Annotated in this window: 54 protein-coding genes and 1 tRNA gene (2 of these 55 running past the window's edge); 32 read left to right on the forward strand and 23 right to left on the reverse strand. The window is 73.1% G+C overall.

Translation table 11 applies throughout. The features are described 5' to 3' along the window. The 4 genes from Q0795_RS06435 to Q0795_RS06450 all read right to left on the reverse strand — a co-directional run. Window positions 1-834, reverse strand: the 5' portion of a protein-coding gene (locus Q0795_RS06435; protein ID WP_298888059.1) for a mannitol dehydrogenase family protein. 672 nt of this gene lie to the left of the window's left edge; only the first 834 of its 1506 coding nucleotides appear in the window; its start codon is at window positions 832-834; the stop codon falls past the left edge of the window. A gap of 8 nt (window positions 835-842) precedes the next feature. Next, window positions 843-1637: a carbohydrate ABC transporter permease gene (locus tag Q0795_RS06440; protein ID WP_298888286.1), complete on the reverse strand. Its 795-nt coding sequence runs from the start codon at window positions 1635-1637 to the stop codon at window positions 843-845. A 101-nt stretch (window positions 1638-1738) separates the two neighbouring features. Next, window positions 1739-2719 (reverse strand): carbohydrate ABC transporter permease, encoded by a 981-nt coding sequence (locus Q0795_RS06445; protein ID WP_298888062.1) that lies wholly within the window; start codon window positions 2717-2719, stop codon window positions 1739-1741. Next, window positions 2716-4092, reverse strand: a complete 1377-nt coding sequence (locus tag Q0795_RS06450) for a sugar ABC transporter substrate-binding protein (RefSeq protein ID WP_298888064.1) — start codon at window positions 4090-4092, stop codon at window positions 2716-2718. The genes Q0795_RS06445 and Q0795_RS06450 overlap by 4 nt, the downstream gene beginning before the upstream one ends. Before the next feature lie 181 nt (window positions 4093-4273). Between Q0795_RS06450 and Q0795_RS06455 the strand changes: the two genes are divergently transcribed. After that, window positions 4274-5215: a sugar-binding transcriptional regulator gene (locus tag Q0795_RS06455; protein WP_298888066.1), complete on the forward strand. Its 942-nt coding sequence runs from the start codon at window positions 4274-4276 to the stop codon at window positions 5213-5215. A gap of 12 nt (window positions 5216-5227) precedes the next feature. Here Q0795_RS06455 and Q0795_RS06460 read toward each other — a convergent pair whose 3' ends face one another. The 3 genes from Q0795_RS06460 to serC form a co-directional block, all read right to left on the reverse strand. Then, entirely contained in the window at window positions 5228-6496 is a 1269-nt protein-coding gene (locus tag Q0795_RS06460) for an MFS transporter (RefSeq protein WP_366942456.1), read from the reverse strand. Between the two features lie 114 nt (window positions 6497-6610). Then, window positions 6611-7801, reverse strand: coding sequence for a phosphoglycerate dehydrogenase (locus Q0795_RS06465; RefSeq protein ID WP_298888068.1), 1191 nt, complete (start codon window positions 7799-7801; stop codon window positions 6611-6613). A 12-nt stretch (window positions 7802-7813) separates the two neighbouring features. Then, entirely contained in the window at window positions 7814-8899 is a 1086-nt protein-coding gene (gene serC, locus Q0795_RS06470; RefSeq protein ID WP_298888070.1) for a 3-phosphoserine/phosphohydroxythreonine transaminase, read from the reverse strand. A 604-nt stretch (window positions 8900-9503) separates the two neighbouring features. Between serC and Q0795_RS06475 the strand changes: the two genes are divergently transcribed. From Q0795_RS06475 to Q0795_RS06530, 12 genes are all read left to right on the forward strand, one after another. Next, entirely contained in the window at window positions 9504-11885 is a 2382-nt protein-coding gene (locus Q0795_RS06475) for an Rne/Rng family ribonuclease (RefSeq protein ID WP_298888291.1), read from the forward strand. A 163-nt stretch (window positions 11886-12048) separates the two neighbouring features. After that, entirely contained in the window at window positions 12049-12363 is a 315-nt protein-coding gene (rplU, locus tag Q0795_RS06480) for a 50S ribosomal protein L21 (protein WP_058892430.1), read from the forward strand. Window positions 12364-12393: 30 nt separating this feature from the next. Continuing rightward, window positions 12394-12663: a 50S ribosomal protein L27 gene (gene rpmA, locus Q0795_RS06485; protein WP_058892429.1), complete on the forward strand. Its 270-nt coding sequence runs from the start codon at window positions 12394-12396 to the stop codon at window positions 12661-12663. 122 nt (window positions 12664-12785) lie between these two features. Continuing rightward, on the forward strand, window positions 12786-14291 hold the full coding sequence (gene obgE / locus Q0795_RS06490; protein ID WP_298888074.1) for a GTPase ObgE: 1506 nt from the start codon (window positions 12786-12788) through the stop codon (window positions 14289-14291). A gap of 58 nt (window positions 14292-14349) precedes the next feature. After that, a complete protein-coding gene (gene proB / locus Q0795_RS06495) occupies window positions 14350-15474 on the forward strand; it encodes a glutamate 5-kinase (RefSeq protein WP_298888076.1) in 1125 nt (374 codons plus the stop codon). Then, window positions 15428-16804, forward strand: a complete 1377-nt coding sequence (locus Q0795_RS06500) for a glutamate-5-semialdehyde dehydrogenase (RefSeq protein ID WP_298888292.1) — start codon at window positions 15428-15430, stop codon at window positions 16802-16804. Before proB ends, Q0795_RS06500 begins: the two co-directional genes overlap by 47 nt. A gap of 40 nt (window positions 16805-16844) precedes the next feature. After that, on the forward strand, window positions 16845-17069 hold the full coding sequence (locus Q0795_RS06505) for a hypothetical protein (RefSeq protein WP_298888077.1): 225 nt from the start codon (window positions 16845-16847) through the stop codon (window positions 17067-17069). Next, on the forward strand, window positions 17069-17653 hold the full coding sequence (nadD, locus tag Q0795_RS06510) for a nicotinate-nucleotide adenylyltransferase (RefSeq protein WP_298751153.1): 585 nt from the start codon (window positions 17069-17071) through the stop codon (window positions 17651-17653). The genes Q0795_RS06505 and nadD overlap by 1 nt, the downstream gene beginning before the upstream one ends. Then, window positions 17654-18037, forward strand: a complete 384-nt coding sequence (rsfS, locus tag Q0795_RS06515) for a ribosome silencing factor (protein ID WP_298888078.1) — start codon at window positions 17654-17656, stop codon at window positions 18035-18037. It abuts the gene before it with no gap. An 8-nt stretch (window positions 18038-18045) separates the two neighbouring features. Continuing rightward, window positions 18046-18693, forward strand: coding sequence for a histidine phosphatase family protein (locus Q0795_RS06520; RefSeq protein ID WP_298888081.1), 648 nt, complete (start codon window positions 18046-18048; stop codon window positions 18691-18693). Between the two features lie 62 nt (window positions 18694-18755). Further along, window positions 18756-18828: transfer RNA gene (locus Q0795_RS06525), tRNA-Ala, on the forward strand. A 60-nt stretch (window positions 18829-18888) separates the two neighbouring features. Then, entirely contained in the window at window positions 18889-20133 is a 1245-nt protein-coding gene (locus Q0795_RS06530; RefSeq protein ID WP_298888083.1) for an MFS transporter, read from the forward strand. On the opposite strand, the gene Q0795_RS06535 is transcribed toward Q0795_RS06530, so the two are convergent. Genes Q0795_RS06535 through aceB form a run of 6 tightly spaced genes read right to left on the reverse strand, consistent with a single transcriptional unit; the run spans window position 20118 to window position 27242 of the window. After that, window positions 20118-20624 carry a type II toxin-antitoxin system PemK/MazF family toxin gene (locus Q0795_RS06535; RefSeq protein ID WP_298888294.1) on the reverse strand — a complete coding sequence of 169 codons (507 nt, stop codon included), beginning with the start codon at window positions 20622-20624 and terminating at the stop codon, window positions 20118-20120. The genes Q0795_RS06530 and Q0795_RS06535 overlap by 16 nt on opposite strands. Before the next feature lie 2 nt (window positions 20625-20626). Then, complete coding sequence (locus tag Q0795_RS06540) at window positions 20627-21376, reverse strand: IclR family transcriptional regulator (RefSeq protein ID WP_298888086.1); 750 nt, start codon at window positions 21374-21376, stop codon at window positions 20627-20629. Then, complete coding sequence (locus Q0795_RS06545) at window positions 21373-22788, reverse strand: heterodisulfide reductase-related iron-sulfur binding cluster (protein WP_298888087.1); 1416 nt, start codon at window positions 22786-22788, stop codon at window positions 21373-21375. The genes Q0795_RS06540 and Q0795_RS06545 overlap by 4 nt, the downstream gene beginning before the upstream one ends. Continuing rightward, on the reverse strand, window positions 22788-24095 hold the full coding sequence (locus Q0795_RS06550) for an FAD-binding oxidoreductase (RefSeq protein ID WP_298888088.1): 1308 nt from the start codon (window positions 24093-24095) through the stop codon (window positions 22788-22790). The genes Q0795_RS06545 and Q0795_RS06550 overlap by 1 nt, the downstream gene beginning before the upstream one ends. Next, entirely contained in the window at window positions 24095-25570 is a 1476-nt protein-coding gene (locus tag Q0795_RS06555; protein ID WP_298888090.1) for an FAD-linked oxidase C-terminal domain-containing protein, read from the reverse strand. Before Q0795_RS06555 ends, Q0795_RS06550 begins: the two co-directional genes overlap by 1 nt. A 55-nt stretch (window positions 25571-25625) precedes the next feature. Beyond that, a complete protein-coding gene (gene aceB, locus Q0795_RS06560) occupies window positions 25626-27242 on the reverse strand; it encodes a malate synthase A (protein ID WP_298888092.1) in 1617 nt (538 codons plus the stop codon). Window positions 27243-27409: 167 nt separating this feature from the next. Here aceB and Q0795_RS06565 point away from each other — a divergent pair, with 167 nt between their 5' ends. The 5 genes from Q0795_RS06565 (at window position 27410) to trmB (ending at window position 33007) form a co-directional block, all read left to right on the forward strand. Beyond that, window positions 27410-27838 carry a GNAT family N-acetyltransferase gene (locus Q0795_RS06565; RefSeq protein ID WP_139721779.1) on the forward strand — a complete coding sequence of 143 codons (429 nt, stop codon included), beginning with the start codon at window positions 27410-27412 and terminating at the stop codon, window positions 27836-27838. A 57-nt stretch (window positions 27839-27895) separates the two neighbouring features. Next, a complete protein-coding gene (locus Q0795_RS06570; RefSeq protein WP_298888098.1) occupies window positions 27896-29419 on the forward strand; it encodes a molybdopterin-dependent oxidoreductase in 1524 nt (507 codons plus the stop codon). Window positions 29420-29450: 31 nt separating this feature from the next. Next, complete coding sequence (locus tag Q0795_RS06575) at window positions 29451-30188, forward strand: fasciclin domain-containing protein (protein WP_298888100.1); 738 nt, start codon at window positions 29451-29453, stop codon at window positions 30186-30188. A 189-nt stretch (window positions 30189-30377) separates the two neighbouring features. Beyond that, a complete protein-coding gene (gene lepA / locus Q0795_RS06580; RefSeq protein WP_298888296.1) occupies window positions 30378-32291 on the forward strand; it encodes a translation elongation factor 4 in 1914 nt (637 codons plus the stop codon). Then, complete coding sequence (gene trmB, locus Q0795_RS06585) at window positions 32288-33007, forward strand: tRNA (guanosine(46)-N7)-methyltransferase TrmB (protein ID WP_298888102.1); 720 nt, start codon at window positions 32288-32290, stop codon at window positions 33005-33007. Before lepA ends, trmB begins: the two co-directional genes overlap by 4 nt. Before the next feature lie 6 nt (window positions 33008-33013). On the opposite strand, the gene ppk2 is transcribed toward trmB, so the two are convergent. Beyond that, window positions 33014-33904, reverse strand: coding sequence for a polyphosphate kinase 2 (ppk2, locus tag Q0795_RS06590; RefSeq protein ID WP_058892413.1), 891 nt, complete (start codon window positions 33902-33904; stop codon window positions 33014-33016). A gap of 83 nt (window positions 33905-33987) precedes the next feature. Between ppk2 and hemW the strand changes: the two genes are divergently transcribed. Further along, window positions 33988-35205: a radical SAM family heme chaperone HemW gene (gene hemW / locus Q0795_RS06595; RefSeq protein WP_298888107.1), complete on the forward strand. Its 1218-nt coding sequence runs from the start codon at window positions 33988-33990 to the stop codon at window positions 35203-35205. A 422-nt stretch (window positions 35206-35627) separates the two neighbouring features. Here hemW and Q0795_RS06600 read toward each other — a convergent pair whose 3' ends face one another. The 3 genes from Q0795_RS06600 to fumC all read right to left on the reverse strand — a co-directional run bounded on the left by Q0795_RS06600 (window position 35628) and on the right by fumC (window position 38584). After that, window positions 35628-36143 (reverse strand): DUF4870 domain-containing protein, encoded by a 516-nt coding sequence (locus tag Q0795_RS06600; RefSeq protein ID WP_298888109.1) that lies wholly within the window; start codon window positions 36141-36143, stop codon window positions 35628-35630. A gap of 5 nt (window positions 36144-36148) precedes the next feature. Further along, window positions 36149-37036, reverse strand: a complete 888-nt coding sequence (locus Q0795_RS06605) for a DUF3097 domain-containing protein (RefSeq protein WP_298888111.1) — start codon at window positions 37034-37036, stop codon at window positions 36149-36151. 144 nt (window positions 37037-37180) lie between these two features. After that, window positions 37181-38584, reverse strand: coding sequence for a class II fumarate hydratase (gene fumC, locus Q0795_RS06610; RefSeq protein ID WP_298888112.1), 1404 nt, complete (start codon window positions 38582-38584; stop codon window positions 37181-37183). Between the two features lie 93 nt (window positions 38585-38677). Between fumC and hrcA the strand changes: the two genes are divergently transcribed. From hrcA to era, 8 genes are all read left to right on the forward strand, one after another. Further along, window positions 38678-39697 carry a heat-inducible transcriptional repressor HrcA gene (hrcA, locus tag Q0795_RS06615; protein ID WP_298888114.1) on the forward strand — a complete coding sequence of 340 codons (1020 nt, stop codon included), beginning with the start codon at window positions 38678-38680 and terminating at the stop codon, window positions 39695-39697. A gap of 94 nt (window positions 39698-39791) precedes the next feature. Then, window positions 39792-40916 (forward strand): molecular chaperone DnaJ, encoded by a 1125-nt coding sequence (gene dnaJ / locus Q0795_RS06620; RefSeq protein WP_298888116.1) that lies wholly within the window; start codon window positions 39792-39794, stop codon window positions 40914-40916. 3 nt (window positions 40917-40919) lie between these two features. Further along, window positions 40920-41657, forward strand: a complete 738-nt coding sequence (locus tag Q0795_RS06625; protein WP_298888118.1) for a 16S rRNA (uracil(1498)-N(3))-methyltransferase — start codon at window positions 40920-40922, stop codon at window positions 41655-41657. After that, window positions 41654-43051 (forward strand): MFS transporter, encoded by a 1398-nt coding sequence (locus tag Q0795_RS06630; protein ID WP_298888120.1) that lies wholly within the window; start codon window positions 41654-41656, stop codon window positions 43049-43051. The genes Q0795_RS06625 and Q0795_RS06630 overlap by 4 nt, the downstream gene beginning before the upstream one ends. A gap of 13 nt (window positions 43052-43064) precedes the next feature. Beyond that, window positions 43065-44120 carry a PhoH family protein gene (locus Q0795_RS06635; protein WP_298888122.1) on the forward strand — a complete coding sequence of 352 codons (1056 nt, stop codon included), beginning with the start codon at window positions 43065-43067 and terminating at the stop codon, window positions 44118-44120. Next, window positions 44117-44641, forward strand: coding sequence for an rRNA maturation RNase YbeY (gene ybeY / locus Q0795_RS06640; RefSeq protein WP_298888298.1), 525 nt, complete (start codon window positions 44117-44119; stop codon window positions 44639-44641). Before Q0795_RS06635 ends, ybeY begins: the two co-directional genes overlap by 4 nt. Further along, window positions 44638-46074, forward strand: a complete 1437-nt coding sequence (locus tag Q0795_RS06645; RefSeq protein WP_298888123.1) for a hemolysin family protein — start codon at window positions 44638-44640, stop codon at window positions 46072-46074. The genes ybeY and Q0795_RS06645 overlap by 4 nt, the downstream gene beginning before the upstream one ends. Further along, complete coding sequence (era, locus tag Q0795_RS06650; RefSeq protein WP_298888125.1) at window positions 46064-46984, forward strand: GTPase Era; 921 nt, start codon at window positions 46064-46066, stop codon at window positions 46982-46984. Before Q0795_RS06645 ends, era begins: the two co-directional genes overlap by 11 nt. Window positions 46985-47078: 94 nt before the next feature. Here era and Q0795_RS06655 read toward each other — a convergent pair whose 3' ends face one another. Then, window positions 47079-47555, reverse strand: coding sequence for a PH domain-containing protein (locus Q0795_RS06655; protein WP_298888126.1), 477 nt, complete (start codon window positions 47553-47555; stop codon window positions 47079-47081). 235 nt (window positions 47556-47790) lie between these two features. Here Q0795_RS06655 and dhaK point away from each other — a divergent pair, with 235 nt between their 5' ends. From dhaK to ptsP, 3 genes are read left to right on the forward strand one after another with little or no spacing between them, the layout of a single operon-like run. Then, on the forward strand, window positions 47791-48792 hold the full coding sequence (gene dhaK / locus Q0795_RS06660) for a dihydroxyacetone kinase subunit DhaK (protein ID WP_298888128.1): 1002 nt from the start codon (window positions 47791-47793) through the stop codon (window positions 48790-48792). 4 nt (window positions 48793-48796) lie between these two features. Further along, complete coding sequence (gene dhaL / locus Q0795_RS06665) at window positions 48797-49423, forward strand: dihydroxyacetone kinase subunit DhaL (protein ID WP_298888129.1); 627 nt, start codon at window positions 48797-48799, stop codon at window positions 49421-49423. 10 nt (window positions 49424-49433) lie between these two features. Then, window positions 49434-51932 carry a phosphoenolpyruvate--protein phosphotransferase gene (ptsP, locus tag Q0795_RS06670; protein WP_298888130.1) on the forward strand — a complete coding sequence of 833 codons (2499 nt, stop codon included), beginning with the start codon at window positions 49434-49436 and terminating at the stop codon, window positions 51930-51932. Between the two features lie 87 nt (window positions 51933-52019). Here ptsP and Q0795_RS06675 read toward each other — a convergent pair whose 3' ends face one another. Then, window positions 52020-52655, reverse strand: coding sequence for an alpha-ketoglutarate-dependent dioxygenase AlkB (locus Q0795_RS06675; protein ID WP_298888132.1), 636 nt, complete (start codon window positions 52653-52655; stop codon window positions 52020-52022). Window positions 52656-52753: 98 nt separating this feature from the next. Between Q0795_RS06675 and recO the strand changes: the two genes are divergently transcribed. After that, a complete protein-coding gene (gene recO, locus Q0795_RS06680; RefSeq protein WP_298888134.1) occupies window positions 52754-53485 on the forward strand; it encodes a DNA repair protein RecO in 732 nt (243 codons plus the stop codon). Then, a complete protein-coding gene (locus Q0795_RS06685) occupies window positions 53486-54268 on the forward strand; it encodes an isoprenyl transferase (protein ID WP_298888135.1) in 783 nt (260 codons plus the stop codon). A 180-nt stretch (window positions 54269-54448) separates the two neighbouring features. Here Q0795_RS06685 and Q0795_RS06690 read toward each other — a convergent pair whose 3' ends face one another. The 4 genes in view from Q0795_RS06690 to Q0795_RS06705 are tightly spaced (each overlapping or abutting the next) and all read right to left on the reverse strand, a layout consistent with a single transcriptional unit that may run on beyond the window. Further along, window positions 54449-54835 (reverse strand): Fur family transcriptional regulator, encoded by a 387-nt coding sequence (locus Q0795_RS06690; protein ID WP_298888137.1) that lies wholly within the window; start codon window positions 54833-54835, stop codon window positions 54449-54451. Then, a complete protein-coding gene (locus tag Q0795_RS06695; RefSeq protein WP_298888141.1) occupies window positions 54832-55890 on the reverse strand; it encodes a metal ABC transporter permease in 1059 nt (352 codons plus the stop codon). The genes Q0795_RS06690 and Q0795_RS06695 overlap by 4 nt, the downstream gene beginning before the upstream one ends. Further along, window positions 55887-56636, reverse strand: a complete 750-nt coding sequence (locus Q0795_RS06700; protein WP_298888143.1) for a metal ABC transporter ATP-binding protein — start codon at window positions 56634-56636, stop codon at window positions 55887-55889. Before Q0795_RS06700 ends, Q0795_RS06695 begins: the two co-directional genes overlap by 4 nt. After that, on the reverse strand, window positions 56633-56769 hold the end of the coding sequence (locus tag Q0795_RS06705) for a metal ABC transporter substrate-binding protein (protein ID WP_298888145.1). The gene runs 859 nt beyond the window's last position; the window shows 137 of its 996 coding nt (coding positions 860-996); the start codon falls outside the window, past its right edge; its stop codon occupies window positions 56633-56635. Before Q0795_RS06705 ends, Q0795_RS06700 begins: the two co-directional genes overlap by 4 nt.

Here is a 56769-nt window from a genome sequence, read left to right on the forward strand (position 1 = left end):
CTCCAGGACCCACTGGGTGAACGGCTCGCAGACCACCGGCCAGGCGTCCTCGACCCCGAACCGCTCGGCGAGGGCGTCGATGTCCTCCTGGCTGGTGACCGGGGTGATCCGGTCGACCATCGAGTTGGGGAAGGACACGTGCTCGCTGATCCAGTCGGCGAGCCCCTCACCGGTGCGGTGCTCGTCCTGCATCCGCGCGAAGGAGGTGATCATCTGCCCGGCGACGTCCCCGTTTCCCGGCAGGTTGTCGCAGGACATGACGGTGAACGGCTGGTCCCCGGCCTCCCTGCGGCGGCGCAGCGCCTCGGTGATGAAGCCGAACGCGCTGCGGGGTGCCTGCTGGGGCTCGGCGATGTCGGCCTGCAGGGACTCGTCGGCCGGGTCGAACTCGCCGGTGACCTGGTTGACGTGGTAGCCGCCCTCGGTGATCGTCAGGCTGACGATCCGCACGTCCGGGTCGGTCATCCGGGCGAGGACCGCCTCGGGGTCGTCCGGGGCGAAGAGGTAGGCGGACATCGCGCCCAGGACCCGGGGCTCGAGGGCGCCGTCGGGGTGCTTGACCACGAGGGTGTAGAGGCAGTCCTGGGCTGCCATCGCGTCGCGCATCCGGGCGTCCCCGGGCATCGTGCCGACCCCGACGACCGACCAGCCCAGGTGCTCCTCGGGCGACTCGTTCAGCAACCGGTCGAGGTACATCGCCTCGTGCGCGCGGTGGAAGCCGCCGACGCCGAAGTGCACGATGCCGGGTCGCAGGGCGGACCGGTCGTAGGTCGGGCGTGCCACGTCCTCGGGCAGCCCCGGAAGGGTCTCGTCGCTGAGCTTCATGGTCGACATTCTCCCGGTCACTTGACGGCGCCCATCGACAGGCCCTGCACCAGCTTGTCCTGGGCCGCGAAGCCGGCCGCCAGGACCGGCAGCGACACGACGAAGGACGCCGCGCAGACCTTGGCGAGGAAGAGTCCCTGGCTGGTGACGAACCCGGTGAGGAAGACGGGTGCGGTGCTCGCCACCGTGCTCGTCAGGACCCGGGCCAGGAGCAGCTCGTTCCAGCTGAAGATGAAGCAGATGAGGGCGGCCGAGGCGATGCCGGGCATGACGACCGGGGCCACCACCTGGCGCAGGGTGGTCAGCAGCCCGGCGCCGTCGACCTGGGCCGCCTCGAGCATCTCGACGGGCACCTCGGCGAGGAAGGACTGCAGCATCCAGACGGCGATCGGCATGTTCATCGAGGTGTAGAGGATGATGAGCAGCCAGATGTTGTCGAGCAGGTTGGTGGCCTGGGCGAAGAGGTAGATGGGCAGGATGCCGGCCACGATCGGCAGCATCTTGGTGGAGAGGAAGAAGAAGAGCACGTCGGTCCACTTCTTCACCGGCCGGATCGACAAGGCGTATGCCGCGGGGAAGGCCAGCGCGATGACCAGGATCGTGGACACCACGCTCGCGGTCATCGAGTTGAGCAGCGGCGGCCACGGGCCGGCGGCGAAGAAGGTCCGGTAGCCCTCCAGGCTGACCGGCGCGAAGAGCACCGGGGGGTTGCTGGCGGCGTCGGTCTCGGCCCGGAAGGACACCAGGACCATCCAGAGCACGGGGAAGAAGAAGAGGATCCCCACGACCCAGGCGAGGATGGTGAGCAGCATCCCGCGGCGCGGGGGCTTGGTCTGCACGAAGGTGCGTCCGCCCACCTTCTGGGTCTGGGTCGCGTGCGTGGTGCCGTCCCCCCTGGTCGAGGCGCTGGTGCTCATCGGCCCTCCTCCTTGAAGATGGCGAAGGCCGTGCGCAGGGCGAACATCGCGACGACGAGGGTGCCGACCACCGTCACGACGCCTGCCGCCGACGCCCGGCCGTAGTCCTGGGCGGTGTAGAAGGTCTGGTAGATGAAGTAGGGGAGGTTGGCGGTGCCGGTCGCCCCCGCGGTGATGGTGAAGACGTGGTCGAAGTTCTGGACGACGTAGATCGTGCCCAGCAACGTGCTGAGCTCGATGTACTGACGCAGGTGCGGCAGCGTCATGCTCGTGAAGATGCGGAACTCGGACGCGCCGTCGATCCGCGCCGCCTCCACGACGTCCAGCGGTCGGCTCTGCAGCCCGGCGAGCAGGATGAGCATCATGAACGGCGTCCACTGCCAGACCAGCGCCGCGACGAGGGCCGGCAGCGGCATCGAGCCGACCCAGTCCGGCTGCGGGGCGTTCTCCCCGAGCACCAGCGTGAGCAGGCCGTTGAACAGGCCGTACTCCGGGTTGTAGAGCGCGTGCTTCCACAGCAGGGCGGCCGCGACCGGGACCACGAGGAAGGGCGCGATCATCATGGTGCGCACGATGCCCTGGCCCCGGAACTTGCGGTCCAGGAGCAGGGCGATCGCCAGTCCGAGCACGAGGCTGATGAGGACCGTCGAGACCGTGATGAGGATGGTGACGAACACCGCCGAGCGGGCGTTGACGTCGGTGAACACCCGGGCGAAGTTGGAGAAGCCCGCGAACCCGCGCTCGTCGGGGTAGTAGGCGTTCCAGTTCATGAACGAGATGATGATGGTGCCCAGGAACGGCAGCTGGGTCATGACGATGACGAAGATGAGCGCCGGTAGCAGCGGGATCCGGCGCTGCCAGGAGTCGGACCGGGTCTGGCGACGCCGGGGCGGGGTGACGACGCCGGAGCGGCCCTGCTCGGGGTTGGTGCCCGGCTTGCCGACCTTGCCGACCCGGGACGTGCTGGTGCTGCTCATTGCTGGGCCGCCCTCTCCTCGTAGCGCTCGGCGATGTCCTCGGCGACCCGCTGGCCGCGGTCCAGCGCCTCGTCCACGCTCATGCGGCCGGCGATGGCCGCGCTGATGTCCTGGCTCACCTGGGTGCCCAGGTCGGGGAACTCGGGTATGCCGACGAACTGGACCCCGATCGCCGGCCGTGGCTGCACCCCCGGGTTCTCCGGGTCGGCCGACTCGATGGCCGCCCGGGTCGCCTCGGCGAAGGGCCCCGCCTCGGCGAGGTAGTCCTCGTTGTCGTAGGTCGACGAGCGCTTGCCCGCCGGGACCCGCGACCAGCCGAGCTCCTCACCCACCAGCTCCTCGTACTCGGTGCCGGAGGCCCAGGAGATGAACTCCCAGGCGTTGTCCTGCTTCTCGCTGGCGTCCTGGATCGACCAGGACCAGGCATACAGCCAGCCGGAGCTGTCGGTCTCCATCACCGGCGCCGGGGCGTAGCCGATCTTGCCCTTGACCGGGGACCCGGGGGCCTCCAGGGACCCGGCGGCCGACGTGGCGTCGTACCACATGGCCGAGTTGCCCTGCTGCAGGTTGTTGAGGCACTCCACGAAGCCGGACGCCGGGGCGCCGTTCTGGCCGTGCTCGCGGACGAGGTCGACGTAGAAGTCGACCGCCTCGGTGAACTCCGGCGCGTCGACCCGAGGGGTCATGTCCTCCTCGAACCAGGTGCCGCCGAAGGTGTTGACCACCGTCGTGAGCGGCGCCATGACCTGGCCCCAGCCGGGCTGACCCCGTAGGCAGATGCCGCTCATGCCGGGCTCGGCGCCGTCGACCTGCGCCGCGATGTCGGCGACCTCGGGCCAGGTGGGCTGCTCGGGCATCTGCACCCCCTCGGCCTCGAGCACGTCCTGGCGGTACATGAGGAAGGAGGACTCGCCGTAGAACGGGATGCCGTAGGGCACCTCGTCCACCGAGAGGGAGGTCCGCATCGGCTCCAGGATGTCGTCGTAGGCGAACTCCTCGTCCTGGGCGATGAACTCGTCCAGCGGCGCCACCCAGCCGGCCCGGGCGTAGATGGGGATCTCGAAGTTGGAGAGGGAGGCGACGTCGTACTGCCCGGCCTGGCTGGTGAACTCCTGGCTGATCTTGTCGCGGACGTCGTTCTCCGGCAGCACGGTGAAGTTGACGCTGATCCCCGTCTCCTGCGTGAAGTGCTCGGCGGTGAGGTTCTGCAGGTCGACCATCTGCGGGTTGTTGACCATGAGGACGTCGATGGAGTCCGGGCCGCCGCCGCCGACGCCGCCTCCTCCCCATCCGGCGCAGCCCGTGGCCACGAGGGCCGCGCACGTCGAGCTGATGACGACCAGCGTCCTCGCTGGTCCGGTCTTCCTGGGCACGGGCCGCCTCCTGGGTCGGGACTGCTCATCCGAGCGCGATTCTCCGCCCACATGAGTATGATCAGTGAAGCCCTCGCCACCGCGGTTGTCAAGGACGTGCGCCGCACGCGTCCGACCCGGGAGAATGGTCCTCCCGCCCCGTCCGCCGACCCCCGGGTCGCCCATCAGCAGGAGGTTCCTCGTGGTCGTCCGGGAGGAGCGTGACCTGGCCCTGGCCGTCGCCGTGGCCCGACGGCACTACGAGCAGCACCAGGCCAAGACCGATATCGCCGAGGCGCTCGGCATCAGTCGCTTCAAGGTGGCCCGGCTGCTCGACCTGGCGCTCGAGGCCGGGGTCGTGCGCATCGAGATCGTCGAGCCGGACGCGCGCGACGGCCGGCTCAGCGAGGACCTGCGCGCCCGGTTCTCGCTCGAGCACGCGCTGGTGACCCCCATCTCCTCCACGGCCCCCGACGTCCGGGCCGAGCTGGGGCGGGCCGCGGCCGGGCTGCTCGGCCGGGTCCTGCGGCCGGACGACGTCCTCGGGCTGCCCTGGAGCCGCGCCGTGCACGACATGGTCTACGCGCTGGAGGCCCTGCCACCCGTCGAGATCGTGCAGCTCAGCGGTGCCCTGGTGGGCATCAGCGAGGACTCCAGCTCGGTGGACCTGGTCCGGCGGGCCGGACGGATGTCCGGGGGAGGGCGCCGGATGTTCTTCGCCCCGCTCGTCATGCCGGATGCGGCCGCCGCCGAGGCGGTGCGGCGGGACCCGGCGGTCAGCGGGACGCTCGCGGCCGCCGACCAGGTGACCGTCGCCGTGGTCGGGGTGGGCGCCTGGGCGCAGGGTCAGTCCACGATCTACGACGCCGTCGACGAGGACTGCCGCCGACGGGTGTCCGACGCCGGGGTCGTCGGCGAGGCCGTGGGTGCCTGCTTCGACGCCAGGGGCGAGCTGGTGCGGACCTGCCTCTCGGAGCGCCTCATCGCACTCTCGCCCGAGCAGCTGCGCGGCATCGACCGGGTGGTCGCCGTCGCTCACGGAGAGGGCAAGGTCGAGGCCCTGCGGGCCGCGATGACCGGTGATCTCATCAACGGCCTGGTCACCACCTACGACACGGCGCAGGCCCTGCTGGGCCGGGCCTGAGCCCCGAGGCGCTCACCCGTCGGCGGCGGCGTCGCCGGGGCCGTCCGCCGCCGCGCCGGCCGGCATGCGCCAGGCCGCGAGGGCCGCCGGGACCGCCAGGACGAGGGCGGCCCCGGCCACCACCGGAGTGAGCTCGAGACGCAGGGTGAGCAGCCCGACCGTCGCGAGCGTGACGAGGAAGCCGACCTCGCCGGCGACGCCCGCCACCGAGGTGATGGTGGCGCGGGTGCGGCTGGTCTGCCCGATCGCGTGCTGCAGACGGGCGTCGCCCGCCACGTAGAGGCTGCTGGCCAGCGCGTACCCCAGCCCCAGGGACCCTGCTCCCAGCCACCCGGAGCCTGCGGCGCCGAGCGCCAGGAGCGCCCCGGCGAGCAGGACCAGGGCGGCGTGGCGCCCACCGGTCAGCAGGGCGACCCGGTCGCTGAGCGCGGTCCCCAGCGCCTCGAGCAGGACGATGCCGGCCATGGCGAGGGCCACGCGCCCCACCGGTGCCCCGTCGTCGGCCAGCAGCAGGGGGAAGTACTCGTCGAACCCGACCAGGGTGACGACGGCGGCATACCCCAGCAGGACCCGACGCACCGGACCGGCGGCGCGCGCCTGGGCGACCCCCTCGCGCAGCGTGGACGCCCAGCCGTGCGGGGTCCGGTCAGCCGGGCCGGGGTCGGGCGCGGGGGCGACCGCCCGCGGTGACGTCTCGTGCGCCGGTGAGCGCGGCTCCGCAGGACCGGGTATGCCGCCGCGCACCGGCGGCGGCAGCAGCAGGGTCACCCCGACGTGCAGGACCGCCACGCCGAGGCTGGCCGCGCCCACGAGCGCGTAGCCGCCGACCTGGTGCAGCGGTGCGGCCGCCGCGATCGCCAGGGCCATGACCACCAGGGCGACGCTCTCCGCGCGCGCCTTGACCCGGGCGTACCGGTGGGGCCGGCCGCGCGCCGACAGCTGCTCGAAGAGGTAGGCCTCCCAGGTCCCCGAGTGCAGGGCGTCCGAGCACGACCACAGGACGAACCCGAGCAGGAACCCCCAGAAGCTCGGCCACAGCATCCAGGTGGCGAACGCCGCGACGTAGACGACGCCGGAGGCCACGAGCACCCGACGTCGGTCGAGCAGGTCTGCCCACGCCCCGGAAGGGATCTCCAGGAGGAAGGCGCTCAGCGACCAGACCGCCAGCAGCACCGAGATCTGCGCGGTGCTGAGGCCACGGTCGGCGAAGAGGAGGGCGTAGACGCCGAAGAGCGGGATCGCCTCGTGCGTGGCACGGTAGGCGACCGCCAGCCCGGAGATCGAGGCTCAACCCTCGCCGGACGGGAACCGGGGGTGCGTCATACCCGTCACCCTAGCCCGGACCCGGGCAGCACGGGGGTCGCTGCCCGGGATCTCGTCCGCCGAACCGCGTCGTCAGTCGATCTTGCGGGCCCGGATGATGCCCTCGATGGCCAGGATCGAGTCCTTGAGGTCGTCCTGGACCTCGCCCTCGACGTCGACGAGGGTGTAGGCGACCTCGCCCTTGGACTTGTTGGTGAACTCGGCGACGTTCAGCCCCGCGTCGGCGAGCGTCGCGGTGATCTGGCCGATCATGTTGGGCTTGTTCTCGTTGAAGATGCCCAGCCGGGTGGTGCCGGGGGTGCGGGCCATGACGACCTCGGGGAAGTTCACCGAGTTCCGGATGTTGCCGTGCAGCAGGTAGTCCGAGAGCTGGTCGGCGGCCATGACCGCGCAGTTGTCCTCGGCCTCGCTGGTGGAGGCGCCCAGGTGGGGCAGGGCGATGACCTTGGGGTGCACCGACCCGGCCTCGCTCGGGAAGTCGTTGACGTAGGCGTGCAGGTGCCCCGAGTCCAGGGCCTCCAGCACGGCCGCCTCGTCCACGACCCCGCCGCGGGCGAAGTTGAGGACCACGCCCCCGGCCGGCATCGACGCGATGCGCTCCGCGCCGACCAGGCCCTTGGTGGCCTCGATGAGCGGCACGTGCAGGGTGATCATGTCGGACCGCGCGAACAGCTCCTCGACGCTGGTCACCTGCTCGACGTTGGGGGAGAGCTGCCAGGCGCGCTCGACCGTGATGGCGGGGTCGTAGCCGAGGACCCTGAGACCGAGCGACTGGGCCGCGTTGGCGACGAGGACGCCGATGGCGCCGAGGCCGATGACGCCCAGGGTCCGGCCCGGGAGCTCGTAGCCGGCGAACCGCTTCTTGCCGGCCTCCACCTGCTGGTCGAGGTCGGCGCCGGTGAGCGACCGCTCGGCGACCAGCCCACGGGTGTAGTCGGCGGCGTGGTAGAGGTTGCGCGCCGCGAGCAGCATGCCCGCGATGACGAGCTCCTTGACCGCGTTGGCGTTGGCGCCCGGGGTGTTGAAGACGGGTATGCCGCGCGCCGCCAGGGCGTCCACCGGGATGTTGTTGGTGCCGGCGCCCGCGCGGGCGACGGCGTACAGCGACTCGGGGATCTCGGCGGAGTGCAGGTCGGCCGAGCGCAGCAGGATCCCCCGGGGCGCAGCGATGTCGGTACCGATGTCGAAGACGTCCCGGTCAAGCCGCTGGAGGCCGGTGGGGGAGATCGCGTTGAGGGTCTGGATCGCGTAGGTCTGGCTCATGGGTGTGGTGTCTCAGCCGTTCTGCTGCTCGAAGTCGGTCATGAAGTCCACGAGGGCCTGGACGCCCTCGATCGGCATGGCGTTGTAGAGGCTGGCCCGCATCCCGCCCACGCTGCGGTGGCCCGCCAGCCCGGAGAGCCCGGCCTCGGCGGCGGCCGCCACGAAAGGCTTCTCGAGGGCGCTGTCGGGGACGAGGAAGGGCACGTTCATCCAGGAGCGCGCGGCGGCCTGGACGGGGTTGGAGTAGAAGTCCGAGGCCTCGATGGCGCCGTAGAGCAGGTCGGCCTTGGCCCGGTTGCGACGCGCCATCTCAGCCACGCCCCCCTGCTGCTCGACCCACTCCAGGACCAGCCCCACGAGGTACCACGCGAGCGTGGGCGGGGTGTTCAGCATGGAGTCGGCGTCGGCCATGGCCTTCCAGTCCAGGGCTGCGGGCACGTCCGGGCGGGCCCGGTCCAGCAGGTCCCGGCGGACGACGACGACGCAGATGCCGGCGGGGCCGAGGTTCTTCTGCGCACCCGCGTAGATGACTCCGAAGCGGGAGACGTCCAGTGGGCGCGAGAGGATCGTGGAGCTGGCGTCGGTGACCACGGGGACGGCACCGGCGTCCGGGACGTAGGGGAACTCGACCCCCCCGATGGTCTCGTTCATCGTGTAGTGCAGGTAGGCCGAGTCCGTCGGCACCTCGAGGGAGCCCTGCTCCGGCACCGTGGAGTAGTTCGACTCCTTCTCGTCCGCCAGCACCCGCACGTCGACGTACTTGCGACCCTCGGCGACGGCCTTGGCCGACCAGGACCCGGTGTGGAGGTATGCCGCGGAGGCACCGGGGGAGGCGAGGTTGAGCGGCACGGCGGAGAACTGACCGGTCGCCCCTCCTTGGAGGAAGAGCACCGCGTAGTCGTCCGGCACCGACAGCAGCTCCCGCATCCGGCGCTCGGCCTGGGCCGCGATGGAGACGAACTCGGGGCTGCGGTGGGACATCTCCATGACGGACATCCCGGACCCGCGCCAGTCGGTGAGCTCGGACTGGGCCCGCTCGAGGACCTCGAGCGGCATGGTGGCTGGACCGGCTGAGAAGTTGAAGACTCGCACGGGCATCTACCGTACCGTCAACCTCGGGCTGTCCCGGCCACGGGGCGAGGGTCGTGGCGGGGCGCCGGAGATCCGCAGGACGCCGGTCCGTCACTGCCGCGCGGGGAGGTGGGTGTGCGATACTGCCAAGCGGTCGGACGGTGCCCCACAGCGCCGTGCGGCCCGGCACGAGCCCCTGTGGTGCGCCTCACCAGGTCAGCACGCAGGTCGTGGACGCGATGATGACCATCTCGTACGGAGCCCGTGCCGCGCCGGAACCGGTGCCGCGCGATCGCGCGAGCCGCAGCCGGTGACACAGGACGACTTCCGTCGCGGCCGACCGGTCACGACGACACCGCACCCGCGTCGCGCGGGGAGGGAGGCCCCCGGGCCTGGTTGTGGACCGCAGCCGTGCGACCTGGAAGGACACCACGTGTCTGACGAACGCACGCCCGCAGGCCCCGTCGACGAGCAGCCCTCACCCGCGCAGGTCGCCGAGGACCCGGGCACCGGGACCGAGGTCACCGAGCCCGAGCAGCCGCTGACCGAGGACCCGGACGTCGAGGAGGAGGCCGAGAGCGCCGAGGACGACGACGCGCAGGCGCCGGCGACCACGCCGTCCTTCGGCCTGGTGTTCCAGGCCCCGGACCTGACGGACCTCCCGCCGCGCCGCTCGCGCCGGGCCACCTCGGCATCCACCGCCCCGGCCCCGGCGCCGGAGCGCGAGCCCGACACGGCTCCCGAGGACGCCCCCGATTCCCAGGACGGCGAGGACGACGACGACAACGGTGGGCGTGGACGCCGGCGCCGCCGCCGGGGAGGCAAGGGCCGACGCTCCCGCGCCGGCGACGACAGCGCAGCGGAGCAGCAGTCCGACGACCAGCCCGAGGAGGCGGCGGCCGAGTCGACGGGGCAGGACAAGCCCTCCGGCTCCTCCCGGCGCCGCCGGGGAGGGGGAGGCTCGGGGGCGAAGGGCTCCGCGAGCACCCAGGGCGACCAGAAGGGCGAGGACGCCCAGGGCGGCCAGGGCGAGGAGCAGCCCGACGCGAAGGAGTCCGAGGGCGACGCGTCCGGGGGCACCAAGCGGCGGCGTCGCCGCTCGCGCAGCGGCAGCGAGCGCTCCGCCAAGGACGAGGTCTCCTCGGTCAAGGGGTCCACGCGGCTGGAGGCCAAGCGGCAGCGCCGGCGCGAGGGCCGGGAGGCCGGCCGGCGGCGCACGATCATCACCGAGGCGGAGTTCCTCGCCCGGCGCGAGAGCGTCGAGCGGGTCATGGTGGTCCGTGGGCTCGAGGACCGCACCCAGATCGCGGTCCTGGAGGACGGGGTGCCGGTCGAGCACTACGTCTCCCGCTCCGCGCAGTCCACCATGGTGGGCAACGTCTACCTCGGTCGGGTGCAGAACGTCCTGCCCAGCATGGAGGCGGCCTTCGTCGACATCGGCAAGGGCCGCAACGCCGTGCTCTACGCGGGAGAGGTCAACTGGGACGCGGCCGGGCTCGAGGGCAACCAGCCCAAGCGCATCGAGAACGCCCTGAAGTCGGGGGAGTCGGTCCTCGTCCAGGTCACCAAGGACCCGATCGGCCACAAGGGCGCGCGGCTCACCTCGCAGGTCTCGCTCCCCGGTCGCTACCTCGTCTACGTGCCGGGCAACTCGATGACCGGCATCTCGCGCAAGCTGCCGGACACCGAGCGGACCCGGCTGAAGAAGATCCTCAAGGAGGTCGTCCCCGGTGAGGCCGGCGTCATCGTGCGTACGGCCGCCGAGGGCGCCTCGGAGGCCGAGCTGCGCGCCGACGTCGAGCGGCTGACCGCGATGTGGGAGCGGATCGAGGCCAAGTCGCGGACCGCCAACGCGCCCGCGCTGCTCCACGGCGAGGCCGACATGACCGTGCGGGTCATCCGGGACGTCTTCAACGAGGACTTCGCCAAGCTCGTCGTCTCCGGCGACAAGGCGTGGAACGAGGTCAAGCGCTACATCGACGACGTCGCCCCCGACCTCGCCGACCGTGTCGAGAAGGACACGGGCACCCACGACGTCTTCACCACCTACCGCGTCCACGAGGCCATCGCGAAGGCGATGGACCGCAAGGTGTGGCTGCCCTCGGGCGGTTCGCTGGTCATCGACCGCACCGAGGCGATGACCGTCGTCGACGTCAACACCGGCAAGTTCACCGGCTCCGGCGGCAACCTGGAGGAGACGGTCACCAAGAACAACATCGAGGCGGCCGAGGAGATCGTGCGGCAGCTGCGGCTGCGGGACATCGGCGGCATCATCGTCGTGGACTTCATCGACATGGTCCTGGAGAGCAACCGCGACCTGGTCGTCCGGCGGCTGCTGGAGTGCCTGGGTCGCGACCGCACCAAGCACCAGGTGGCGGAGGTGACCTCGCTGGGGCTGGTCCAGATGACCCGCAAGCGGGTCGGTTCGGGTCTCATCGAGGTCTTCTCCGAGAACTGCACGCACTGCTCGGGCCGGGGTGTGGTCGTGCAGACCGAGCCGGTCGTGCGCAGCGGCGGCGACGACGGCAACGGTGGCAGCGGCGGCAGCGGCTCCGGTGGCGGCAAGCGGCGCGGCAAGGGACGGGGCGGCAACGGGGGCAACGGCAGCGGGTCGGAGCCCAAGAACGTCCTGCCCACGCCCAACCCCTCCGGGCCCACCCCGGCCCAGATCGCCGCCGCGGCCCACGCCGCAGCGCTGAGCGCGGGGGCGAGCTCGGAGGCCGCCGACGCCGCAGCCGGGGCGGCCGCCCACGAGGTGACCGACCAGGGCGAGGCCCCGGCCCCGGCCTCGCAGCAGGACGGGCAGCAGGACGCGGCGGCCACCGAGCCGGAGCCGAGCGCAGACGACGTGGCCCCGGCCGCGCCGTCCGCCCCGGAGACCGTGACGGACTCGGCGCCGGTGACCGAGGCGGCCTCGGCCGCGCCGGCCCCCAAGCGTCGGCGCCGCGGGCGGGTCGTGGCTCCGGCCGGGCCGCCCGTGGGTGAGGATGCCGCCGGTCCAGAGACGGACTGAGTTTGGAGGCCGGGCGCCGCGCACGGTAGTCTGGTGCGTCGGTTCGCCCCACGGTGCGGCACCGGTCTCGCAGACGACATCCTGGTATGTCGGCTCGGCCGGGTCCCCATCCCTGCAGGGCGCGTCCGAGCCCACCGCGAGAGAAGCAGAAAGCGAGTTCAACGTGTACGCGATCGTCCGTGCTGGCGGCCGCCAGGAGAAGGTCTCCGTCGGCGACGTGCTGACCATCGACAAGGTCGGCGGCAACGCTGCGGCCGGCGACACCGTCGAGCTCGCGCCCGTGCTCCTGGTCGACGGTGACGCCGTGACCACCGACGCCGATGCCCTCGGCAAGGCCACCGTGACCGCCGAGGTCGTGGGTGCCGTCAAGGGCCCCAAGATCGTCATCCAGAAGTACAAGAACAAGACCGGGTACAAGAAGCGGCAGGGCCACCGCCAGCCGCTCACCCAGGTCAAGATCACCGCGATCGACGCCTGAGCGTCACCCGAGCCAAGGAGGAGTCAGCAGATGGCACACAAGAAGGGTGCGTCCTCGACCCGCAACGGTCGTGACTCGAACGCCCAGCGCCTCGGCGTGAAGCGCTTCGGCGGTCAGGTCGTCGGCGCGGGCGAGATCATCGTCCGCCAGCGTGGGACCCACTTCCACCCCGGCGAGGGAGTCGGCCGCGGCGGTGACGACACGCTGTTCGCGCTCGTCCCCGGTGTCGTCGAGTTCGGCGCCAAGCGGGGCCGCAAGACCGTGAACATCGTCGGCCAGAGCGCGACCGTCGACGCCTGAGGCGCGGCACCACATACCTGATGAGACGCCGGGTCCGCCCGGCGCACGGCATCGGCGACGCCGGTGGGTCCGACACGACCCGCCGGCGTCGCGGTGTCTGCACCACCTGAGAGGATCTGCCCATGGCCAACTTCGTCGACCGGGTCGTGCTGCACCTGCGCGCCGGCAAGGGTGGCCACGGGGTGGCCTCCGTCCACCGGGAGAAGTTCAAGCCGCTGGGTGGTCCGGACGGCGGCAACGGCGGCCGCGGGGGCGACATCGTGCTGCGGGTGGATGCCCAGGTCACGACGCTCATCGACTACCACCACGGACCCCACCGCAGCGCCCCCAACGGCCGCCCCGGCGAGGGTGACGAGCGCAACGGGGCCCAGGGGGAGGACCTCGTGCTGGCTGTCCCGTCGGGCACGGTCGTCACCACCCGCGGTGGAGAGGTCCTGGCCGACCTGGTGGGGGACGGCACCGAGTTCGTCGCCGCCCGCGGCGGTCGCGGCGGGCTCGGCAACAAGGCTCTGGCCTCGCCGCGGCGCAAGGCGCCCGGCTTCGCGCTGCTGGGGGAGCCGGGTGAGGAGACCGAGGTCGTCCTCGAGCTCAAGACGCTGGCGGACGTGGCGCTCATCGGCTTCCCGTCTGCCGGCAAGTCCTCCCTGGTCAGCGTCCTCTCGGCCGCGAAGCCCAAGATCGCCGACTACCCCTTCACCACGCTGGTGCCCAACCTCGGGGTCGTCACGGCCGGCGGGGAGCGCTTCACCATGGCCGACGTCCCCGGCCTCATCCCCGGGGCCAGCGAGGGCAGGGGGCTGGGGCTGCAGTTCCTGCGGCACGTCGAACGCTGCCACGTCCTCGTGCACGTCATCGACTGCGCGACCCTGGAGCCGGGCCGGGACCCGCTGACCGACCTGGAGGTCATCGAGGCCGAGCTCGCGGCCTACGTGCCCCACGGCGAGCTCGGCGGCATCCCCCTCGCCGAGCGGGTGCGCGTGGTCGTCCTCAACAAGGCGGACGTCCCCGAGGCGCGCGAGCTCGCCGAGATGGTGCGCCCGGACCTGGAGGAGCAGGGGTATGAGGTGCACGTCGTGTCCGCGGTCGCGCACCAGGGCCTCAAGGAGCTGACCTTCGCGCTGGCCGGCCACGTGGCCCGGGCCCGGGTCGAGCACGTCGACATCGAACCCGCGAGGGTCGTCATCCGGCCCCGGGCGCTGGACGACCAGGGCTTCACCGTGCGCCGCGAGGGCGGCGGCGAGGAGGAGGTCTTCCGGGTGCTGGGCGAGCGGCCCACGCGCTGGGTGCGGCAGACCGACTTCGCCAACGACGAGGCCGTCGGCTATCTCGCCGACCGGCTCGCCCGGCTCGGCGTCGAGGAGGAGCTGCTCAAGGCGGGAGCGGTCGCCGGCTCGACGGTGCTCATCGGTCCCGAGGACGACGCCGTCGTCTTCGACTGGGAGCCGACCATGGCCGGCGGCGCCGAGCTGCTGGGCAGCCGTGGCACGGACCTGCGCCTGGACGACCGCTCCCGCCCGACCCGGGCCGAGAAGCGCGACGCCTTCCACGACCGCAAGGACGCCGCCAGCGCGGCCCGCGAGGAGCTGCAGGCCGAGCGCCGCGCCGGTCACTGGACGGACGACGGCTGAGGCGTCCAGGTCGACACAGATGCATGAGTATGCACGGTCGTGGAATAGTATTCGTCCCATGGCCTCGACCGTCGACCGCAGCGTCATCCGGGACGCGCACCGCATGGTCGTCAAGGTCGGCTCGTCCTCGCTGACCGGGCCGCAGGGCGGTCTGGACGGCTTCCGGCTGCAGGCGCTCGCCAGCAGCCTGGCCAAGCTGTCGCTGGGCGGGACCCAGGTCGTCCTGGTGTCCTCGGGCGCGATCGCCGCCGGCATGGTGCCGCTGGGTCTGGAGCGCCGGCCCAAGGACCTCGCGACCCAGCAGGCCGCCGCGAGCACCGGCCAGGGGGCGCTCATGGCGGCCTACACCCAGGCCTTCACCCTCCACGGGGTCCAGGTGGGCCAGGTGCTGCTGACGGCGCACGACATGCACCGGCGCAGCCACTACGTCAACGCCTCACGCACCCTCGAGCGCCTGCTGGAGCTGGAGGTGGTGCCCATCATCAACGAGAACGACACGGTGGCCACCGACGAGATCCGCTTCGGCGACAACGACCGGCTGGCCGCGCTCGTCGCCCACCTGGTCGACGCGGACGCCCTGGTGCTGCTGTCCGACGTGGACGCGCTCTACACCGCCCACCCGTCCCGACCGGGCGCCTCCCGCATCCCCCTCGTGGCAGGGGCCGAGGCGTTGGCCGCCGTCGACGTGAGCAGCGCCGGGTCGGGCGTGGGCACCGGGGGGATGCAGACCAAGGTCACCGCCGCGCAGATGGCCGTCGCCGAAGGCATCCCCGCCCTCGTCACCAGTACCGACCAGGTCCACCAGGCGCTGCGCGGCGAGGACGTCGGCACGCTCTTCACCCCGGTGGGGACCAAGAGCCCGGCGCGGCGGCGGTGGCTGGCGCACGCGAGCAGCGCAACCGGCAGGGTCGTCCTCGACGACGGCGCCGTGGAGGCGGTCGTGCGGCGGCAGACCTCGCTGCTCCCGGTGGGCATCACCCGGGTCGAGGGCCGCTTCAGCGCCGGCGACACCGTCGACCTGTGCGACGAGCAGGGCCACGTCGTGGCCCGCGGGCTCGTCGGCTACGACGCGGCCGAGCTGGGCCCGCTCGTCGGCCGCCGACTGGTCCGTGACGCGGCGCTGCGCTCCGGCGCGCCTGCACCACGGCCGGTCGTCCGCCGGGACGACCTGGTCGTCCTCTAGACCGACCAGCACGTCATACCGTCACCGGCCCACCGGATCAGGAGGTCCCATGAGCACCATCGCCCCCCAGGTCGTCGAGCACGTCGCCGAGGTCGCCCGGGCCGCGCGCACCGCGGCCCGCCAGCTCGCGCTGCTGACCCGTGCCGAGAAGGACGCCGCCCTGCTCGCGCTCGCGGACGCGGTCGACGCCGGCGCGGACCGGGTCGTGCAGGCCAACGGAGAGGACCTCGAGCGCGGCCGGGCCGCCGGCCTGCCGGACAACCTGCTGGACCGTCTCAGCCTGGACGCGGACCGCACCCACGCCGTCGCGGACGCCCTGCGTCAGGTCGCCTCGCTGCCTGACCCCGTCGGCGAGGTGGTGCGCGGCTCCACCCTGGCCAACGGGCTGCAGATCCGCCAGGTGCGCGTCCCCATGGGGGTGGTGGGCATGATCTACGAGGCCCGCCCCAACGTCACGGTCGATGCGGCCGGGCTGGGGCTCAAGAGCGGCAACGCGGTCATCCTGCGCGGCGGGTCCGCCGCCGGGTCCACCAACGCCGCCCTCGTCGCCATCCTGCGGGCCGGCCTGCAGGAGCGGGGGATCTCACCGGACGCCGTCAACCTGCTCTCCGAGGGCGGCCACGACGCCGCGCGCGCCCTCATGACGGCCCGCGGACTCGTCGACCTGGTCATCCCCCGGGGCGGCGCCAGCCTCATCCAGACGGTCGTCACCGAGTCCACGGTGCCGGTCATCGAGACCGGCATCGGCAACTGCCACGTCTTCGTCGACGCCAGCGCCGACCCCGACATGGCGGTCTCGATCGTCACCAACTCCAAGACGCACCGCACCTCGGTGTGCAACGCGGCCGAGTCCCTCCTGGTCCACCGTGACGCGGCCGAGCGGGTGCTGCCCGGTGTCATGGAGCAGCTGGCGGCCGCCGGGGTGACGGTGCACGGTGACGAGCAGACGAGACGGTATGCCGAGGCCGCCGGGGCGGCGTACCAGCCGATCACCGACGAGGACGACGACACCGAGTTCCTCTCCCTGGACATCTCGGCCCGGGTCGTCGAGGACCTGGACGCCGCCATCGCCCACGTCCAGGAGCACACCAGCGGCCACACCGAGGCCATCGTGACGGCCGACCGTGCGGCCGCCCGCCGGTTCACCACCGAGGTCGACGCCGCCGCGGTGCTGGTCAACGCCTCCACCCGGTTCACCGACGGCGGGGAGTTCGGCTTCGGTGCCGAGATCGGCATCTCCACGCAGAAGCTGCACGCCCGCGGACCCATGGCGCTGCCGGAGCTGACGACGACCAAGTGGGTCGTGGAGGGTGACGGCCAGGTGCGCTGAGCCGCCCTGGCACCGCGCGCCGCCAGGTACAGTGGTCCCCATGTCGCCCGCGCTGAGCCTGCACCTCCTCGCCGCCGCCGAGGAAGGCGGTCACCACGTCGTCAACGAGCTGCCGTTCCCGCCGATCATGTTCGGCGTCTTCGCCATGCTCGCCTTCCTCCTGCTGCTGGGCTTCCTCTGGACCTTCCGCAACACCCTGGCCCTGGACCCGCACGGGGTGGCCGACGCGCACCACAACCCCGACGTGGGCCGAGACCAGCACTGATGCGGCTCGGAGTGATGGGTGGGACCTTCGACCCCATCCACCACGGCCACCTCGTGGCCGCGAGCGAGGCGGCCCATCTCCTCGGGCTCGACGAGGTGCTCTTCGTCCCCACCGGGCAGCCCTACCGCAAGGACGCGAGCGAGGTGACCGACGCCGAGCACCGCTACCTCATGACGGTCATCGCGACCGCGTCCAACCCCAGCTTCACCGTCAGCCGGGTGGACGTGGACCGTGAGGGCCCCACCTACACCCTGGACACCCTGCGCGACCTGCGGGACGAACGCCCGGACGACGAGCTGTTCTTCATCACCGGCGCCGACGCGCTGGCCCAGATCCTGTCCTGGAAGGGCGTCTCCCAGCTGTGGGAGCTCGCCCACTTCGTCGGGGTGACCCGGCCGGGGCACGTCCTCACCGACGCCGGCCTGCCGGAGGACAAGGTGACCCTCCTGGAGGTCCCGGCGATGGCCATCAGCTCCACCGGGTGCCGTGAGCGCACCGCGCAGGGCGAGCCGGTGTGGTACCTCGTGCCCGACGGCGTCGTCCAGTACATCGGCAAGTACGACCTCTACCGGAAGGACCCCTGAGTGGCTGCCACCCCACGTGCCGTCGAGCTGGCCCAGGCCGCGGCGGCCGCGGCCCAGGACAAGCTGGCCCAGGACGTCGTCGGTCTCGACGTGTCCGGCCAGCTCGCCCTGACCGACGTCTTCGTCATCGCCTCGGCCCCCAACGAGCGACAGGTCGGCGCCGTCGTGGACGCCGTCGAGGAGCGGCTGCTGCAGCTGGGCGCCAAGCCGCTGCGCCGCGAGGGCCAGCACGAGGGGCGGTGGGTGCTGCTCGACTTCAGCGACATCGTCGTGCACGTCATGCACGCCGAGGACCGCGAGTTCTACGACCTCGAGCGGCTCTGGAAGGACTGCCCGCACGTGCTGGACGCCACCGCTGATCCGGCCGCCCCCGACGAGGCCTGAGCAGGGGTATGCGGCGGGTCATCGTCTGGAGGCACGGCGAGACGGCGCACAACGCCGGGGGCGTGTTCCAGGGGCAGCTGGACACCGAGCTCTCGGAGCGGGGCCGCGAGCAGGCGCGCCGGGCCGCGCGCACCCTGGCCGGGCGCGGGGCGCAGCGCCTCGTCTCCTCCGACCTCCTGCGGGCCCGGCAGACCGCCTCCGAGCTGGCGGCGGTGACCGGTCTCGAGGTCGAGCCCGACGAGCGGCTGCGCGAGATCCACGTCGGTCGCTGGCAGGGCCTGACCCACGCCGAGGTGACCTCCCGCTACCCGCAGGCCCAGCTCGCCCTCGAGCGCGGTGAGGACGTCGTCCGGGGGGAGACGGGGGAGCGGCTGGCCGACGTCGCGGCCCGCACCCGCGCCGCCTTCGAGGACGTCGTCGCCGGGCTGCACGAGCACGGGACCGCGGTGCTGGCCACCCACGGCCTGGCGACCCGGGCGCTCGTCTGCGCGGTGGTCGGCCTCGACGTGGCCCAGGCATCCCAGGCCCTCGTGGGTCTGCGCAACTGCCACTGGGCCGACCTCGTGGAGCACCCCACCGGCTGGCGGCTGGAGACGTGGAACACCGGGGCCCCGGACGCCGGCGCGACGGGCACGATCGCCCACCCCGTGCCGTGAGCAGGGATTTGGCGATTGCCGAAGGCGCTGGGTAAAGTAGCGGAGTCCTCACGGGGCGACCCGGGGCTGTGGCGCAGTTGGTAGCGCACCTCCATGGCATGGAGGGGGTCAGGGGTTCGAATCCCCTCAGCTCCACCGGATCAGGGCCGGGCACCCAGGTGCCCGGCCCTTCTCGTTGCCGCAGGGAGGTATGCCGTGTCCAGGCCCGGTGGTGCAGGGACGGCAGACCCGGGGTTCCGGCTGCGGGACGTCGCGCTGCCCGCCTTCGCGCCCACCGTCGTCAACGCCGTCGGGCTGGGCGCTATCACCCCCGTGCTGGCCCTGCTCGCGCGCGACCTGGGGGCCAGCGTCGGCCAGGCCGCCTTCGTCGTGGCCCTGCTCGGGGTGGGCAGCCTGCTGGGGGCCCTGCCCGCGGGGGCGCTCGTCGCCCGGATCGGGGAGCGGCGGGCCATGGTGCTCGCCGGCGTGGCCGACGCGCTGGCCCTCGTCGTCGTCGCCCTGGCGCCCTCGCTGGCGGTGCTCGGCGCGGGGGTCGTCGCCAGCGGGATGACCTGGGCGGTGTTCCTGCTGGCCCGCCAGGGCTTCCTCATCGTCGTCGCACCCGTGCACCTGCGGGCCCGGGCGATGTCGACGCTCGGTGGGTCGCACCGCATCGGCGGGTTCCTCGGCCCGGTCCTCGGCGGCGTGCTGCTGGCCGCGACGGGAGAGCTGCGCTCGGTCTTCTGGCTGGCGGCCGCGATGGCCCTGCTCTCCGCCGTCGTCGTGCAGCTGGCGCCGGACCTGACGGCCCGGCACGAGCGCGCCGCCCGGGCGGGCGGCGCCCGCCCCACCCGCGTGCTGGCCGTGCTGCGGCACCACTGGCGCACCCTCGCCTCGGTCGGCAGCGCGGTGGTGGTCATCTCCGGGGCGCGGTCCCTGCGGATGGTCCTGCTGCCGCTGTGGGCCGACCACGTCGGGATCTCCGCCGCGACGACCTCCCTCGTCTTCGGGGCCGCGGCCCTGCTGGAGATCTGCCTCTTCTACCCCGCGGGATGGGCCATGGACCGGGCCGGCCGCACCGTCGTGGCCGTGCCCGTAGTCGCGCTGATCGGGCTGGGGGTGGTGCTGCTGCCGCTCGCCGGCGCCGTCACCGGGTTCACCCTGCTGGCGCTGCTCATGGCGGTCGGCAACGGCCTCGGGTCCGGGATCGTCATGACGCTGGGGGCCGACACGGCGCCGGAGGAGGGCCGTGCGCAGTACCTCGGTGGCTACCGGCTCGCGGGGGACGTCGGCGGGCTCGGCGGCCCGCTGCTCGTGTCCGGGCTCTCGCTCGTGGCCCCGCTCGCCGTCGTCTGCGTCGTCGTGGGGTCCCTCTGCCTGCTCGGTACCGGCTGGGTGGCGCACCGGGTCAGCCGCATCGACCGCCGACGCCGGGCCCGCGTGGCTCAGAGCGCAGGGTAGTGCCGACGCACCTGCGCCACGACGCGGTCGAAGATCTCCCGGTCCAGCTGGGCCCCCGTGCGGCGCACCGCCCCGGGCTCCAGCCGCAGCAGCCGGTCGACCCGGGCCTCGCTGGGGCGCCGCCGGTGGTCCCAGCCACCGCTGCCGACGTCGACCCAGTGCCGTCCTGCCCTCGCCTCCTGCGCGGCGTCGCGGTCGTGGTCCTGGCTGGTCAGCTGCAGGGCCAGCAGCACGGGACCCTCCCGCCCGATGACCAGCACCGGCCGGTCCTTGCCCTGGCTCGCGTCCTCCTCGTAGGGCACCCACGCCCACACCACCTCGCCCGGGTCCGCCCGGTCGTCCGCGACGGGGGCGTAACCCAGCCGTGCGCCGGCACCCTGGCCAGGCGCCTGGCCAGGCCGGGGACCGGTCGCCTCACGCGGCTGCCGCTGCGTCGTCGCGCGCTGCGCCGTCCGGGCGGCGCGCAGCAGCACCCGGCCCACGTCCCGCATCCTCACGACGCGTCACCCAGACCGGCGGCGATCCGCCGCAGCACGGGGACGACCTCGCGGGCCCGCTCGCGGGTGAGTCGCTCGGTGGGGCCGCTGACCGACAGGGCGACCTCGAGCGCGCCGACGGGCACCGGGACGGCCACGCAGCGCACCCCGAGCTCCTGCTCCTCGTCGTCGAGCGCGAAGCCCTGCTCGCGGACGGCCGCCAGCTCGGTGGTGAGCGACGCCACGGTGGTGAGGGTATGCCGTGTCCTCGCCTCCAGCGGCCGGCTCGCCAGTAGCTCGGACCAGGTCTCGCGGGGCCGCGCGGCGAGCGCGACCTTGCCCACCGCGGTGGAGTGCAGCGGCACCCGGCGGCCGACCTCGGCGAAGATGCGCAGGGTGTGCGGGGAGGGGGACTGCGCGACGTAGACCATGGCGTCCCCCTCCAGGACCGCCAGGTTGGCCGTCTCCCCGGTCTCCAGCACCGCTTCGCGCAGCGCCGGGGCAGCGGCCGTGCCCAGGGCCCGGTAGGACGCGTCGCCCACCCGCAGGGCCGCCGGGCCCACGGCATACCGCCGGTCGGCGTCCTGGCGGACCCAACCGCGCGCCGCCAGCCCGGACACGAGACGGTGCGTCGTGCCGGGCGCCAGGCCCACCTCGCGGGCGATCTCGGTGACGCCGAGAGGGGAGGTGCCCGCGAGCAGCTCGACGATGTCGAGGGCGCGGTCGACGGACTGCACGCCGCGAGGTCGTTCGTGCTCGCGGCTCATCGGTCCGTGCCCTCCCCGCGCGGGTCCGACGACGGGCCGGGCAGCGGGACCCCGCGGATGGACGCGTCCAGCACCACCGCGGTATGGACGAAGGGCACCGGGTGCCCGGCGCGTTCGAGCGCCCGGCTGATCTGCATCAGGCACCCGGGGTTGGCGGTGACGACGAGCCCGGCCCCGGTGCGCAGGATGCTCGCGGCCTTGCGGTCGCCGAGCTCGGTCGCCGGCTCGGGCTGGAGGATGTTGTAGACGCCCGCGGACCCGCAGCAGATCTCCCCGTCCGGGATCTCGACCAGTTCCACCCCCGGTATGCCGCCGAGCAGCTCGCGCGGGGCGTCCACCACGCCCTGGGCGTGTCGCAGGTGGCAGGCGTCGTGGTAGGCGAGGGTGACGGGCGTGGAGGTCACCGGGTGCCGCGGAGCGACCGGGCCCAGCTCGACGAGGAGCTCGGTGAGGTCGCGCACCCGCTCGGCGAAGGCCCGGGCGCGAACGGCGTAGTCCGGGTCGTCGGCGAGCAGGTGGGCGTACTCCTTCATGGTGGACCCGCATCCGGCGGAGTTGACGACGACGACGTCGACGCCGGCCTCCTCGAAGGTGTCGACGAGGCGCCGCGCGAAGGACCGCCCCTCCTCCTCGCGACCGGTGTGCACCGAGAGCGCACCGCAGCAGCCCTGGGCCGCGGGGGCGACCACCTCGCACCCCTCCGCGGTGAGCACCCGGACGGTCGCGGCGTTGACCTCGCCGAAGAACTCGCGCTGCACGCACCCGGTCAGCATCCCCACCACCGCGCGGCGGGGTCCCTGCGCCGGGGTGCGGGGCGGCACGGTCACCCTGGGGCCCAGCGGCGGGGCCAAGGACTGCATGACGTCCAGCCCAGGGCTGACCCGGCCCACCAGCCCGGTCCGACGCAGCAGCCCGAGGACACCCGAGCGCTGTGCGGCGCGCAACGGCCCCCGCAGCAGCCGCAGCCGGGCGGGGTGCGGGAACAGGGCGAAGATGAGCGCTCGCAGGGCCCGGTCGCGACGGGGCCGCGTGACCCGGCGCTCGACCTGGGCCCGGGTCTGCTCCAGGAGGCGGTCGTAGCGCACGCCCGAGGGGCAGCTCGTCACGCACGCCATGCAGCCGAGGCAGGCGTCGAGGTGCCCGACCGTCGCGGCGGTCAGGGGAGCGCCCTCGGTGGCGGACCGGATCAGGTCGATGCGGCCCCGGGGGCTGTCCATCTCCTCGCCCCAGAGCTGGTAGGTGGGGCAGGTGGTCAGGCAGAAGCCGCAGTGCACGCAGTCGTCCAGCAGGTCCGGGTCGGGCGGCCGCAGCGCGTCGAAGGCCGGGTCGGCCACGACGGGCGAGGCGGTCCCGCGGACCCGAGGCATCCCGAGCAGCGTGCGCCGGGAGCGGGGTCCGGGCTCGGCAGTCATCACAGTCCTCCCACGAAGCGTCCGGGGGCCAGGGTGCGACCGGGGTCGAACTGCGCCTTCACCCGGCGCATGAGCTCCAGCCCGGGCACCGGCCCCCAGGTGCCGGCCGGGTCGAGGGCGGACTTCACCGTGGGTGGGGCGTCGAGGACGACTGTGGACCCACCCAGACCCGTCGTGACCGCCCGCACCGACGTCACCGTCTCCAGCACCGTGGCGACCGGGGTCGGCTCGGGCAGGGTGGCGCGCAGCACGCCCACCCCGGCGGACCCGGACACGGTGAGCCCGTGGTCGTTCGCGACCTGCACCAGCTCGGGTATGCCGCTGAGCCGCGCGGTGACCGCGAGCAGGGTGGGCCGCAGCGCCACCTCCTGCGCCGTGGACCAGGGCCGCCCGGCGTCCGGCACCACGTGCCGGACCTCCTCCGGTGTCGTGTGCTCGGGGTCGACGACGGCGACGGCGTCACCGGCGAGACCGGGGGCGGCGAGCTCGAGGGCGAGCAGGTCGGCCCGGCGCTGCGTGCTCCCGGGGCCGCCGCCCAGACCGACGGAGACCAGCGCGTGCCCGCCGGGTTCGGCGTGGACCTCGAGGGTGTGCGGCGCCAGCTGGCTGGCGACCAGGTGCGCCAGCACCGGCGCGAGCCGCTCGTGGGGGACGCGGGCCAGCACCTGCCGGACCTGCGGCGGCTCGGGGTGGAGCCGCACGGTGACCTCGGTGATGACCGCCAGGGTGCCCAGAGAGCCGGTGACGAGCTTGCCGAGGTCGTAGCCCGCGACGTTCTTGACGACCTTGCCGCCGGCCTTCGCGACCGTGCCGTCGGCCAGCACGAGACGCACCCCGATGACGAGGTCGCGCAGCGGCCCTGCCCGCAGCCGCCGCGGCCCGGAGAGGTTGGTCGCCACCGCCCCGCCGAGGGTCGAGCCGGCCGCCTCCGTCCCACGCCCGACCGCGAGGTCGTCGACCACCAGCTCGTGCCGGGCTCCGGAGAGCAGGTGGCGCAGCCGGGAGAGCGGCATACCGGCCCCGGCCGTCGCGACCAGGTCGCCGCGGGAGTGCTCGACGAGCTGCGCCATGGCGCCCGTCTCGAGGACGACGTCGACCCGCTCCGGTGGCCGCCCCCACTCCAGCTTGCTGCCGTGGCCGCGGACCACCACCGCGAGGCCCTGGGCCGAGCAGGTCCGCAGGAGCGCGGAGGTCTCCTGCGCGGACGTCGGCCGCGCCACCACCCGGGCGGGGACGCCGTCGACGTCGTCGCACCCCGTCGCGGGGCGCACCGCGCACGCCGCGTCCAGCAGGCGCTCCAGCGTCATCAGAAGACCTCGGCCCCGTCGACGCCCGGCTCGTCCGCGGCGTGCACGACCCGTGGGCGCTCGCCGCACATCCGCGGCGTGGGGTAGATCTTGCCCGGGTTGGCCAGGCCGTCCGGGTCGAAGGCGCACCGGAGCAGCTGCATGGTGTCGAGGTCGGCCGGCCCGAACATACGCGGCATGTACCTCGCCTTGTCGGCACCCACCCCGTGCTCACCGGTGATGGATCCGCCGTGGGCGATGCACAGGTCGAGGATCATCCCGGACACCTCCTCGGCGCGACCGGTCGCCCCCTCCTCGTCGGCGTCGAAGAGCACGAGGGGGTGCAGGTTTCCGTCGCCGGCGTGGAAGACGTTGGCCACGCGGACCCCGCGGTCGGCGCTGATCCTGCCCATCTCCCGGAGCACCTCCGGGAGGGCGGTCCGGGGCACCACCCCGTCCTGGACGATGTAGTCCGGTGAGATCCGCCCCACCGCGGCGAACGCGGACTTGCGGCCGCGCCAGATCTCGGCGCGCTCGGCGGCGTCGGTCGCCGTCCGGAACTCCACGGCCCGCTGCTCGCGGCAGATCCGGCGTACCTGCTCGAGCTCGCCCTCCACCTCCAGGGCCGGCCCGTCCAGCTCCACGACGAGCACCGCGCCGGCCCCCTCGGGGTAGCCGCACGACACCGCCGCCTCCGCGGCCTCGATGGCGAGGGCGTCCATGATCTCCATCGCGGCGGGCACGATCCCCGCGGCGATGATCGCGCTGGTCGCCGCTCCCGCCTCGTCGGTGCTGGCGAAACCGGCCAGGCAGGTGCGGACGTCCTCGGGCAGCCGGGTCAGTCGGAGGGTGGCGCGGGTCGCGACGCCGAGTGTTCCTTCGCTGCCGACGAAGGCGCCGAGCAGGTCGTAGCCCGGGGGGTCCGGGGCCTCGGTGCCGAGGGTGACCTGCTCGCCGTCGGGGGTGACCACCTCGAGGGAGAGCACGTGCCCGGCGGTGAAGCCGTACTTCAGGCAGTGCGCCCCGCCGGAGTTCTCGGCGACGTTGCCGCCGACGGAGCAGATCTGCTGGCTGCTGGGATCAGGGGCGAAGTAGTATCCCTGGGGGTTCGCGGCCCTGCTCACGGCGAGGTTGACGACGCCGGGGTCCACCACGGCGCGCTGGTCCTGCGGGCGCACCTCGTGCAGCGTGCGCAGCCGGCTGGTGACGACCAGGACGCCGTCGGCGTGGGGGAGAGCGCCCCCCGACAGTCCGGTGCCGGAGCCCCGGGCGACGAAGGGGACGTGGTGGCGCGCGCAGGAGCGGACGACCTGTGCGACGTGGTCCGCGCTCTCCACCAGGACCACCAGCGCGGGTCGGACGCGGTAGGCCGCCAGCCCGTCGCAGGCATACGTCTCGCGCTCGGCGGGGTCGGTGACCAGGACATGGTCGGGCAGCACGCCACGCAGGTCCTGCAGGAGCGCGCGGATCCCCGTCTGTGCGTCCGTCTGCGTCATCGCCTGCCTCCTCGGTGCACCCTCGGCCCAGCGTAGGTCACCGTCGCCGGTCGGCTCAGGGCATCGTGTCGTAGGCCGGGACGGTGAGGAAGTCGACGAAGTCGTCGGCGACGGCCACCTGGAGGAAGAGGTCGGTGGCCGCGCGGTCCTGCGACCCCTGGCCGGGCAGGTCGGCGAGCACCTCGTCCGTGAGCCGGCGGACGAGCTCGCGCGTCACCGTCTGGCCGGTGTCATTCAGCGTGACCCCCTGGTGGAGCCACTGCCAGACCTGGCTGCGGCTGATCTCGGCGGTCGCGGCGTCCTCCATGAGGTGGTGGATGCCGACCGCGCCTCGGCCGGTCAACCAGGCGGAGAGGTACCGGATGCCGACCTCGATGTTGGCGCGCAACCCTCGCTCGGTGATCTCACCGGGGGTGGCGGCGACGGCCAGCAGATCGGCAGGACGGACCTGGACGTCCTCCCGGGTGCGGTCCAGCTGGTGCGGCCGGTCGCCCAGGACGCGGTCGAAGACGTCCCGGCAGGTGGGCACCATGCCGGGGTGCGCCACCCAGGATCCGTCGAACCCGTCGTCGGCCTCGCGCTGCTTGTCGGCGGTCACCTTCTCGAAGGCCGCGGCGTTGACCTCCTCGTCCTGGGACGGGATGAAGGCCGCCATCCCCCCGATGGCGTGCGCGCCGCGCCGGTGGCAGGTCCTCACCAGCAGCTCGGTGTAGGCGCGCATGAAGGGCGCCGTCATCGTCACGGCCGCCCGGTCGGGGAGCACGAAGTCCGCACCGCGGGTGCGGTAGGTCTTGATGACGCTGAAGAGGTAGTCCCAGCGGCCGGCGTTGAGCCCGGCGGAGTGCTCGCGCAGCTCCCAGAGGATCTCCTCCATCTGGAAGGCCGCCGGGAAGGTCTCGATGAGGCAGGTGGCGCGGATCGTGCCACGGGGGAGGCCCAGGGCGTCCTGCGCCAGGACGAAGGCGTCGTTCCACAGCCGGGCCTCGAGGTGGTGCTCCATCTTGGGCAGGTAGAGGTAGGGGCCCTTGCCGGCGTCGAGCTGGGCGCGCGCGCTCGCGCACATGAAGAGCGCGAAGTCCACCAGACCACCGGCCACCCGCTGCCCGTCGACGGTGACGTGCTTCTCGTCCAGATGCCAGCCCCGCGGCCGCATGACGATGGTCGGCAGGCGGCCCTGGTCGGTGGTGGTCAGGGCGTACTCCTTGCCCTCGGGGGAGGTGAAGGAGATGGTGCCCAGGATGGCGTCGCGCAGGTTGATCTGCCCTTCGACGACGTTCTCCCACGACGGGGTGTTCGCGTCCTCCTGGTCGGCCAGCCACACCCGGGCACCGGAGTTCATCGCGTTGATGGTCATCTTGCGGTCGGTCGGCCCGGTCATCTCGACCCGTCGGTCCTCCAGCCCCGGCGCCGGGGCCGCGACCCGCCAGGTGGGGTCGGCGCGCACGTGCTCGGTCTCGGGCAGGAGGTCGAGGTCCTCCCCGGCGGCGACCCGCGCGACGACCTCCGCGCGGGCGGCCAACCGCTGCTGACGACGCGGCTCCAGCTCCCGGTGCAGGGAGGCGATCAGATCGAGCGCCGGCCGGCTGAGGATCTGCTCGTAGCCGGGGCGGACGGCCCCGGTGACCTCGACGCCGTCGGGCAGGTCCAGGGCGGGGGTGGGTGGGGTCGTCATCGGCGCCTCCGTCTGTTCCGCAGTGTGGAATGATTAGTTCACTGGATGAAATGATGATAGTCGCACCGGCCGGTTCCGTCCACCTCCTGGACTCTCCTACGACCTCCGGTGGCGGGCCCGTGGCGCGAGCGATGGCGGGGTCCCGCAGGGCTGGCTAGGCTGGCGGCGTGGCCGGCCACGAGATTCTCATCAGCGCTGATGACCGCCCGGGTCGCGAGGAGCTGCTCGGGCTCTACGACGCCGTGGGCTGGTCCTCCTACACGACCGACCCCGAGACCCTCGAGGCCGCGGTCGCCGGGTCGACCCGGGTCGTCACGGCCCGCTACGGCGAGGACCTGCTCGGCCTCGCGCGGGTCATCTCCGACGGGGCGACCATCGCCTACCTGCAGGACGTCCTCGTCCGCCCCGAGCTGCAGCGGGAGGGGGTGGGGCGCGCCCTCGTGGTCGCGGCCCTGGAGCCTTTCGCGCGGTGCCGGCAGAAGGTCCTGCTCACCGAGGACGAACCGGGGCAGCGTGCCTTCTACGAGTCGCTCGGATGGACCGAGATCCGGGACCACGAGGACGGGCGACTGCGCGCCTTCGTCCAGCTGCGGTGACCGTGGTGTGACCTAGATCACGCCATCCGAGACCGGGGTCCGAGCCGAACCCTGGGCATGACGACGACGACCCCTTCGCGAGGCCAGCGCGCGGCCGGAGCTGGCTCCGGGCTGCTCGCCGGGGGCGCAGGGGTGCTCGCCGGGGAGGGGCTGGCGCAGGTCCTGGACGTCACCGGACCGGTGGTCGCCGTGGGGAACCGCGCGGTCGACCTCACCCCCCGCCCGCTCAAGGAGTGGGCCATCAGCACTTTCGGCCAGGCCGACAAGGCCGTCCTGCTGGGCGGGGTGCTGGTGACGCTGGTCGTGCTGCTCCTCGCGCTCGGGTGGATCGGCGTGCGGCGCCGCCTGACCGCTCTCGTCGGCGTCGCCCTGCTGGTCTCGCTGGCGGCGGTGGCGATGGTGCTCGACCCGGCGCAGGGCGGAGGCACCCCGGCCGTCGCGGCGTCCGTTGCGGGGATGCTGCTGGTCGGGGTGGGGGGATTCGCCTGGCTGCTCTCGTCCCTGCCGGCGCAGGCCGGGCACGGGTCGGGACTGGACCGCCGCCGATTCCTGGTCGCCACCTCCAGCGTCGCAGCACTCGGAGCGGCAGGCGGCGCCACCCGCACCCTCGCAGGAGCGTCGGGCACCGACGGGGTCGACCTTCCGGCCCCCGCCCTGGCCGCCGAACCGGTGCCCGACGGGGTCAGCTTCGACGTCGACGGGCTCACGCCCCACGTCACGCCCACTCCGGACTTCTACCGGGTGGACACCGCCCTGCAGGTGCCCGCGGTGGACGCCGGGTCCCACGTGCTGCGGATCACCGGCATGGTCGACCGGCCCCTCGAGCTGACCCTCGCGGACCTGCTCGCCCGAGACCTCGTGGAGCGTCGGATCACCCTCACCTGTGTGAGCAACGAGGTCGGTGGCGACCTGCTCGGCACCGCCACCTGGCTCGGCATCCCGGTGCGCGAGCTGCTCGCAGAGGCAGGGGCGCAGGACGGTGCCGACGCCGTGCGCTCGGTCAGCGTCGACGGCTACACGGCCGGGACCCCCCTCGAGGTGCTCACCGACGAACGCGAGGCGCTCCTCGCCGTCGGGATGAACGGAGGCCCGCTGCCGGCCGAGCACGGCCACCCCCTGCGCATGGTCACCCCCGGGCTGTACGGCTACGTGTCGGCCACCAAGTGGCTGACCGAGCTCGAGGTCACCCGGTTCGCGGACTTCACCGCCTACTGGACCGACCGCGGGTATGCCGCGAAGGCCCCGATCAAGCTCTCCTCCCGCATCGACGTGCCGGGTTCGTTCGCCCAGCTCGAGGCCGGCGACGTGACCGTGGCCGGTGTCGCCTGGGCGCAGACCGTCGGCATCGAGCGCGTGCAGGTGCGCGCCGACGAGGGGGAGTGGCAGGACGCCGAGCTCGGCGTCGAGGACTCCGACCAGACCTGGCGCGCCTGGCGCTGGACGTGGTCGGCCGAGCCGGGCTCGCACCGGCTCGAGGTCCGCGCGACCGACCGCGCGGGCCAGACCCAGACCTCCCGGCGGGAGCCCATCGCTCCTGACGGGTCCACCGGGTGGCACAACGTGACGGTCTCCGTCTCCTGAGCCGCCCGACCCCATCAGAAAGGAATGCATGATGCGTATCTCCAAGGGAATCCTGGCCGTCTCGATGGCCTCCGCGCTCGCCCTGTCCGCCTGCGGCGGCGAGGGCGACGACATGGCCGCCGAGGGCGGCAGCTCGGCCGAGCAGTCGACCGAGGACACGGCCTCCGAGGACATGGCCTCCGAGGACATGGAGTCCGAGGACATGGAGTCCGAGGACATGGCCGACGACGAGATGGAGACCGAGGAGGACATGGCCGGCGGCGAGATGGACCCCGCCGCCAACCTCGTGGGCCCGGGCTGCGCCGACTACGCGGAGCAGGTGCCGGACGGTGACGGCTCGGTCGAGGGCATGGCCCAGGACCCGGTCGCCGTGGCCGCGGGCAACAACCCGCTGCTCACCCAGCTGACCGCCGCCGTCTCCGGCGGGGTGAACCCGGACGTCGACCTCGTCGACACCCTCAACGGCGACGAGTTCACCGTCTTCGCGCCGGTCGACGAGGCCTTCGAGGCCATCGACCAGGAGACCATGTCCACGCTGCAGGAGGACTCCGAGCTGCTGAGCTCGATCCTCACCTACCACGTCGTGCCCGGCCAGATGACCCCGGACGAGGTCGTGGGCGAGCAGACCACGGTCCAGGGCGAGACCCTGGAGGTCACCGGCTCCGGTGACGAGCTCATGGTCAACGACGCCTCGGTGATCTGCGGTGGCGTCCAGACCGCCAACGCCACCGTCTACCTGATCGACGGCGTGCTGATGCCGCAGGGCTGACCTGCGGAGCGCCCTCCGGCCCGAGACACCGGAGGGCCGATCTCACGGACCTGCTCGCGCCCCACCTTCCGGGGGACGCGGGCAGGTCCGTGATCGCGTGGCCGGCGTGCCGTCGCCGCGCGGCTGACGTGGGACACTGGCCTTCAGTCCGCCGTCCGCCCACCCTGCCCCCTCTGCGAGGTGCCTGCCCTGTCTCCGCTCGCCCGACCCGCCTCGGTGCCCCAGCCGGCCTCGACCCCGCCCGGGGTCATCCGCAACTTCTGCATCATCGCCCACATCGACCACGGGAAGTCGACGCTGGCCGACCGGATGCTGCAGGTCACCGGGGTCGTCGGGGAACGCCAGATGCGCGCGCAGTACCTCGACCGCATGGACATCGAGCGCGAGCGTGGCATCACCATCAAGAGCCAGGCCGTCCGGATGCCGTGGACCGCGCCGGAGGGAGCTCAGAGCAGTTCCGGGGGGGCTGCGGGGGGCGGAGCCCCCCGCACGTACATCCTCAACATGATCGACACGCCGGGACACGTGGACTTCACCTACGAGGTGAGCCGCAGCCTGGCCGCCTGCGAGGGGGCGGTGCTGCTCGTCGACGCCGCGCAGGGCATCGAGGCGCAGACCCTGGCCAACCTCTACCTGGCGATGGAGAACGACCTCACCATCATCCCGGTGCTCAACAAGATCGACCTGCCCTCGGCCCAGCCGGAGAAGTACGCCGAGGAGATCGCCGGCCTGATCGGGTGCGACCCCACGGACGTGCTGCGGGTCTCGGGCAAGACGGGGGAGGGCGTTCCTGAGCTGCTGGACCGGATCGTGGCCGAGATCCCGGCGCCGGTGGGGGACGCGGACGCCCCGGCCCGGGCGATGATCTTCGACTCCGTCTACGACACCTACCGCGGCGTGGTCACCTACGTGCGGGTCGTCGACGGCTCGCTCTCCCCACGTGAGCGCATCGCCATGATGTCCACCAAGGCCACCCACGAGCTCCTGGAGATCGGGGCGATCAGCCCGGAGCCGGCGCCGACCCAGGGTCTCGGGGTGGGCGAGGTGGGCTACCTCATCACCGGCGTCAAGGACGTGCGCCAGTCCAAGGTCGGCGACACCGTCACCGGGGAACGGCGGCAGGCCACCCAGCCCCTCGGCGGCTACCACGACCCCAGGCCGATGGTCTTCTCCGGGCTCTTCCCCATCGACGGCTCGGACTACCCGATCCTGCGCGACGCGCTGGACAAGCTCAAGCTCAACGACGCGGCCCTGGTCTACGAGCCGGAGACGTCGGGGGCGCTCGGGTTCGGCTTCCGGGTGGGCTTCCTCGGGATGCTGCACCTGGAGATCGTCCGCGAGCGGCTGGAGCGGGAGTTCAACCTCGACCTCATCTCCACGCTCCCCAACGTGTCCTACGATGTCCGCCTCGACGACGGCTCGGAGCTCGAGGTGACCAACCCCAGCGAGTTCCCGGCCGGCAAGATCGCCTCGATCACCGAGCCCGTGGTCCGCGGCACGATCCTGGCCCCCAGCGAGTTCATCGGCGCCATCATGGAGCTGTGCCAGAGCCGCCGGGGCACGCTGCTGGGCATGGACTACCTCTCCCCGGAGCGGGTCGAGCTGCGCTACACCCTCCCTCTGGCCGAGATCGTCTTCGACTTCTTCGACGCGCTGAAGTCCCGCACGCGCGGGTACGCCTCGCTGGACTACGAACCCTCCGGCGACCAGGAGGCCGACCTCGTCAAGGTCGACATCCTGCTGCAGGGCGACACCGTCGACGCGTTCAGCGCGATCGTGCACCGGGACAAGGCCTACGCGTACGGCGTGCAGATGGCGGGCAAGCTCAAGGAGCTCATCCCGCGGCAGCAGTTCGAGGTGCCGGTGCAGGCGGCCATCGGCTCGCGCGTCATCGCCCGGGAGACCATCCGCGCCATCCGCAAGGACGTGCTCGCCAAGTGCTACGGCGGCGACATCAGCCGCAAGCGCAAGCTGCTCGAGAAGCAGAAGGAGGGCAAGAAGCGGATGAAGATGGTCGGATCGGTGGAAGTCCCGCAGGAGGCCTTCATCGCCGCGCTCTCCCAGGACGGGAGCGGTGCCGAGATCGCGAAGTCCAAGAAGTGAGCGAGCCGGACGCGCTTCGTCACCCCGCCCGCACGCGCTCGTTCACCCGTCGCGGCGGACGCATGCTCAAGCAGTCGCACCAGGACGCCTGGGAGCGGTATGCCGAGGCGCTGGTCCTCGACGTCCCCCGCCCGCGGGGCGCCGACGGCTCGACGGGGGTGGACCCGGCATACCGGATCGATCCCGGGCAGGTGTTCGGGCGCAGCGCCCCGCTGGTCGTCGAGATCGGCTCCGGCTCCGGGGACGCGCTGGTGCACGCCGCGACGCGACGACCGGACTGGGACTTCCTGGCCCTGGAGGTGTGGCGCCCGGGCATCGGGCACGCGATGGCCAAGATGGGCGGGCCGCTGCCCAACGTCCGGTTCCTCGAGGCGGACGCCGCCCTGGCCCTGCAGAGCCTGCTGCCGCCTGGCAGCGCCCACGAGGTGTGGACCTTCTTCCCCGACCCGTGGCCCAAGCAGCGGCACCACAAGCGCCGCCTGGTCTCCTCGGACTTCGCTGCCACGGTGGCCGCCCTGGTGCCCTCCGGGGGGCTGTGGCGGCTGGCCACCGACTGGGGCGCCTACGCGCGCCACATGCGTCAGGTCCTGGACGCGCATCCGGCCTGGGAGCTCGCCTCCACCGGGAGGGCGCCGCTGCGGCCGGTGACGCGCTTCGAGCGGCGCGGCACCGAGGCGGGGCGGGAGATCGTGGACCTGGCCTACCGCCGGGCCTGAGCCACCTCAGTCGCCGGCGCTGTCCTTCGCCCGCTTCACGAGCCGGGGGTCGGGGCGCAGCACCACGTCGTGGTCCTTGCCCTCGTACTCGAACTGCGACAGGAAGTGGCGCATCGCGTTGATGCGGGCCCGCTTCTTGTCGTTGCTCTTGATCGTCACCCAGGGCGCCCAGTCCGAGTCGGTGCGCCGGAACATCTCCTCCTTGGCCGCCGTGTAGTCCTCCCACCGGTCCAGGCTCTCCAGGTCCATGGGGGAGAGCTTCCACTGCCGCACCGGGTCCAGCTGGCGGATGGCGAATCGGGTGCGCTGCTCGGTCTGGGTCACCGAGAACCAGAACTTCGTGATCGACACCCCGGCGTCGACGAGCATCTGCTCGAACAGCGGCGCCTGGATCATGAACCGGTCGTACTCCGCCTGGGAGCAGAAGCCCATGACCCGCTCCACCCCGGCGCGGTTGTACCAGGAGCGGTCGAAGAGCACCAGCTCCCCGGAGGTCGGCAGGTGCTGGATGTAGCGCTGGAAGTACCACTGCCCGGCCTCGACCTCGGTGGGCTTGTTGAGGGCCACGACGCGGGCGCCGCGCGGGTTGAGGTGCTCGGTGAAGCGCTTGATGGCGCCACCCTTGCCGGCGGCGTCGCGCCCCTCGAAGACGAGGACGTGCCGGCTGCCGTTGTCCTTGGCCCAGTACTGGAACTTCAGCAGCTCCACCTGGAGCAGCCACTTCTCGACCTCGTAGTAGTCACGGGTCATCCGCTCGCTGTAGGGGTAGTCCTCGCGCCAGGTGTCGACGGCACTGCCGTCGGGCGTGATGAGATCAGGGTCGGAGCCCTGGTCGTCCCGGACGGTGTAGCCCTGGTCGCGCAGACTGTCGATGTATTCACGAAGCCGCTGCTGCACACCGCCGACCCTAGCGCGCCGAGGAGCGGGGAGGAGGTCGGACCGGCCGTGCCCGCGGGTCCGACGGGGTGGGAGACTGGGGTATGCCCTCGAGCTTCCCCCCGGGCGACCCCGCGCCCCCGGACGGCTCGCTCCCGGCGTCCGCGCTGCAGGGTATGCCGCAGCGCCCCTTCTCGGTCTACCTGCACGTCCCCTTCTGCCGGGTCCGGTGCGGCTACTGCGACTTCAACACCTACACCCTGCCCGAGCTGGACGACGCCGCGGCCCCGCAGGGCTACCTCGCCTCCGCCCACGCCGAGATCGAGCTGGCGGGCGAGGTGCTGCGCCAGGCCGACCCGCCGCCGGTCTCGACGGTCTTCGTCGGCGGCGGCACCCCGACGCTGCTGCCCGCGACGGACCTGGGCTCGCTCGTCGCCGCGGTGCGGGGGCGCTGGGGGCTGGCGGAGGACGCCGAGGTGACCACGGAGGCCAACCCCGACACCATCACCCCGGCCGTCGCGGAGCAGCTCGCGGGGGCGGGCTTCACCCGGGTCAGCGTGGGGATGCAGTCCTCGGTGCCGCACGTGCTGCGCACCCTCGACCGCACCCACGACCCGGCGGGCGTGGCGGGCGCGGTGGAGGCCCTGCGGGACGCGGGCCTGCAGGTGAGCCTGGACCTCATCTACGGCACGCCGGGGGAGAGTCTCGCGGACTGGAGGGCCAGCCTGGAGGCCGTGGTGGCGCTGCGCCCGGACCACGTCTCGGCCTACGCGCTGGTGGTGGAGCCGGGGACGCGGCTGCACGGCCAGGTCCGCCGTGGCGAGGTGCCGGCCCCCGAGGACGACGACGAGGCGGACAAGTACGAGCTGGCCGAGGAGCTGCTCGGGGGCGCGGGCTACGGCTGGTACGAGATCTCGAACTGGGCGCGGAGTCCGGGGCGCCGGTGCCGGCACAACCTCGCCTATTGGCAGGGCGCCGACTGGTGGGGGGTGGGGCCCGGGGCGCACAGCCACGTCGGTGGCGTGCGGTGGTGGAACGTCAAGCACCCGCGCGCCTACGCCGACCGGCTCGGGAGCGGGCAGAGCCCGGCGCACGCGCGAGAGGTCCTCGGCCCGGGGGAGCGCCACGACGAGCGGGTCCTGCTCGGCGTCCGGCTCGCGGACGGGTTGCCGGTCGAGGATCTGCGCCCGGCCGGTCGACGAGCGGTGGCGGGTCTGGTCGCCGACGGGCTGCTCGAGGGTCGGGCCGCGGTCCGCGGCCGCGCCGTGCTCACGCTCCGTGGCCGCCTGCTGGCCGACACCGTCGTGCACCGGCTGGTCTGACCTCCCCGCCGCTCGCCCCTGGTTCACCGACACGCCACACCGCGTCCGCCGACGTGTCGGGCGGGCGAGCCAGAATGACGACAGACCCTGCGGGGTATGAGCCTGCAGGGCCTGAGGCCCGGACGACGAGATGTGGCCCGGTGGGCGAAGTATGAGTTCGCCCACCGGGCCACGACCCGGGGTGATGTCACCGGGCGGTGCGCAAGGTGCCAGAGGCTCAGCTGCGCAACACCGCAGCTCCGTCCCTGCGGACAGTGCGAATCCTCGGCCAGTCTCGCGACCCGCGCTCCCCGTGGGGAGTGCGTAGAGACATGTCTACGCCCCTGCCGCCGACCCCGCAAGAGGTCGGCGACGAAATCTCCCGGGACCCGGCGTGTCGACCGGGGACACGCCGGGCCGCGTGACGCGTGGGGGCGCTGGGGTCAGCTGAGCAGGCGCAGCTGGAACGGGTACTCGTAGACGCGGCCGTCCGCGGCGCGCACCGCACCCTTGATGTGGCACCAGAGCTGGACGACGAAGATGGCGATCCAGGCCGGGATGGCCCAGATGAAGCCGATGCCCAGGGTGAAGATCACCGTGATCCACAGCACGATGCTGACGATGCCCAGGCTGAGGTTGAAGTTGAAGGCGCCGGCCGATGCCGTGCGCACGGCCGAGGACCGGTCCTTGTAGAACAGCCAGATCAGCAGCGGGCCGAGGAAGGGCAGCCACCCGGCGCTGAACACCATGGCGATCGGCCCGGACAGGTGGGCCAGGAGCATCATGGTGCGCTCGTCGCCCTGCGGCGCACCCGAGGGAGCCCCGGGCCCGGGCGGTGTCGACGAGGGCTGGCCGTAGGCGGGCTGGGGTCCGGAGGCGGGCGGGGGGCCGGACGGCCCCCCGGCGCGCTGCGGGTCCTGCCAGGGCTGGTCGCCGGGGGACTGCGGTGTCTGGGTCATGCTGCTCACTCCTCGTGAGGTGGTGGAACGGTGACGAAGTCGATCAGTTCTTCGACGCTGGCGAGCAGCGTAGGTTCCAGGTCGCTGTAGGACCGCACCGTCGAGAGTATCCGCTTCCAGCCCAGGGCCACGTCGGTCTGCGACCGGTGCGGCCAGCCGAGCTCGGCCAGGACCCCGTGCTTCCAGGAGCGTCCCCGCTCGATGACCGGCCAGGCCTCCCTGCCGAGGCGGGAGGGCTTGACCGACTGCCAGACGTCCACGTAGGGGTGGCCGAGGATGCGGACCCACGGGCTGACCCGCTCCGCCTGCTGCACGATCCGGGTCTCCTTGGTGCCGGGCACCAGGTGGTCGACGAGGACACCGAGGCGCCGGTCCCGGGTCGGCGCGAACTCGCGGATGAGGGAGGCGAGGTCGTCGACGCCGTCCAGCATCTCCACCACGACGCCCTCGACCCGCAGGTCGTCGCCCCAGACCTTCTCGACGAGCTCGGCGTCGTGCCGACCCTCGACCCAGATGCGGGAGCCGCTGGCCACCCGGGCCGGGCTGCCCTCCACCCGCACCGACCCGCTGGCCGTGCGGGCCGCGGCCTGCCGGGCCTGGGCGAGCCGGGCCCTGGACTCCTGGTCCTCCGGCCGGGTGAGCACGACGGGTCGTCCGTCGACGAGGAAGCCCGGACCGAGCGGGAAGCCCTTGCGGCGGCCGCGCCGGTCCTCCAGGTGCACCACCTGCATCCCCCCGGCGCGCTCGACGCCGACCACCGCGCCGCACCACCCGGTGTCGACGTCCTCCACCACCAGGCCGCGCTCGGCGGCCACCTGCTGGGCCCGGCCGTGCCGTGGGGCGCGCCAGTCCGTGGCGAGGACGTCTGAGCCGTAGCCGTAGCGGTCGTTCACAACGGACGACGGTAACGCCTGTGGCTCAGGAGGCGCGCGAGGCGCGCCACCCATCCCACCGAGCGTCGCGGATGGTTGCTCTCGCCCGGTCAGCCAACCATTCGCGACGCCCGGTGGAAGGAGGTCACGCCCGGTGGAAGGAGGTCACGCCCCGCGGGGGTGGGTCATGTCCAGCGGCACGACCCAGGCGTCGAACTCCTCGGCGGTGAGGTGGCCGCTCTCCAGCGCCGCCTCGCGCAGCGTCTGCCCGGACTGGTGTGCCGCCTTGGCGATCGCCGCGGCCTTGTCGTAGCCGATGTGCGGGTTCAGCGCGGTCACCTGCATGAGGTTGCTGGCCAGGTTGGCCTCGATGCGCTCGGTGTTCGGCTCGATGCCCCGGGCGCACCCCACGTCGAAGGCGAGGCAGGCGTCGCTGATCAGCCGGATGCTCTCCAGCACCGCGTGGACCATGACCGGCTTGAAGACGTTGAGCTGGAAGTTGCCCTGGCTGCCGGCGAACCCCACGGTCGCGTCGTTGCCGAAGACGCGGGTCGCGACCATGGTCATGGCCTCGGACTGGGTGGGGTTGACCTTGCCCGGCATGATCGAGCTCCCCGGCTCGTTCTCCGGGATGAGCAGCTCGCCGATCCCGTTGCGCGGACCGGAGGCGAGCCAGCGCACGTCGTTGGCCATCTTCATCAGAGCCCCGGCCAGCGTGCGCAGGGACGCCGAGGTCTGCACCAGGGCGTCGTGCGCCGAGAGCGCGGCGAACTTGTCGTCCGCGCTGCGCAGCTCGAGCCCGGCCTCCTCGCCCATCCTGCGCGCGGCCAGCGCGCCGAACTCCGGATGGGCGTTGAGCCCGGTGCCGACGGCCGTGCCGCCGATCGCCAGCTCGTGCAGCCCCTCCGCCGCGTGGCGCACCTCGCCGAGGGCGTAGTCGAGCTGGGCCACCCAGCCGCCGATCTCCTGGCCCAGCGTGATCGGGGTGGCGTCCTGCAGGTGGGTGCGACCGACCTTGACGACGTCGGCGTAGTCGGCCGACTTCGTGGCGAGGGTGTCGCGCAGCTGGCCCACCGCCCCCTCGAGGCGGTCGCGCAGCTCGAGGAGCACCGCGATGTGCATGGCGGTGGGGAAGGTGTCGTTGCTGCTCTGGCCCCGGTTGACGTGGTCGTTGGGGTGCACCGGCGTCTTGCTCCCCAGCTCCCCGCCGGCCAGCTCGATGGCGCGGTTGGAGATGACCTCGTTGGAGTTCATGTTGCTCTGGGTGCCGGACCCGGTCTGGAAGACGACGAGCGGGAAGTGCTCGTCGAGGTCGCCGGAGATGACCTCGTCGGCCGCCCGGACGATGAGGTCGGCGACGTCCTGCGGCAGCTCGCCGAGCTCGGCGTTGGCCTGCGCGGCGCCCTTCTTGAGGATCCCGAGGGCGGTGATGATCGGGCGCCCCCACACGAAGGTGTCCTGACCGATGGGGAAGTTGTGGATGCTGCGCTGCGTCTGCGCGCCCCAGTAGCGGTCGGAGGGGACCTCCACCTGGCCCATGCTGTCGGTCTCGGTGCGCGGCTGGCTCATGGCGCTCATGGTATGCGGTGCGCCAGGCTCGCGTAGACTGGCACTCCATACCTCTGAGTGCCAGCAGACGACCACGAGGAAGGAGGAGCCGCCGTGAGCGAGGACCGTCGCCTGGAGGTCCTGCGCGCCATCGTGCAGGACTACGTCCGGACCTCCGAGCCGGTAGGGTCCAAGTCCCTGCTGGAACGGCACCGGCTCGGCGTGTCCGCCGCGACCGTGCGCAACGACATGGCCGCGCTGGAGGACGAAGGGCTCATCACCGCCCCCCACACGAGCGCGGGGCGCATCCCCACCGATGCCGGCTACCGGTTGTTCGTCGACCGGCTGCAGCAGATCAAGCCGATGAGCCGGGCGGAGCGCGCCGCGATCGCGCGCTTCCTCGACGGTGCGCTGGACCTGGACGACGTGGTCTCCCGGACCACCCGGCTGCTGTCCAGCCTGACCCACCAGGTCGCGGTCATGCAGTACCCGAGCCTCTCGCGCTCCACCCTGCGCCACGTCGAGCTGGTGCCGGTCGGGGGCACGCGCCTCATGATCGTCCTCATCACCAGCACCGGACGTGTCGAGCAGCGGGTCGTCGACGTGGGCCGTGACCTCACCCTGGAGCCCGACGTCGTGCCCACGCTGCGCACCCTCGTCAACGAGCTCGCCGTCGGCGAGCTGCTCGCCCGCATCCCCGCCCGGCTCGCCGCGGTGGAGGAGCGGGTGGCCCCGACGGACCGCCCGTTGGCTCAGATCGTCGTCGACACGCTGGCCGAGGCGGCCCAGGAGCGCACCGAGGAGCGCATCGCCATGGCCGGGACGGCCAACCTGGCGCGGGTGGGCAGCGACTTCCCCACCTCGTTGTCCCAGGTGCTCGAGGCCCTGGAGGAGCACGTCGTGCTGCTGCGCCTCATGGGCAGCATGGCCTCCCTCGACGACGGGGAGACCGTCGCCGTCGCGATCGGCACCGAGAACCCCTACGAGCCGCTGCGCACCACCTCGGTCGTGGCCACCACCTACGGCACCGCCGGGGGGCTGGGCGTCGTGGGCCCGACCCGTATGGACTACCCGCAGGCGATGGCCACGGTCCGGGCCGTGGCCCACTACGTCGCCGACATCCTGGACGGGTGAGCCACCTCACGGCATACCCGCGCCCGTCCGACCGTTGCACCATCCGGACCCGCACGAGACCGCATTCGACGAGACCGCAAGGACGTCCCACGCTGTGAACGACTACTACGCCGACCTCGGTGTCGCCCGCGAGGCCACCCCCGAGGAGATCAAGAAGGCCTACCGCAAGAAGGCCCGCCAGCTGCACCCCGACGTCAACCCCGGCGCCGAGGCCGAGGCGGAGTTCAAGCGGGTGAGCCAGGCCTACGACGTGCTCGGTGACGCCGGCAAGCGCGCCTCCTACGACCGGGGCCAGGACCCTTACGGCGGCGCGACCGGTGGCTTCGGCCAGGGCTTCACCTTCAGCGACATCATGGACGCGTTCTTCGGCGGCACCGCGGCCGGCGCGCGCGGACCGCGCTCGCGCACCCAGCGGGGCCACGACGCGCTCATCCGCCTCGACATCGACCTGCCCACCGCGGCCTTCGGGGGTGAGCAGACCCTGCAGATCGACACGGCGGTGGTGTGCAGCACCTGCTCCGGCGCCGGGGCGCAGCCCGGCTCCGGGACCCGCACCTGCGACGTCTGCAGCGGTCGCGGGGAGGTCCAGCAGGTGCAGCGCTCCTTCCTCGGTCAGGTGATGACCTCCCGCCCGTGCCAGGCGTGCCGCGGCTTCGGCAACGTCATCGAGCACCCCTGCTTCGACTGCTCCGGTGAGGGCCGGGTCCGCACCCGCCGCGACCTCACCCTCAAGGTCCCGGGCGGCGTCGACACCGGGACCCGGATCGCGCTCCAGGGCGAGGGCGAGGTGGGTCCCTTCGGCGGTGAGCCGGGCGACCTCTACGTCGAGATCCAGGTGGAGCCGCACGACGTCTTCACCCGGCGCGGCGACGACCTGCACTGCACCCTCGAGGTGCCGATGACTGCGGCCGCGCTGGGGGCCACCCTGCCCGTGGAGACCCTGGACGGCCCGGTCGAGGTCGACCTGCGTCCCGGCACCCAGCCCGGCCAGACGGTGCCGCTCGCCGGCAAGGGCATCAGCCACCTGCGCGGCGAGGGCCGCGGCGACCTGGTGGTCCACCTCGACGTCAAGGTGCCCACGAAGCTCAACGACACCCAGCGCGAGCTGCTGGCGCAGCTGGCCGAGAGCCGCGGCGAGTCGAGCCCGACCGGACGCATGGGTGCGGCCGGCGGGGTGGGCCGGAAGCACAGCCTCTGGGACGCGCTGCGTGGCAGGTAGGCCGTGAGCGACCCGCTCTTCCTGCTGCCCACGGCCTCCCTCGTCGATGACGACATCGTGCTGGACGGTCCCGAGGGGCGGCACGCCGCGACCGTGCAGCGCATCACGGTGGGGGAGAGCGTGGTCGTGTCCGACGGCGCCGGGCAGGGTGCCCGGTGCCGCGTCGTGGCTGCCGGTGGTGACGAGCTGCGCCTCCGGGTGACCGAGCGGCTGGCGGACGACGAGCCGCAGCTGCGGCTCGTGCTGGCCCAGGCGCTCGCCAAGGGGGACCGCGACCTGCAGGCCGTCGAGACGGCGACCGAGCTCGACGTCACCGAGGTCCTCCCGTGGCAGGCCGACCGGAGCATCGTGCGGTGGCGCGGCGAGCGGACCGCCAAGGCCCTGCGTCGGTGGGACCAGACGATCGTCGCCGCCACCAAGCAGTCGCGCCGGCTCCGGCGCCCGCTGCTCGCCGACCCGGTGGGGCGTCGCGGACTGCTGGAGCGCGTCGCCGAGGCGGACCTCGCCCTGGTGCTGCACGAGGAGGCCACCGAGCCGCTGAGCACCCTGCGGCTGCCGGAGGCCGGGGAGGTGCTCGTCGTCGTGGGTCCCGAGGGCGGGATCACGCCGGAGGAGATGTCCGACCTCGTCGCCGCCGGGGGGCGCGCCGTGCGGCTGGGCCGCAGCGTGCTGCGCACCTCCACGGCCGGGCCGGCGGCGCTGGCCGTCCTCGCAGCGGCCGCGTCGCGGGCGTGGCGGTGAGCACCCCCACCCGGGCGGCCGAGGTGCGCGAGGAGCCGCGGTCGGTGTTCTCGCCCGGGGTCCGCAGCGCGTCGGTCGGCGCGACCGTGCTCATCGCGATCTTCGCGCTGGAGTACATCGCGGTCGGCGCGGCCATGCCGACGGTGGCCGCGGCCCTGGACGGCTACCACCTCTACAACATGGCGTTCGGGGCGACCGTCGCCGCCAGCGTGGTGGGGATGATCGTCGGCGGCTGGTGGTCGGACCGCTCCGGCCCGCGACCGGTCGTCCTCTGCGGCGGTGCGGCCTTCGTCGCCGGGCTGCTCGTGGCCGGGCTGGCCACCTCGATGGAGGTCTTCGTCGTCGGGCGTGGGTTGCAGGGCCTCGGCAGCGGGCTGGCCAGCGTGGCGCTCTACGTCGTCATCGCCCAGCGGGTCCCGGACGCGCTCCGCCCCGCGGTCTTCTCCCTGCTGGCCGCGGCCTGGGTGCTGCCGGGGCTGGCCGGGCCCCTGCTCACCGGTCTGGTCGTCGAGCACCTGTCCTGGCGCTGGGTGTTCCTCGGGGTGGCGCCGGGCTTCCTGCTGGCGCTCGGGGTGCTGCGGCCGGCGCTGCGGGCCACCCGTCCCAGCAGCGACGCCGGACACCTCCGGCCGGGCATCATCGGCTGGGCGGTCCTCGCCGCGGTCGGGGTCGGCCTGCTCAACCTCGCCGGCGAGCGGATCCAGCCGTGGGAGTACGCCCTGGGCGCGGTGCTGCTGCTCCTGCTCGCTGTCGCGGCGCACCACCTCCTGCCCCGTGGGGCGCTCGTGCTCGCGCGCGGACTGCCCTCGGTCGTCGGTGTCCGGGCCGCACTGGGCGCCTCCTTCGTCGCCGCCGAGGCCTACCTCCCGCTCATGCTGCGCGATGAGCACGGCTACAGCCCGGCGCAGGCGGGCGGCGTGCTCGCCGCCGCCTCGGTCACCTGGGCCCTCGGGTCGTGGTTCCAGGGCCGGGCCGCTCCCGAGAGCGACCGCTACCGGTTGATGCTGGCCGGCGTCCTCGGGTATGCCGTGATCATGGCGGTCCTGGGGGTCGGGGTCTGGGGGTCCTGGCCCGGGTGGGTCGTCATCGCGCTCTACGGCCTGGCGACCTTCGGGGTCGGCGTCGCCTACCCCAACACCTCCGTCCTCACGCTGCGGCTGTCCAGCGAGCGGGAGGTGGGCCGCAACTCCTCGGCCCTGCAGGTGGGCGAGGCGCTCGCCAGCGCGCTCGCCCTGGCCGCGACCGGGGTGGTCTTCGGCCTCACCTACGGCACCGCCCCGCACGCCGCCTTCGTCGGGACGCTGGTCGTCTCCGTCGCCGTCGGGCTGCTCTCCGTGCTCAGTGCATCGCGGGCGCGGCCTGCACGGACGGCGTCCGTCGGCCCCGGCGTCTAGACTGGAGACCCTGATGACGCAGACCGACACCAGCCCACGACCCCAGCCCACGCATACCGTCGTCATCCCCGACGAGGTGCCCATGGTGACCCTCCTGGGTCCCCGCGACGAATTGCTGCGCACCGTCGAGCGCGCCTTCCCCCGGGTGGACGTGCACGTGCGCGGCAACGAGTTCCGGCTCACCGGCGACTCCGCCGAGCTGGCCCTCGTCGAGCGCCTCGTCGACGAGCTGCTCGCCATCGTCGGGCGCGGCCAGCCGCTCAACCGGGACGCCGTCGAGCGCAGCATCGGCATGCTGCGGACCGCGACCTCCGACCGGCCCGCGGACGTGCTGACGATGAACATCGTCTCCAGCCGGGGTCGGACCATCCGGCCCAAGACCCTCAACCAGAAGCACTACGTCGACGCCATCGACGCCCACACCATCGTCTTCGGGCTCGGGCCGGCGGGCACCGGCAAGACCTACCTGGCGATGGCCAAGGCGGTCGCGGCGCTGCAGGCCAAGCAGGTCAACCGCATCATCCTCACCCGCCCGGCGGTCGAGGCGGGGGAGCGCCTCGGCTTCCTGCCGGGCACCCTCACCGACAAGATCGACCCCTACCTGCGCCCCCTCTACGACGCGCTGCACGACATGGTCGACAGCGACTCGATGTCCAAGCTCATGGCGGCGGGCACCATCGAGGTGGCCCCGCTGGCCTACATGCGCGGGCGCAGCCTCAACGACGCGTTCATCATCCTCGACGAGGCCCAGAACACCTCGCCCGAGCAGATGAAGATGTTCCTCACCCGGCTCGGTTTCGGCTCCAAGATGGTGGTCACGGGTGACACCACGCAGGTCGACCTGCCGGGCGGCACCCAGTCCGGCCTGCGGGTGGTCCAGGACATCCTGGACGGCGTGGAGGACATCCACTTCTCCCACCTCACCAGCCAGGACGTCGTGCGTCACCGGCTGGTCAGCGACATCGTCGACGCCTACGGGCGGTTCGACGAGCGACGCCAGCGCCGGGGCCCGCGCCGCCAGGCGTCCGGGCCGACGGGTGGAGGGTCCTCCCCCCGGGAGGACACCTGATGATCGAGGTGCTCAACGAGTCGGGGGAGGTCCCGGCACCGGTGCCGGAGCAGGAGCTCGCGGACCTGGGGCGGCACGTGCTGGACCAGCTCCAGGTCAACCCCCGGGCGGAGCTGACCATCACCCTCGTGGACGAGGAGACGATGGCCCACCTGCACCAGCGCTGGATGGACCTGCCCGGGCCCACCGACGTCATGAGCTTCCCGATGGACGAGCTGCGCCCCGGCGGGAGCGCGGGCCGACCCGAGGACGACGCGGGCACCGAGACGGGGATCCTCGGGGACGTCGTGCTGTGCCCGTCGGTGGCGCGGACCCAGGCCCAGCAGGCCGGCCACGCCGTCGGTGACGAGGTGCTCCTGCTCACGACGCACGGGATCCTCCACCTGCTCGGCTTCGACCACGCCGAGAAGGCCGAGGAGCGGGAGATGTTCGACCTGCAGCGGACGCTGCTGCTGACCTTCCTGGCCCAGCGGGGCCGGACCACCCGGGCGGCCGACGACGACGTGGTGGGTCGCCCGTGACCACGCTCGTGCTCGTCGCGGTCCTGACGACGACGATCGCCTTCCTGCTCACAGCCGGCGAGACCGCCCTGCAGCGGGTCAGCCTGCGGCGGGCCGAGCAGCTCGTCGAGGAGGGTCGCACCGGGGCCCGGGCGCTGGAGCGCATCGCGGGTGACGCCGCGCCATACCTCGCGGTCGCCGCCTTCGTCCGCGTCGCCGCCGAGGCGGCCACGGCGGTCCTGGTGACCGTCGCCGTCGACATCCGCACCGACTCCCACCTGCAGACCGCGCTCATCGCCGTCGGCATCATGGTCGTCGTAACCTTCGTCGTGGTGGGGGTCTCCCCGCGGACGCTGGGCCGGCAGCACACCGAGCCGGTGGCGCTCGTCGCCGCGCCCGTGGTCCGCCTGCTGCGCCTCTTCCTCGGGCCGGTTGCCAAGCTGCTCGTGCTCTTCGGCAACGCGGTGACCCCGGGGCGGGGGTATGCCGAGGGACCGTTCGCCACCGAGACCGAGCTGCGCGAGCTGGTCGACCTGGCCGGGGAGTCCTCGGTGATCGAGGACGACGAGCGGGAGATGATCCACTCGATCTTCGAGCTCGGTGACACCGTGGCCAGGGAGGTCATGGTGCCCCGCCCGGACCTGGTGACGATCAAGGCCGAGAAGGTGCTGCGGCAGGCGATGTCGCTGCTGCTGCGCTCGGGCTTCTCCCGGGTCCCCGTGGTGGGGGAGGACACCGACGACGTGCTGGGGATGCTCTACTTCAAGGACGTGGCGCGCGCGGTGAACAGCCGCCCCGGGACGGCTGGCGTCGTGCCGGTCACCGACGTCATGCGGCCCGTGCAGCGGATCCCCGAGATGAAGCGGGTGGACGAGCTGCTCAAGGAGATGCAGCGCGGCCGCCAGCACGTCGCCGTCGTCATCGACGAGTACGGCGGCACCGCCGGCCTCATCACCATCGAGGACATCGTCGAGGAGATCGTGGGCGAGATCACCGACGAGTACGACCGCGACAGCGTCGACGTCGAGGAGGTCGTCCTCGACGACGGGACGGTGCGCACGCGGGTCCCGGCGAACCTGCCGGTGGACGACCTGGCGCAGATGTTCGACGTCGAGATCGAGACCGAGGACGTCGACTCCGTCGGCGGCCTGCTCTCCACGGCCATCGGCATGGTGCCCATCCAGGGCGCGGTCGGGGAGGTCGCGGGGCTGGAGCTGGCCGCGGAACGGATGGCGGGTCGTCGGCGCCGGGTCGCGACCGTGCTCGTGCGCCGGGTCCCCGAGCCCGAGCCGGAGGCGCCGCTGGAGGACCCGCGCGCCGAGGAGGCCGGCCCGGACCAGGAGCGCGCGGGCCCGCAGGACGGGCAGGCCGCGGTCCCAGCCGCCGACACCCTCGTCCCCCGGGGCGAGCGATCCACCCACCACGAGGACGAGGTGAGCACCAGTGCCCGATGAGCAGGCCTACCGCGCGGGGTTCGTCAGCCTGGTCGGGCGGCCCAACGCCGGCAAGTCGACGCTAACCAATGCCCTCGTGGGCAGCAAGGTCGCGATCACCTCCTCCAAGCCGCAGACCACGCGGCACGCGATCCGCGGCATCCGCACGACGGAGGCCTCCCAGCTCATCCTGGTCGACACCCCCGGCCTGCACCGACCTCGCTCGCTGCTCGGCCAGCGGCTCAACGACCTGGTCCGCGAGACCCTGCTCTCGGTGGACGTCATCGGCTTCTGCCTGCCCAGCGACCAGCGGGTCGGCCCGGGCGACACCTTCATCGCCCGCGACCTGGCCGACCTCCACCGGGCCCGCCGGGTTCCCGTGGTCGCCATCGCCACCAAGTCCGACGCGGTCACCCGGGACCGCCTCGCCGAGCACCTCGTCGCCATCGACCAGCTGGGGGAGTGGGACGCGATCATCCCGTGCTCGGCCACCCGCGGCGATCAGGTCGGGGAGGTCGCCGACCTGCTGACGTCCTACCTGCCAGAGTCGCCACAGCTCTACCCGGCCGACCAGATCACCGACGAGTCGACCCTCGTGCAGATCGCCGAGATGGTGCGCGAGGCGGCCCTCGAGGGCGTGCGCGACGAGCTCCCGCACAGCCTGGCCGTGCAGGTCGAGGAGATCGTCCCGCGACCGGACCGCCCCGACGACTCGCCGCTGTCGGACGTCCGCGTCAACGTCTTCGTCGAGCGGCCCAGCCAGAAGGCCATCATCATCGGCCGGGGCGGTTCACGCCTGCGCGACGTCGGCACCGAGGCCCGGCGGGGGATCGAGCAGCTCATGGGGCACCGGGTGCACCTCGACCTGCACGTCAAGGTGGCCAAGGACTGGCAGCGCGACCCCAAGGCGCTCGACCGGCTCGGCTTCTGAGCCTCGGCGCCAGCGACGCGTCCACCAAGGCCGGGTCGATCCACGGCGCGGGTGATCATCGCGCTCGCGCGCTCGGGGTATGACCGCGTGGTCCTCAGGGCTCCTGGGCAGCCGTCCCCCTGTCCTGCCCGGTGAAGCGGGCCCGTGCCGCCCGCACCTCCTCGAGCTGCTCGGGCTGGACCGCCGGGAGCTGCATCGTGCTGCCGTCGTTGAGCTCTGCCGTCACGGCGGTGGCCCATCTCCCGCCTTCGGCCCTGACGTCCGCGAGCTCGGACCAGGAGACCAGCCGTTCGCGCGAGAGATGACCACGGACCGCCAGGCCCTCCTCGCTCGCGCCGGTGCGCGGACGCACCTGAACCAGGACGAGGAGGCCGAGGGCCGCGGTGGCCAGGGCACTCAGCGTGGTGCTCGTGTCCCATCCCGCCAGGACTCCGAGGATCAGGCGGAGCAGCAGCAGCACCACGACCACGACCGCCAGCACGCGCCACCACCGGGGAAACGGACCCCGGAGGACGTGCCATACCGAGGGGCCGGGCGTCCCCGCACCGTGCTGCTCCGTGTCGCCGCTCATCACGTCATCCTGCCCGGGCCCGGCCCGACGCGCCCGCCGGCGGGACCCACGGCGCTCGACCGGCTCAGGCGTGCACGTGAACGCCTGAGCCGGTGCGGCCTGGCGTGTCGTCGGCTGTGGCGTTCACGTGAACGCCCTGGCCGACGCAACCGGTGTGCGGCGGGGACGAAGACGGCTCCGACCGACCGGGGCGAGGGCATACCCGGGAGCGCTGTTCCGTGGCAGAGTGGGCACCATGAAGAAACTGCTCAACGACCCCGCTGACGTGGTCGTCGAGGCGCTGGCGGGGATGGCTGCGGCCCACCCCGACCACCTGCGCGTCGACCTGGACCACAAGCTCGTGCTCCGCGCCGGTGCGCCGGTCTCCGGCAAGGTCGCCCTCGTCTCCGGCGGGGGTTCGGGCCACGAACCGCTGCACGGCGGGTTCGTCGGCCGTGGGATGCTCGACGCCGCCTGCGCGGGAGAGGTCTTCACCTCGCCGGTCCCGGACCAGATCCTCGCCGCGACCACCGCTGTCGACGGTGGTGCGGGGGTGCTGCACATCGTCAAGAACTACACCGGCGACGTCATGAACTTCGAGATGGCGGCCGAGCTCGCCGCGGAGTCCGGCGTGCAGGTCGAGGCCGTCGTCACCGACGACGACGTCGCCGTCCAGGACAGTCTCTTCACCGCCGGCCGTCGTGGTGTCGGCGTCACCGTCCTCTTGGAGAAGATCGTCGGTGCGGCGGCCGAGGAGGGCCAGGACCTCGCGGCCTGCGCGGAGCTGGCGCGCCGCGTCAACGCCCAGGGCAGGTCGATGGGCATCGCCCTCACCTCCTGCACGGTGCCCGCCGCCGGCAAGCCGACCTTCGAGCTGGCCGACGACGAGATGGAGATCGGCATCGGCATCCACGGCGAGCCGGGCCGCTCTACCGAGAAGCTCGCGCCCGCGCGGGACGTCGCGGCCCGCCTCGTCGAGCCGGTCGTCTCCGACCTCGGCCTGGAGCGTGGCGAGTCGGTCATCGCCTTCGTCAACGGCATGGGCGGCACGCCCCTGCTGGAGCTCTACGTCATGTACGGCGAGGTGGCCCGCCTGCTCGAGGAGGCCGGGATCACCGTGGCCCGCTCGCTGGTCGGCAACTACATCACCTCCCTCGAGATGGCCGGCTGCTCGGTCACGCTGCTGCGGGTGGACGAGGAGATGGTGCGGCTCTGGGACGCCCCCGTGGACACGCCCGGCCTGCGATGGGGAGGATGAGGGTATGGCTGACCTCACCGCATTCCAGGCCTGGATCGCCGCGTGCTCGGAGAGCATCACGGCCCACGCCGACGACCTGACCGAGCTCGACCGGGCGATCGGTGACGCCGACCACGGCAGCAACATGAAGCGGGGCCTGACCGCCTGCGCCGCCCTGGCCGACCAGGAGGACTTCTCCAGCATCGACGCCTACCTCAAGAAGGTGGGGATGACCCTGGTGAGCACCGTCGGCGGCGCCTCCGGGCCGCTCTACGGCACGTTCTTCCTCCGGCTGGCCGGGCCGCTGGCGGCGAGTGAGGACGTGAGCGCCCGGGAGTTCGGCCAGGCGCTGCGCGCAGGTGTCGAGGGCATCGTCGCGCGGGGCAAGGCCGAGGCGGGTGACAAGACGATGTATGACGCGTTCTCCCCCGCGCTGGAGGCCTTCGAGTCGGCGGCCGGCTCCGGGTCCGAGCTCGCCGAGGCGCTCCGTGCGGCCGCGGACGCGGCGGCGCAGGGTCGGGACGCGACCGAGCCGATGGTCGCCCGGAAGGGCCGTGCGTCCTACCTCGGGGAGCGCAGCGCCGGCCACCAGGACCCCGGGGCCACCAGCGCCACCCTGCTCATCGAGGCCGCCGCGAAGACCCTTTCGTGAGCCGGTCCCGATGATCGCGCTGGTCGTCGTCTCCCACAGCCGTGCCCTGGCGCGGGCCGCCGTCGCCCTCGCCGCCGAGATGAGCCCGGAGGACGGGCCCCGTCTGGAAATGGCCGCCGGGCTGGACGAGGAGACGACCGGCACCGACGCGGTCGCCATCGCCGAGGCCCTGGGCCGGGCGGACGACGCCTCCGAGGGTGACGGGGTCCTCGTGCTGGTCGACCTGGGCAGCGCCGTGCTCTCGACCGAGATGGCGCTGGAGATGATCGACCCGGAGATCGCCGGACGGGTGCAGGTCAGCCCGGCGCCGTTGGTCGAGGGGCTGATCGCGGCCACCGTGGCCGCAGGCACCGGCGCCGACCTGGCGACCTGCGCCACCGAGGCACGGCGCGGCCTCGACGCCAAGACCTCCCATCTCGCAGACACCCCGCACGCCGCCGAGCCCGAGGCCGCGGGGGAGACCGGCGACGCGGCCGCCGACGAGGAGTCCGGCGAGTGGGCGGGGGTGGAGGTCTCGGTGACGGGGGAGCACGGCCTGCACGCCCGGCCCGCCGCGCGGCTCGTGTCCACGGCGGCCGGCGCCTCGCCCGGCACCCGGGTACGCGTCCGCAACGTGACCACCGGGGCGGGGCCGGTCGACGCCCTCAGCCTCTCGGGTGTCGCGACGCTGGGCGCCCGCCAGGGCCACGTGCTCCGGGCGGAGGCGACGGGCGAGCGCGCCGACGAGGTGCTCCGCCAGATCGAGCAGCTGGCCGCGACCGCCTTCGGCGACGAGCCCGGCCCGGCACAGCCGCTGGCCGACGACGACGCACCGGCGCCCTCGGTGAGCGTGGAGCCGGGGGTGGCCGGCTCGGGGCTGGAGGCCGCCATGGGTCCGGCCGTGCTCGACCGGACCGTGCCGGACCCCGACGACGTCGTCGCCGGGAGCGAGCAGGAGGAGCAGGACCGGCTCGACGCCGCGGTCGCCGAGGCGCTGGACGCCCTGCAGCAGCTGACGGCACGTGCGCGTCGCCACCTCGGCGACGGACAGGCGGAGGTGTTCGAGGCGCACGCTGCGCTGCTGCGGGATCCCGAGCTGCTCGGGGACGTCTCGCGGCGGATCTCGGCGGGGCAGGCCGCGGCCCTCGCCTGGCAGGACGCCGTGCAGGCCGTCGCCGGGCGCTTCGAGGCCATCCCCGACGCCTACCTGCAGGAGCGGGCGCAGGACGTGCGCAGCATCGGTGAGCGCGTGATGCGGGTGCTGCTGGACGTCGCCGAGCCGGAGGCGCTCGGAGAGGGTGTGCTCGTCGTGGACGAGCTCGACCCGGCGCTGGCGATCTCGCTGGACGCAGGCGCCATCCGCGGTGTCGTCACGAGGCAGGGCGGGGCCCTGGGACACGGGGTGCTCATCGCCCGGGCGCGCGGGCTCCCGGTGCTGACCGGCGCCGGGGCGCGCGCCGACGTCGCGGCGGGCACGCTCATCGCCTTCGACTCCCGTGCCGGGCGGCTGGAGATCGACCCCGTGCCCGAGGTGCAGACCGCCTTCTCCCAGATGCTCGAGAGGCGCGCGGCCGAGCGCCAGCAGGCGCTGGCCGACACCCACCTGCCGGTCGTGACGCGCGACGGGGCCCGGGTCACGGTCAAGGCCAACGTGTCCTCGGTGGCCACCGCCCGGCTGGGTGCCGGGCTCGGGGCCGAGGGGTCAGGGCTGGTCCGCACCGAGGCCGTCTTCGCCCAGTGGCACCGGGCCCCGACCGTCGACCAGCAGGTCGAGGTCTACTCCGCGATCGCGCAGGCCTTCGACCCGCACGCCGTGACCATCCGCACCTGGGACGTCGGGGGTGACAAGCCGCTGGACTTCATCCCGATCGCCGAGGAGGCCAACCCCTTCCTCGGCGTGCGGGGGATCCGCGCCTTCCGCAAGGACCCCTCCCTGCTGCTCGACCAGCTCGAGGCGCTGTGCCGGGTCGCGCGCGGCCAACGCCTCAACGTGCTCTTCCCTATGGTGACCTCGCTGGACGACGTCGACTGGGCACGGGCCCGCCTGCAGGAGGCGGCCCGCCGCGTCGGGCTCTCGGCCCCGCCCCACCAGCTGGGCGTCGGCATCATGGTGGAGGTCCCCGCCGTCGCGGTGCGGCTGGCGCGCCTGGCCCACGGCCTCGACGTCATCTCGATCGGCAGCAACGACCTGAGCCAGTACACCCTGGCCGCCGAGCGGGGCAACCCGCACGTCGCGACGTGGTCGGACGGGCTGGACCCGGCGGTGCTGCAGCTCATCCGCTACATCTGCGACCGCGCGCCCGAGGCCGTCGTCGTCAGCCTGTGCGGCGAGCTGGCCAGCGACCCCGACGTCGCCGGGCTGCTCGTGGGCCTGGGCGTGCGCGAGCTGAGCGCCTCGCCCAGCGCGGTCCCGACGATCAAGGCCCGGCTCCGCGCGGGGTCCCTGCGGGAGATGCAGGACCTCGCGGCGAGCGCCGTCACCGCCCGTGACGCCGCGGCCGTCCGCGACCTGCTCGCGCTGCACGCCTGACCACGGACCCCCTGCTTCCCCCTTCCCTTCGTCTCCGCCCCGCACCGGACGCGCGGTAGGGACGCACCGGACGCGCGGTAGGGACGCTCAGCGCACGCCGCGGGGCCGGAACTGGATGCTGATCCGCGGGCCGACCGGAGCGGAGGTCTTGGGGACGCAGTGGTCCCACGTCCGTTGGCAGGAGCCGCCCATCACCAGCAGGTCGCCGTGGCCGAGCACGTGCCGGATGCTCGGGCCCCCACCCCGGGGGCGCAGGAGCAGGGCGCGGGGCGCCCCGAGCGAGACGATCGCCACCATGGTGTCGTGCTCCTTGCTGCGACCGATCCGGTCGCCGTGCCACGCCACGCTGTCGCGCCCGTCGCGGTAGAGACACATGCCCGCGGTGACGAACGGTTCACCCAGCTCATCGGCATACCGAGAGCTCAGCTCCTCCCGTGCCGTGACCAGCACCGGGTCCGGGAGCCGCTCGCGCTCGCCGTAGAAGCGCAGCAGCCGCGGCGTCGTGACCTGGCGGTCCCACATCTGCCGTTCCTCGCCGTGCCACTCGACGCCGGCCGGACCGCCGAGGGCGAGCCGGGAGAAGAGCTCGTCCGAGCCGGTCACCCAGCCCGGCCGGACGTCGACCCAGGCGCCGTGGTCGAGAACGGTGCGGCGCACCCCGCCAGCGATGTGACGCAGGCCGACCTCGTCGACCTGGTCCAGCAGCGATCCCTGCAGCATCATGACTCCATCGTAGAACACCTGTACGAGTAGCGCACCCGTGCGCTCGCCCCGGTGCGGGATGCCGACCCACGGCGGCGCTCGGTGGGACACTGGGGGGTATGCCGACCTACCGCGACGCCGCGATCGTGCTGCGGACGTACAAGCTCGGTGAGGCCGACCGCATCGTCATCCTGCTCGGACGCACCCGTGGCCGGATCCGCGCGGTCGCCAAGGGGATCCGGCGCACCTCCAGCAAGTTCGGTGCGCGGCTCGAGCCGGGCATGGTGGTCGACGTCCAGTGCTACGAGGGCCGCTCCTTGGACACCATCACCCAGGCCGACGGGCTCGCCCCCTACGGCGACGCCATCGCCCGCGTCTACCCGGCCTGGACCGCCGCCAGCGTCATGCTGGAGACCTGCGAGCAGCTCACCGAGGAGGGCACGCCGGCGCTGCAGCACTTCCGGTTGCTCGCGGGGGGTCTGGCGGCACTCGCCGCCGGGGACCACGACGCCCGCCTCGTCCTCGACTCCTACCTCCTGCGGGCGCTGGCCATCGCCGGTTGGCGGGCGAGCTTCGTCAACTGTGCGCGCTGCGGCATGACCGGGCCGCACCGCGCGTTCCACGTCCCCTCCGGTGGCTCGGTCTGCCCGGTATGCCGTCCGCCCGGCTCCACCGCCCCCGCGCCGGAGACGATGGCGCTGCTCGCCGCCCTGTTCACCAGCGACTGGGGCGTCGCCGACGCCAGCCAGAGCCGGCACCGCGGTGAGGCGAGCGGGCTCGTGGCGGCATACCTGCAGTGGCACCTGGAGCGGGGCGTGCGCTCGTTGCGACACCTGGAGAGGACCCCCTGAGTGAGCACCCACCCCCGGCAGCCCTTCGCCCACCCCTCGGGGGCGACGCCGCCGCCGGTGCCGCGCGACCTCGTCCCGCGCCACGTCGCCGTCGTCATGGACGGCAACGGCCGGTGGGCCAACCAGCGGGGCCTGAAGCGCACGCAGGGGCACGAGGCGGGGGAGGCCTCGCTGCTGGACGTCATCGCCGGCGGCATCGAGATCGGCGTGCAGTGCATCAGCGCCTACGCGTTCTCCACCGAGAACTGGCGGCGCAGCCCCGACGAGGTCCGCTTCCTCATGGGCTTCAACCGCGCGGTCATCCACCGGCGCCGCGAGGAGCTCGACTCCTGGGGCGTGCGGGTGGTCTGGTCCGGGCGCAAGCCGCGGCTGTGGCGGTCGGTCATCTCCGAGCTGGAGTCGGCCGAGCGCCAGACCGCGGGCAACGACGTCATCACCCTCAACTTCTGCGTCAACTACGGCGGGCGGGCCGAGATCGGCGACGCCGTCCGCCGCATCGCCGAGGACGTCAAGGCCGGGCGTCTGTCACCGCGGGGCGTCGACGACCGGACCATCGGCCGCTACCTCTACCACCCCGAGGTGCCCGACGTGGACCTCTTCGTCCGCAGCTCGGGTGAGCAGCGCACCTCCAACTTCCTGCTCTGGCAGAGCGCCTACGCCGAGATGGTCTTCCAGGACGTGCTCTGGCCGGACTACGACCGGCGCGACCTCTGGCGGGCGATCGAGCAGTACGCCTCCCGCGACCGCCGCTACGGCGGCGCCGTGGACACACCGGACGGCTGAGCGGGCAGGCCCAGGTGGTCCGAGCGCCCGGGCTGTCCGACAGCCCCCTCGTCCACCGGCAGCCGCCAGGTCAACTGGCAGCCTGCACGAGGAGGCCGACAGCTGACCAGGAGGCTGGTAGCTGACCAGGAGGCCGACAGTGGGGGCCCCGCCGGAACGGGCCCCAGGAACCGTGCGGGGTCAGTGGCAGGAGGAGCAGGTGCCGACGATCTCCAGCGTGTGCGCCACGTCGGTGAAGCCGTGCTCGGCGGCGACGGCGTCGGTCCAGCGCTCGACGGTGGGGCCCTCGACCTCGACGGTGCGGCCGCAGACCCGGCAGAGCAGGTGGTGGTGGTGCCCGGTGGAGCACTTGCGGTAGACCGCCTCGCCCTCGCCGGTGCGCAGCACGTCGACGTCCCCGGAGTCGGCCAGCGTCGACAGGGTCCGGTAGACGGTCGCCAGGCCCACCTTCTCGCCGGACTCGCGCAGCTGCGCGTGCAGGTCCTGGGCGCTGGTGAAGTCCTGGGTCGAGCCCAGGGCGTCGATCACCGCCGACTGCTGGCGGGTGGGGCGTCGGGTCGTGGTCATCGGGTCACCTCCTCGCGGTCTCCCAGGGTATGCCGTCCCGCCCGCGCCCCGGCCACCCCGCCCGACCCGGGATCGGCGTCGGCGGGCGGGTGGTCCGCGTGCTCGTCGTAGTGACCCTCGTGCGCGGCGTGCCGGTGCCCGTCGTGCAGGTAGTCCACGTGGTCCCCGTGGGCCACCGCCTCGTGGCCGCACCCGGGCCCGTGCTCGTGCAGGTGGCGCTCGGCGTGCCGGTGCCGGGCGGCGGCCACCGCGCGACGCAGCGTGCCGGCGAGGGCGGCGACGGCGAAGAGGGCGATGGCGAGCAGCACGATGGTGCCGCCGGACGCGGTGTCGGCGTAGTAGCTCGTCACCACCCCGCCGACCGAGGACGCCACGCCGATCCCGGCGGCCCACCACCCGGCGGCGCGGAAGCTCGCGGACAGCTGTTGCGCCGCCGCGTTGGGGATGATCATGAGGGCGCTGATGAGGAGCAGCCCGATGACCCGCATCGCGACGACGACGGTCACGGCGGTGAGCACCGCGAGGACGATGTTGAGCGCGAGGACGGGCAGCCCAGAGGCCCGCGCGAACTCCTCGTCCCCGGCGACGGCGAAGAAGCGCTGGCGCAGGACCACCGTGACGAGGACGATGACCGCGGACAGCGCCGCGAAGACGATGACGTCGGCCGTGGTGGTCGTGGTGATGGCACCGAAGAGGTAGCCGGTGAGATTGGCGGTCTGCGCCCCGTCGACCTTGTTGATGATGACGACGCCGGCGGCGATGCCGCCGTAGAACATCAGGGCCAGAGCGACGTCTCCGGAGGTGCGTCCACGGACCCGGATGAGCTCGATGGCCACCCCGGCCAGGACCGCGGCGACGAGCGCCGTCCAGACCGGGCTGGTGCTGGTCACGACGCCGATCGCCACCCCGGCGAGGGCGACGTGCCCGAGGCCGTCCCCGACGAGGGACAGCCGCCGTTGCACGAGGAAGATCCCGACCATGGGGGCGGCCAGGCCCACCACGAGCGCGGCCAGCAGCGCGTTGCGCATGAAGTCGAGCGCGAGCATCTCGCTCATGCCGCCCCCCGCCCCGCGGCGCGGGCGCGCTCGGCCTGGTGCGCGGCATACCCGTGCGGTGACCCGTCGAAGGCGAGGTGCCCGGCGTCCAGCTCCACGATCCGGTCGACGACCCCGCGCAGCGCCTCCAGCTCGTGGGTCACCACGAGCATGGTGGTGCCGCTCGTGGCCAGCCGGTGGAGCACCCCGGCGAGGACGCCCTGGCTGGCGTGGTCGACGCCGGCCGTGGGCTCGTCCATGACGAGCACGTCAGGCTGGGCGACGAGCGCCCGGGCGATGAGCACGCGGCGCTGCTGGCCGCCGGAGAGGGTGTCGACGTCGAAGCGCGCCCGGTCGGCCAGGCCGACGGTCTCCAGGGCGCGTCGCACCGCGTCCCGGTCGCGGCGACCCGCGGGGCGCCACCACGGCCGGGTGGCGAGCAGCCCGGTCGACACGATCTCGCTGACCGTCGCCCGGACCCCGCCGGTGAGGGTATGCCGCTGGGGCACGTACCCGATCCGGGTCCGGTCCCGCAGCCGGTCCAGGGGGGTTCCGAGCACCTCGACGGTCCCGCCGAGGTGCTCGGACAGGCCGAGCAGCCCGGTGACCAGCGTGGTCTTGCCCGAGCCGTTCGGACCCAGCAGCGCGAGGACCTCACCGCGGGTGACCGTCAGGTCGATCCCGGTGACGACCGGGCGCCCGTGGTGGCCGAAGCTGGCCGCCCGCAGGTCGACGACCGTGGGGGAGGTGGCGTCGTCGGTGCTCACGAGCAGCCGAGGCCCTCGGTGAGGGCATCCAGGTTGGCGCGCATGACCTCAAGGTAGTCCTCCCCGGCCGAGGCGTCGGTGAGGCTCTCGACCGGGTCGAGGGTGAGCACCTGGGTGCCGGTCTCCTGGGCGA

The organism is uncultured Serinicoccus sp. (genome assembly GCF_947487915.1).
Lineage (GTDB): Bacteria > Actinomycetota > Actinomycetes > Actinomycetales > Dermatophilaceae > Ornithinicoccus.

Coding starts and splice junctions, on each gene's coding strand:
- Q0795_RS06440 (WP_298888286.1), bottom strand. CDS start 1,637: ATGCTGCTCACCATCCTCGCCTGGGTCGTGGGGATCCTCTTCTTCTTC.
- Q0795_RS06445 (WP_298888062.1), bottom strand. CDS start 2,719: ATGAGCAGCACCAGCACGTCCCGGGTCGGCAAGGTCGGCAAGCCGGGC.
- Q0795_RS06465 (WP_298888068.1), bottom strand. CDS start 7,801: ATGAGCCAGACCTACGCGATCCAGACCCTCAACGCGATCTCCCCCACC.
- serC (WP_298888070.1), bottom strand. CDS start 8,899: ATGCCCGTGCGAGTCTTCAACTTCTCAGCCGGTCCAGCCACCATGCCG.
- rpmA (WP_058892429.1), top strand. CDS start 12,394: ATGGCACACAAGAAGGGTGCGTCCTCGACCCGCAACGGTCGTGACTCG.
- obgE (WP_298888074.1), top strand. CDS start 12,786: ATGGCCAACTTCGTCGACCGGGTCGTGCTGCACCTGCGCGCCGGCAAG.
- proB (WP_298888076.1), top strand. CDS start 14,350: ATGGCCTCGACCGTCGACCGCAGCGTCATCCGGGACGCGCACCGCATG.
- Q0795_RS06505 (WP_298888077.1), top strand. CDS start 16,845: ATGTCGCCCGCGCTGAGCCTGCACCTCCTCGCCGCCGCCGAGGAAGGC.
- nadD (WP_298751153.1), top strand. CDS start 17,069: ATGCGGCTCGGAGTGATGGGTGGGACCTTCGACCCCATCCACCACGGC.
- Q0795_RS06520 (WP_298888081.1), top strand. CDS start 18,046: ATGCGGCGGGTCATCGTCTGGAGGCACGGCGAGACGGCGCACAACGCC.
- Q0795_RS06535 (WP_298888294.1), bottom strand. CDS start 20,624: ATGCGGGACGTGGGCCGGGTGCTGCTGCGCGCCGCCCGGACGGCGCAG.
- Q0795_RS06540 (WP_298888086.1), bottom strand. CDS start 21,376: ATGAGCCGCGAGCACGAACGACCTCGCGGCGTGCAGTCCGTCGACCGC.
- Q0795_RS06545 (WP_298888087.1), bottom strand. CDS start 22,788: ATGACTGCCGAGCCCGGACCCCGCTCCCGGCGCACGCTGCTCGGGATG.
- Q0795_RS06550 (WP_298888088.1), bottom strand. CDS start 24,095: ATGACGCTGGAGCGCCTGCTGGACGCGGCGTGCGCGGTGCGCCCCGCG.
- Q0795_RS06555 (WP_298888090.1), bottom strand. CDS start 25,570: ATGACGCAGACGGACGCACAGACGGGGATCCGCGCGCTCCTGCAGGAC.
- aceB (WP_298888092.1), bottom strand. CDS start 27,242: ATGACGACCCCACCCACCCCCGCCCTGGACCTGCCCGACGGCGTCGAG.
- Q0795_RS06570 (WP_298888098.1), top strand. CDS start 27,896: ATGACGACGACGACCCCTTCGCGAGGCCAGCGCGCGGCCGGAGCTGGC.
- Q0795_RS06575 (WP_298888100.1), top strand. CDS start 29,451: ATGCGTATCTCCAAGGGAATCCTGGCCGTCTCGATGGCCTCCGCGCTC.
- hemW (WP_298888107.1), top strand. CDS start 33,988: ATGCCCTCGAGCTTCCCCCCGGGCGACCCCGCGCCCCCGGACGGCTCG.
- Q0795_RS06600 (WP_298888109.1), bottom strand. CDS start 36,143: ATGACCCAGACACCGCAGTCCCCCGGCGACCAGCCCTGGCAGGACCCG.
- fumC (WP_298888112.1), bottom strand. CDS start 38,584: ATGAGCCAGCCGCGCACCGAGACCGACAGCATGGGCCAGGTGGAGGTC.
- Q0795_RS06635 (WP_298888122.1), top strand. CDS start 43,065: ATGACGCAGACCGACACCAGCCCACGACCCCAGCCCACGCATACCGTC.
- Q0795_RS06655 (WP_298888126.1), bottom strand. CDS start 47,555: ATGAGCGGCGACACGGAGCAGCACGGTGCGGGGACGCCCGGCCCCTCG.
- dhaK (WP_298888128.1), top strand. CDS start 47,791: ATGAAGAAACTGCTCAACGACCCCGCTGACGTGGTCGTCGAGGCGCTG.
- dhaL (WP_298888129.1), top strand. CDS start 48,797: ATGGCTGACCTCACCGCATTCCAGGCCTGGATCGCCGCGTGCTCGGAG.
- ptsP (WP_298888130.1), top strand. CDS start 49,434: ATGATCGCGCTGGTCGTCGTCTCCCACAGCCGTGCCCTGGCGCGGGCC.
- Q0795_RS06675 (WP_298888132.1), bottom strand. CDS start 52,655: ATGATGCTGCAGGGATCGCTGCTGGACCAGGTCGACGAGGTCGGCCTG.
- recO (WP_298888134.1), top strand. CDS start 52,754: ATGCCGACCTACCGCGACGCCGCGATCGTGCTGCGGACGTACAAGCTC.
- Q0795_RS06690 (WP_298888137.1), bottom strand. CDS start 54,835: ATGACCACGACCCGACGCCCCACCCGCCAGCAGTCGGCGGTGATCGAC.
- Q0795_RS06695 (WP_298888141.1), bottom strand. CDS start 55,890: ATGAGCGAGATGCTCGCGCTCGACTTCATGCGCAACGCGCTGCTGGCC.